The sequence below is a fragment of the Mesorhizobium sp. WSM4830 genome, assembly GCF_055811495.1.
The window spans coordinates 1-55353 of record NZ_JBVVQI010000006.1; the positions used below are offsets into that span (position 1 = coordinate 1).

The following is a 55353-nucleotide window of genomic DNA, read 5'->3' on the forward strand; positions in this document are numbered from 1 at the left end:
TTGGCCAGCGGTCAAAACCGCATCAACAGGCCGGACATATGGATGCAAGCGATCCGATCAGACCTGAGCCACACCTTGCAAGCAGGGGGCCGTCCACATATGGATCCCAGGGTCTGCGCCGCGTCGCTTCGCTCCTTGCTCCGCCCTGGGATGACGAAGTTGGGGATGCTCCAGCCAGTCCCCGAGGTTTGCGCCCTGCCATCAGGCGGTTCCGCCTGCAACAAGCAGGTCCGGCCAGCTAAAATTCCCGGCTCAGGCCAGATCGATGTCGAGGATCGCCATCGAGAAATTATAATCGCCGTCGTCCTCGTCCTTGAAGACGATGCCGAGGAACTCGTCGCCGACATAGACCTCGGCCGAATCTTCCTTGCGCGGCCGCGCCTTCACTTCGAGTTTGGGGTTCTGGAAGGTGCGCTTGAAATAGGCGTCCAGCTTTCTGATTTCGTCCGGCTTCAACAGTCTTCTCCGATCGTCGCTTGCTCAAGTGCGTCGCGTCTGAATAGACCGATGCGACGCGCTTTAAATCTTGCTTCATGCATGTCGCTATCCCAAAACCGCTGGGCGCTTTTGGGCGACATGCATTGGTGAGCGCGCTTCTGGCACGTCGACAATGGCCATGTAAAGGCAAGCCGGCATAGGGGGCAGGAATTCAGCCCCCTGCCCGAGCACTCAGATGTCGAAGCTGACGACGTGGTCCATCGTCTGCGATGGCAACAGCTGGTCCATCTGGCGCGAGGGCTGGTCGCAGCCGGTCTCGCCGACGACGCGGGCCGGCACGCCGGCAACCGTCTTGTTGTGCGGTACCGGCGACAGCACCACCGAGCCGGCCGCGATCTTCGAGCAATGACCGATCTCGATGTTGCCGAGGATCTTGGCGCCGGCGCCGATCAGCACGCCGTAGCGGATCTTGGGATGGCGGTCGCCACCGGCCTTGCCGGTGCCGCCCAGCGTCACGCCGTGCAGGATCGACACGTCGTCCTCGATCACCGCCGTCTGGCCGACGACGAGGCCGGTGGCGTGGTCGAGGAAGATGCCCTTGCCGATGCGGGCTGCCGGATTGATGTCGGTCTGGAACACCGAGGACGACCGGCTCTGCAGATACAGCGCGAAATCCTGGCGGCCCTGGCTCCACAGCCAATGCGCCAGCCGGTGCGTCTGGATGGCATGAAAACCCTTGAAGTAGAGCACCGGCATGATGAAGCGGTCGCAGGCCGGATCGCGGTCGTAATAAGCCTGGATATCGACGCGCACCGTCGTCGCCCAGTCCTTGTCGTCGGCCGCCATCGCCTTGAACGTCTGGCGGATGAGGTCGGAGCCGATGTCCTGGTGGGCGAGGCGCTCGGCCAGCCGGTGGATAACCGCTTCTTCCAGGTTTTCCTGATTGAGGATGGTCGAATAGAGGAACGCCGCCAGCAGCGGATCGCGGTTGACCGCTTCCATCGCTTCGTCGCGGATCGAACGCCAGATCGGATCTACCGGCTGCACCCTGGTGGGACGGGAAATCGTAACGCTGTTCATCTGATGTCTCCGGCCATCCAATGTCTCGGCCATCCAATGTCTCAGTTCGCGGCTTGCCTATTCTCCGGCCGCACCTATAAGCCAGATCATAGCACGGGTGAACTCAATTTTCCTTAGTGCTTCGTCAAATGGATTTGGTTCGCGGAATTTCAAGCAGCCATGGAAAACGCAACCTTGATGGACGAGACCCTGAAGCGCGAGCTTTCCGCGCTCTACAAGGCCGGGGACCGCCATTATCACAACCTCGGCCACATCGAGACGATGCTGGCGCTAGCCAATGATTACAAGGCGTTGCTGCACGATCCTGAAGCAGTCGAAGCGGCGATCTGGTTCCACGACGCGATCTACGACAGCCGCGCCAAGGACAATGAGGCGAGGAGTGCCGCACTTGCCGAGGAGAAGCTCGCCGGCCGTGCCGACGCACAACGCATCGGCCGCATCGCGGCGATGATCACTGCCACTGCCAGCCACGAATTGCCGCCCCTTGGCGACCAGCATTCCGTTCGTGACGCGGCGCTGTTCCTCGACATGGACCTGGCGATCCTGGGTGCTGCGCCTGACGTGTTCGACGCTTACGAACAGGCGGTCCGCCGCGAATATCAGTGGGTCGAGGAGCCGATGTGGCGGGCCGGCCGTGCCGCTGTGCTAAAGGGCTTCCTCGCCCGTCCGCATATCTTCCATAGCGAGGAGTTCCGCCGGCGCTTCGAAACCCAGGCCCGGCATAACATGGCGCGGTCGCTCAGGGCGCTGGGGTACAGCCCGCGCGGATCGTAGCCCGACGCGTTGCTCGCTTGCGTCCGGGATCTTGGCCCGAGATCACGTGAACGCGCCAAAAGTCGATGCCATTGCCCACAGCATGAACACCCCGGCCGCCACCGACGCGCCGTTGACCACGATGCCAGCCAGGCCGAGCACACGATTGTCGTTTGGGCGCCCAAGCGCCATCAGCCCGAAGACCGCGCCGGTAAGATGTGCCAACGGCCCGGCCAGGAAAAATACCGCAGCGAAGAAGCCGGTCGCACTGTTCTGGAGCAGTGGGGAGGCGTCGCTCGGCATTGCTATCAACGCGGTGATCGCAATCGCCCCTGTCGCCAGTGCGGCCAGCGCTAGAACAACGGACCATTCGCCGAACGTGCTTTTCGTAACGACCCCCGGCAAAGCGGCGTCGCTTCTTCCCCATTGTACCATCGTACCCCCTGCCCTCTTTTTAGCGCGTGGCGGGTTTGAACCGATCCACACGTCGTACCTCATTTATTTCTGTATCGTTGCAAAACCGCTAAGAACCCCAGCTTCAGGCCCAATGGCCGCTTTTGGGGAGCCATCCGTCAAAGCGGATACTCGGCATAAAACTCCAGCACGCGCTGCTTGAAGGTCTTGTCGCCGACCGCCAGCATGTGGTCGCGGCCTTCGATGTGAAACGCCCTGGCGTTCGGCATCAACGCGGCGAGTTCATCCGGCGAGCCGCCGATGTCGTCCTTGGTGCCGACGGCGATCAGCGTCGGCTGGGCAATGTGGGCAAGGTCGGCCTCGCTCAGCAATTCGCGCGACGTGGCGATGCAGGCGGCGAGCGCCCGGCGATCGCTGCGGGTCTGATCGGCGAAGGCGCGGAACGAGCGGCCGCGCGGGTCGCTGGTGCCTGCGGGATCCTCGGCCAGGAGGGCGTCGGCTATCGGATCCCAGTCGCCGACACCGTCGACCATGCCGATGCCGAGCCCACCGAAGACCAGCGTCGCCACCTTGTCCGGGTCGGAGAGCGCCAGGAAGGCCGATATGCGCGCGCCCATCGAATAACCCATGACATGAGCGCGTTCGATGCCGAGATGGTTCAAAAGCGCTGCCGCGTCCGACGCCATTTTTGCAGGCGTGTAGTCGGCTTCGTCATAGCTCTTCGACGACGAGCCATGGCCGCGATTGTCAAAGGCGATGGCACGGTAACCGGCATCGTTCAGCGTCTTGAACCAGCCGGGCGACACCCAGTTGACGTAATGGCTCGAGGCGAAGCCGTGGATCATCAGCACCGGATCGCCCTGCCCCGATGCCGGCTGGCGGTCAAGGAAAGCAAGATCGAAACCGTCATGGGAGAAGAACTGCATCGGCCGAAGATCCTGCCCGTTCAGTCGGAATCGACATTCGGCGCATCGCCCTTGTCGGGCGGCGGCATGGCCGGCCCCGGCGCCGTGCCGATGGCCGGATGGCGCAGCAGGTCGCCGTCCTTAAGGCCCTTTTTGGCGGCGGTGCCTGCCTTGAGCTCGAGCACGAAGCGCACCGGCTCGTCCGGCGAGATGATCGCCTCGGACTGCGGCTCGCCTTGCTTGATCGCCCGGATCCGGCCGTCCTGGCCGACGAAGACCAGGTCGAGCGGCATCGGCGTGTTCTTCATCCAGAAGCTCACATCCTGCGGCGCACCGAAGACGAACAGCATGCCGTGATTGTCGGCCATGTGGCGGCGAAACATCAGGCCAGCCTCGCGCTCGGCGGGCGTGTCGGCGATTTCGACGGAAAAAGAACGCTCGCCGGCCTTCGTCACCGCGACCAGCGGCACCGGATCGACGGGAAGGATCATCGCCTTGCCGTCGGCCGAACTCGGTTGCTGAAAATAGAAGAACGCACTTGCGGCGACGATGAGGAAAATCCCGGCGCAGAGCGCGCCCGCCGTCAGCCGGTTCCTGTGAGCCATATGAAATCCTCGGCCGGAACTAATGCGAGACCGGCAAGGTACCCATATCGGGGTGAATTTCGGCAGCCATAAGGCCTTTGTCGCCGCGTCCGAAGCGGACCAGCACCACCTGGCCCGGCCGGAGTTCGGTGATGCCGTAGCGGCGCAGCGTCTCCATGTGGACGAAAATGTCCTCGGTGCCCTCGCCCCGGGTCAGAAAGCCGAACCCCTTGGTCCGGTTGAACCATTTGACCAGCGCCCGTTCGAGGCCGCTTTCCGGCGTCACCGCGACATGGGTGCGCTGCTCCTGCAGCTCTGCCGGATGCACCGCCGTGGAGACATCCATCGAGAGCACGCGGAAAGCCTGCAGCCCGCGCTCGCCCTGCTTGACCAGGCAGACGACACGGGCGCCTTCCAGGGCGGTCTGAAAACCGTCCTTTCGAAGGCATGTCACATGGAGGAGGATGTCGCCCGAAGTACCATCATCGGGAAGGATGAAACCGTAGCCCTTGGCCACGTCGAACCATTTGATGGCGCCAGCGATTTCGACGAGATCGGCCGTATCGGCGCTCTCATCCCGCTTCAACGCATCGTTACCGGCCCCGTCCCGCCCCATGAAAGAGGCCTTTTCCCCCATAAGAACGCCCCCTTTTTTCAAGAAACACTGCAACTGATTCTTGGTATCAGATTAACACCGCGGCTTCCGGTGTGTGCAAGACCTGACGTGCCTTTTTTCACGGTTCCGTACAGGAATAGCGGATTTGCCGTTTGCCGGCGCCGGCAGGCGTGGCCAATTGCCCTTTGGCCGGGCCGCCCCTATGTTGCGCCGCAACGCAACATAAGGAGGAAATCATGCGCTATCTGCACACCATGGTCCGCATCGCCGACATCGATGCTTCGCTCGATTTCTACTGCAACAAGCTTGGCCTCAAGGAAGTGCGCCGCCATGAAAACGAGCAAGGCCGCTACACGCTGATCTTCCTTGCCGCGCCCGAAGACGAGCAGAGCGGCATCTCCGAAAAGGCGCCGCTGGTCGAGCTGACCTACAATTGGGACCCGGAAGACTACAAGGGCGGCCGCAATTTCGGCCATCTTGCCTATGAGGTCGACGACATCTACGCCACCTGCCAGCGGCTGATGGACAATGGCGTCACCATCAACCGGCCGCCGCGCGACGGCAACATGGCGTTCGTCAAATCGCCGGACGGCATCTCGATCGAGCTGTTGCAGAAAGGTCCGGCAAAGCCGAAGGCCGAGCCGTGGGCGTCGATGCCGAACACCGGCAGCTGGTAGCCGATCACGCCGTATTGAGCGGACGCAGGCGGGCCCCGGTTCGGTTTTCGCGTCCGCATTCCCAGGGAGAATTCATCCATGCCGAGCAGCCATGTCGACGTCGCCACCGAACATGCCAGCCGCTATCTGCAGCAGCTGTGCAAGCATTGGGCGCACAAGTTTCCAGTCGAATTCGACCCGAACCACGGCACCATCGATCTGACGCTCGGCCGCACGGTTCTCGATGCCGACCCGGCTGCGCTGCACATTGCGGTGACGACCGCTGAGGCCGGCTCGCTCGAGCGCCTGGAAACGGTCGTCGCCGAGCACATCAAGCGCTTCGCCTTCCGTGAGGAGCTGGCATTCGACTGGAAACGCGCTCCGGCTGCGTAGGCGACCAGTCAACCGCCGGCCTTGGCCATCTCCAGCAGCATCAGCACGGTGCGCCAATTGCGCGCCGTGCCGGGTACCTTCAGGACGCGCGGGATGAGGTTGGCAAACACCGATTTGCCGAGCCCGTCGGGCGCATGCAGGTAGAGCACGTCGCCCTTGACCTCGAAGCGTTCGGGCCCAGTGCATTTTTCCGCCAGCCGGGCGACCTCCTCGGGGGTCGGCCGGCGCTCCAGCGCATAGGCGTGCAGCTTGGTAGGCTCGCCGGCCACTTCGGGATAGGGATTGTCCGCCGCCAGCCGCTCGAGCCAGCCGAGATCGCGCACCATGATGCGCGAATGGAAGCCCCATTTTTTCTCGAATTCCGCTTCCAACCGCCTGGTCAGCATCGCCGCATCGCCATCTGGCGACCGGAACACGGCGTTGCCGCTCTGCACATAGGTGGCGACAGCGGAGAAGCCGAACTGCTCGAAGAACGACCTGAGTTCCGCCATTTTGACGATGCGGTTGCCGCCGACATTGATGCCGGAAAACAGCGCGACGAAGGTCGTCAAATCCATTCAGTCCTTATCAATTATCAGATTCTTAGCTATACCATACAATCTGGAATTCAGTTGGGGGATAATACTTTGGAAAACCAGCCGTTCGAAATCCTGAAGTTGATCGTTGGCGCGTCAGTTCCCGCAGTGCTGGCTTATTTCGGGTGGCGCATAAACAAGCAAATAAAATCTCTTGAGCAGGCGCAATGGCAAAATAGAAAAATTATAGAAAAGAGGCTCGAAATTTATGATCTCATTGCGCCGAAACTAAATTCGCTTTTTTGCTTCTGCATGTGGGTCGGCGATTGGAAGGAAATAACACCGGAAGACACGGTAAACCTGAAAAGATTTACCGACAAAAACATGAATGTCTATAGGCATCTATTTAACGAGAACCTTTTCCTTGCATATGACGAATTTATTCACACCGTGTTCCAGACCTACAATGGGCCAGGGGAGGACGCAAAGATACGTGCGGAGATTTCCGGGGTGGATGGCAACCGCACGACTGACTGCCACTATCCATGGAACAAAGCTTGGAACAAATTATTTGAAGAAGATTCAGTGCCCAGGAAGAAAGAATTGTCAAACAAATATAACGCCCTTATGCACAGTTTCCGAAGCTGCCTTGGGCTTGGAGATGGGAGCACTAAATGATGAACCCGGCGAGCGTCTCGTTGTCGGTGATGTCCTGGTAGTGGACGCTCTCGGCGTCGAAATTCGCCTTGAGCCGGTCGAAATTGCGGCGGTCCTTGGTTTCGATGCCGATCAGCACCGAACCGAAATTGCGCGCCGATTTCTTCAGATATTCGAAGCGGGCGATGTCGTCGTCGGGACCAAGCAATTCGAGGAAATCGCGCAGCGCGCCGGGCCGCTGCGGAAAGCGGATGATGAAGTATTTCTTCAAGCCCTCGAAGCGCAGCGCCCGTTCCTTCACATCCGGCAGCCGCTCGAAATCGAAATTGCCGCCCGACACCACGGCGACGATGGTCTTGCCCCTGATTTCCTTCCTGGAAAAATCCTTGAGCGCATCGATCGCCAGTGCGCCGGCCGGCTCGAGCACGACGCCTTCGACATTGAGCATTTCGATCATGGTTGCGCAGAGCCGGTTTTCCGGGATCAGCCGCACGGCGTCGGCGGCAAACTCCTTGAGGTGGCGCAGCGGCTCGCGGCCGATCTCGGCCACCGCCGCGCCGTCGACGAAATTGTCGACCTTGGCGAGCTTGACCCGCTTTCCGGCGGCAAGGGTCTCGCTCAGGCTCGGGGCGCCGGCCGGCTCGCAAAAGACGAAACGTGTCTCGCGGTGCTGGTCGGCGAAATAATGCGTCACACCCGCAGCCAGACCGCCGCCGCCGACCGGCAGCATGACGATATCGGGCATGCGCGCGCCGGGCATCTGGCCTGACATCTCGTAGGCGACGGTCGCTTGCCCTTCGATGATGTCCTTGTGGTCGAAAGGCGGCACGATGTGGGCGCCGGCAGTTTCGGTGAATTCGAGTGCGGCACGGTAGCAGTCGTCGAAGAAATCGCCGACCAGCCTGATCTCGACGAATTCGCCGCCGAACAGCCGCGTCTTGTCGATCTTCTGCTGCGGCGTCGTCACCGGCATGAAGACGACGCCCTTTTTGCCGAAATGGCGGCAGACGAAGGCAAAGCCCTGCGCGTGATTGCCGGCCGAGGCGCAGACGAACAGCTCGGCAGCGTTGCCGGCGGCGAGCGTCTTGCGGAAGAAGTTGAAGGCGCCGCGGATCTTGTAGGAGCGCACCGGCGTCAGGTCCTCGCGCTTCAGCAGCACCCGCGCGCCGGTCTTCTTCGACAGATAGTCGTTCTCCTGCAGCGGCGTTTCCGGAAAGATCTCGCGGATCGCGGCAGCGGCGGCAGCGACGCGAGAGGAGAAACTGGTCATGGCAAGAGCACCCTACAGGCTAGGCGAATTCAGTCTCGCTATTGCATATCCGGCCTCGCGAAGCCATTGTCCGGCCACCCCGAAAGGGTGTTCCCAAAACCTCGTCGGCCGTTAGGAGCGTCTGTTCATGCCTGTCGCATCGGTGGCCCAGAAAACCGTTTCGCTGCCGGAGTTCGGCGAGCCGACGGTGATGCCGCTGGTTACGCGCGCCACCTATGAGGCCCGCATCGCGGCACTGGTCGCGCGCGGCGGGTTCGATGCATTGGTCGTCTATGGCGACCGCGAACATGCAGCCAATGTCGCCTATCTCTGCGGCTACGACCCGCGCTTCGAGGAGACGCTGCTGGTCATCGTTCCCGGCAAGTCGCCGAAACTGCTGGTTGGCAATGAGGGCTGGGGCTATGCCGAGATCTGCGACGGACCGTATGAGCGCGTGCTCTACCAGACGTTTTCGCTGCCGGCGCAGCCGCGCGACCGCTCGCAATCGCTGGCCGACATCCTCGTCGATTGCGGCCTGAAAGCCGGCCAGCGCATCGGCGCCATCGGCTGGAAGCCGTTCGGCGCCGGCGATGCCGGTTTTGGCGAAACGACGCTCGACCTGCCGTCCTTCATCGCCGACACGTTGCGCAGCCTTGCCGGCGATAGGGGCGTGATCGTCAATGCGGCGAACCTTTTGATGAACCCTGCCAACGGCCTGCGCGCCATCAACGAGGCCGACCAGCTGGCGGCGTTCGAATTCGCCGCGACCTATTCCTCGCAAGGCCTGCGCAATGTGCTGCAAGGCATCGAACCCGGCATGACCGAATTGCAGGCGGCGCGGCTGATGGGCATCAACGGCTTGCCGCAATGCTGCCACCCGATGCTGTCGGCCGGCAAGCGGGCGCCCTATGGCCTGCCAAGCCCGCGCCTCGACGTCATCAAGCGCGGCGACCCGATCACCATGGCCTACGGCATCCAGGGCTCGCTCAACGCCCGCGCCGGGTTTCTGGTCGAGGACGCGGCCGAGCTTCCAAGGGGCATCCAGGACTATGTCGAGAAGCTGGTCGCGCCCTATTTCTGCGCCGTCGTCGACTGGTATGAGACGGTCGGCATCGGCGTTCCCGGCGGCGCGCTGTGGCAAGCGGTGCACGAGCGCATCGGCGATCCGTTCTTCGGCGTGTCGCTCAATCCCGGCCATCTCGTCCATATCGACGAATGGATGCATTCGCCGGTATTTTCCGGCTCCGACATCAGGTTGAAGTCGGGCATGGCCTTGCAGGTCGACATCATCCCGGCCACCGGCACCGATTATTTCACCACCAACATCGAGGACGGCATCGCGCTGGCCGACGAGGCGCTGCGCGAAGAGATCGCCGCGCGCTATCCCGAGGCCTGGCGCCGCATCGAGGCGCGCCGCGCCTTCATGACCGACGTGCTCGGCATAAGGCTGAAGCCGGAAGTGCTGCCCTTTTCCAACATTCCGGCCTTCCTGCCGCCGTTCTGGCTTTCGCGCAACACTGCGATGGCAGTCGCGAGGCGCTGAGCGCATTTCGGCGCCTGCGACTTACTTCTGCCGCACTTCGCCTGTCCGGGAGGTGCGGCGGAGGTGGATGGGCCTTTGGTTAGGCCGGAGTGGAATTGCTTAAGTGCCCTTGAAGACGATTTGCATCATTGTCCTTGCCGCGCTGCTCGCCGGCTGCGGTGGCCGCCAAACCGAGGAACTGCTCGGCAGCGCCATGATGGCGGTGCCGGTGACGGAAATCGCCGGCAACCACTCGATCTTCATCGCCACCACGCGCAAGCGCTCCGACGATCCCAACAAGGTCTTCGACGGCGAGCGGTCGGCGACGCTGAACTATGCCCGCGTCAACGTCACCGTCCCCGGCATCCACAAGACAGGCCAGATCGAGCGGCGCTCGCGCGGCAAGTCGGACGATCCGGCCAAATACTTCATGGCTTCCGAGGTCGTCGGATACGACACCCAGCCGAAATTCTCCAGCGCGCTCAGCGCCGACATCGCAGCGCGCGGCGGCCGCGTCATGGTTTTCGTCCACGGCTATAACACCGGCTTCGACGACGCGGTCTACCGCGTCACGCAGATCACCCATGATTCCGGCTATCCGGGCACGCCGGTGCTGTTTTCCTGGGCGTCGGGCGCCAAGACCACCGATTATGTCTACGACAAGGAAAGCGCCAGCGTTGCCCGCGACCAGCTCGAAGTGACGCTGAGAATGCTGGCGCAGACCGGCGCGCGGCGCATCGACATCGTCGCTCATTCGCTGGGGACCTGGGTTACCATGGAGGCGCTGCGCCAGCTCGCCATCACCGGCGACCGCGATCTCGGCGGCAAGCTCGGCGACGTCGTGCTAGCCTCGCCCGACATCGACGTCGACGTGTTCAAGAGCCAGATGCGCCGCTACGGCAAGCCGGACAAGCCGTTCATCCTGCTGCTCTCCGACGACGACCGGGCGCTCAGGTTATCGGGCCTGATCGCCGGTGCGCGGCCGCGCGTTGGCGACTACAAGAACGCTGCCGACCTCGCCAGCTATGGCGTGTCGGTCGTCGACCTTTCCAGCGTCAAGGGCGCCGACCGCTTCAACCACACCAAATTCGCCGACAATCCGGAATTGGTGCAGTTGATTGGCCAGAAGCTGCGCGAGGATGACGGGTTTGCCAGTGACCGCGAAGTGACAGACCGCATCGCCTCGGTCGGACAATAGCTGCATTGCGCGGCCGTCATTGTTGATCATTGCCGCGCCATCGGGACAGTTTGAACTGGACCGTGCCGGCCTCTGCCTCTATCGAATAGGCCAAGACGTCTCCGGCTCGACGTCGCCTTTGCGGGAGCCCGCGTGATCGTGCCTTCGAAGATCTTTCTCGTCGTTGCGTTCGCGCTCGCGGTTACCGGCTGCGCCGGCCAGAACACGCATGACCTGCTCAACAAGACGACGATCACCGTGCCTGCTTCCGATATCGCGGCGACGCACAAGATCTTCGTCGCCACAACCCGGCAAAGGGCAACGAAGGAGCCCCGGCAGGTGTTCGACGGCGACCGTTCGCCGACCACCAGCTTTGCCAGCGTCGAGGTGACGGTGCCCAAGATCCACCAGCTCGGCGCCATCGAGCGGGTCAAGGGCTCGGCCAACAGCAATCCGGCGAAGGATTTCACGGCGACCGGCGTCACCTTCTACGAAGGCGCCCCGCAATTCGCCAAGGCGGTCGGCGCCGACATCGCCATGCGCGGCGACCGCGCGCTGGTTTTCGTGCACGGCTTCAACAACGGCTTCGACGACGGCATCTACCGGCTGACGCAGATCGCGCACGACACAAAATACCCGGGAACGCCGGTGCTGTTTTCGTGGGCATCGAGCGGCAAGACGACCGGCTACATCTACGACAAGGAAAGCGCCAATGCAGCGCGCGACGATCTCGAAGCGACGCTGCGCATGCTCGCCAGGAGCCGCGCCAAGAGCATCGACATCATTGCCCATTCGATGGGGACCTGGGTGACGATGGAAGCGTTGCGCCAGCTTGCCATCACCGGCGACCGCGACCTCGGCGGCAAGCTCGGCTACGTCATCCTGGCCTCGCCCGACATCGACGTCGACGTGTTCAAGAAGCAGATGATCCGCTACGGCAAGCCCGACAAGCCGTTCGCCGTGCTGCTTTCGGGCGACGACCGGGCGCTCAGACTGTCGACCATGATCTCCGGCGACAAGCCGCGCGTCGGCGACTATGGCGACGCGGCCGACCTCGCCAGCTATGGCGTCTCGGTGGTCGACCTGACCAAGACAAAGGGCGGCGACCGGCTGAACCACGCCAAGTTCGCCGACAACCCGTTTCTGGTGCAGCTGCTCGGCGACCGCCTGCGCGCCCCGGCGGGCCTCGCCTCCGAAGAGACCGCGCCGGCCCAGCTCGACAATCTTGGCCAGGGCCTCGGCAAGGCCGTCGGTTCGGTCGCCGAAATCGTCATCACCACGCCGTTCAAGGTGCTGACGATTGCGACAGGCGGGTGAGCGATCGCTGAGCGGTCACTATTGACGTCAGTTCGGAACAAAGCGCACGGCAGCGATCCTTCGCGCCCCCCTCTGTCCTGCCGGACATCTCCCCCACTTGGGGGGAGATTGGCCGCCACCTCGGCTTTCGCCAATCTCCAACTTTGACGAACAAGGCGCTGTCAACGAAACTGCCAATCTCCCCCCTTAAGGGGGGAGATGTCCGGCAGGACAGAGGGGGGCGCTGTCCCGCCATCGTTCAAACGAACAGATCGACCTTCCGGAAAGTCGTCACGTCGATCAGGCCGACGTCGGAAATCCTGAGCTCGGGGATGACGACCAGCGCCAGCAGCGAGTGCTGCATGTAGGCGTTGTTCAGCGAGCAGCCCATCTGGCGCATGGCGTCGCTGAGTTGGTCCGCCTTTGCGGCGACGATTTCGGCGCGCTCGTCCGACATCAGTCCGGCGATCGGCATTTCGACCAGCGCCAGCTCCTTGCCCCTGGAGAACAGCACGACGCCGCCGCCGACCTCGCCCAGCCGGTTCACGGCCAGGGCCATGTCCTGCTTGTTGGTGCCGACGACGATGATGTGGTGGGCATCGTGCGCCACGCTCGAGGCCATGGCGCAGTCGCCGATATAGCCGAAGCCGGAAACGAAGGCGTTGGTGACGCCGCCGGTGCCCTTGTGACGCTCGACCAGTGAGATCTGGCAGACGTCGTTGCGGCGGTCCATGGCGACCAGCCCGTCCTCGACGGCAAGATCGGCCTCGAGCGCCCGCGTCGGCGCCTGGTTCTCGATGACGCCGATGACGCGGACCCGCACCTCGTTGGCGCCCATGGGTGCGGCGATGTCGAAATCGCCTGCCTTGAGTTTCTTGCCGAGCTTGACGGTGTTCTTCGCCGTCTTCGGATAATTGTAGGCCGGAATGTCGATCTCGAGCTTGCCGCCCTTGGCCAACCTGACGCCGCGGCCATAGACCTCGTCGATCGTCATTTCGGCCAGGTCGGAGACGATCAGCAGATCGGCGAGCCGACCCGGCGCGATCGAGCCGATCTCACGCTCCAGCTTGAAATGCTGGGCGGTGTTGAGCGTCGCCATCTGGATCGCCGTCACCGGCTTCAAGCCCTGGCTGATGGCGTGGCGCACGACCCGGTCCATATGGCCTTCGTGCACTAGCGTGCCGGAATGGCTGTCGTCGGTGCACAGGATGAAGTTGCGCGGGTCGAGGCCGCTCTCGGTCACCGCCTTGACCTGCGAGGCGACGTCATACCAGGCCGAGCCCAGCCGCAGCATCGCCTTCATGCCCTGGCGGACGCGCGCGATGGCGTCCTCGGCGCGCGTGCCTTCATGGTCATCCTCCGGGCCGCCGGCGACGTAGCCGTGGAACGGAAGGCCGAGATCGCGCGAGGCATAATGCCCGCCGACGGTCTTGCCGGCCCTCACCGTCGCCGCGATCTCGCCCGACATTACCGGATCGTTGGCGGCGACGCCGGGAAAATTCATCACCTCGCCAAGCCCGATGATGTTCTCCCAGGTCATCGCCTCGGCAACGTCGGCGACGGTCAGCTCGGCGCCGGCATGCTCGAGCCCCGGAGCGGAGGGCACGCAGGACGGCATCTGAACGAGCACGTTGACCGGCATGGCGACGGCCTCGTCATGCATCAGCCGAACACCCGGCAGGCCGAGCACGTTGGCGATCTCATGCGGATCGATGAACATCGAGGTGGTGCCATGCGGGATCACCGCGCGGCAGAATTCCGTCACCGTCACCATGCCGCTCTCGACATGCATATGCGCGTCGCAAAGCCCCGGCACCAGATAGCGACCACCGGCATCGACCACCTTGGTGCCCTGGCCGATGGCATGGCTGGCATTCGGCCCGCAATAGGCGAAACGGCCGCCGGCGATGGCGATGTCGGTGCCGGCGATGATCTCGCCCGAATGAACGTTGACCCAGCGCCCGTTGCGGATGACGAGATCGGCGGGTTTGCGGCCCATGGCGACATCGACCAGATGCGTCGCCATCTCGGCCCAGGGTTTCGGTTTCGTCGCATTCTTCGGCATCAACAGGCTCCTCTTTGCTCGACTGTGCCAAGCCGCGGGGATTTTGACCAGCGAGGAAGTAAGCGCCGACGGCGAAACTGCCTATCTCCCCCCAAGTGGGACCCAAAGTGGGGGGAGATGTCGCCGAAGGCGACAGAAGGGGTCGGGACGTCCTGACGCGAACCGTTACCGCGAACAAAACAGGCTGGCGCTCGACGCGAGACGACCCCCTCTGGCCTGCCCTCTTTGCCACAACTTGGCATCTCCCCCCTCAAGGAGGGAGATCGATGCCACCACGGCTTTCGCCAATCCCCGACGCCGGGAAGGCAGGACAAAGGCATTTATGCTTTTGTGCCGGCCGCAGCAACTTTGTTCTTGCTTTGTGCCGGCAGCTATGCTACTAATTTGGGTACGGTGCCAATTGGCTCCAACGACCCGCCTCCCGAGGCGGGTTTTCTGTTATGGCGCCATTCACGGCAAAATGGCTCAAGCGGAATACGATTCCGTTGCGGCCAATCAGCTTTCGCCGCGTTGGCGGATCTTACTGAATCGACGGTCGCGGAGTTTGACGCACTCCATCATTCGAGCCTTCAGCCGGTTCAATCCAATTCGATCCCGAACTGTCACTTCTTGCTCGGATCGTCGGCCGGATTGACGTAGGTGATCTTGAATGGCCCCTCGCCATGAACCTGGATGATCGTATCGCTTGTGGTCCAGGCGAAGTGATTCATTCCGGCCGGCGTGACGCCGAAGCCGCCAGCAGTCAGTTCGACACCTTTCGCCTCGTCGAGCTTATCGCCCATTCCAATATGGAAGTTGCCGGAAAGCACCGTTACGTATTCCGTGGTGGGATGATTATGTGCGGCAATTTTGTAGCCGGCGGGTGTCTTCAACCGCAGCACATAGGCGCCGTCCTTTGAGGGATCTCCAGAGATAACAGCCATTTCAGCGCCAGCGGGAATGACAGCAGGAGCAGGACCCCATTTGATGTCTTTGGCGTTCATCGGCATGTCATCGGCAAACAGAGGCGCCGTCCCAACAAGCAGCAATGCCAGGGCAGAGGCAAGCTTGAGCATGACAATCTCCCGGTGTTCGTAGAGGACGGCGTCGAGTACCGGCGCGCCGATCCACTTGCCAATTGGAGTCTATCAGAGCGGAGCGCCTCAACGCATCCTGCGAACGGGGGACGCGCATTCGCGGTAGCCTCGGAAGCGGCCGCTAAAAATGTTTCCAGGTGAAACAATTTTGTTTGCATCTCTGTAGGTGATTAGCCCTCGCCAGCTTCCAGTGCCGGATTTGTCGACCGCAGAAGACGGCTTGACGGCCTTTGGCTGGCGGCTGAAAAGGGCTGGCCTGCGGACGTGGCGGAATTGGTAGACGCAAGGGACTTAAAATCCCTCGATCTCTGATCGTACGGGTTCGATTCCCGTCGTCCGCACCAAATTGGGTATTGATTTGATTTCCTAGCTGGGTGGCTAGCCAAGAAGGCTTGGCTGCCCGACAGCCTTCTATCGCAAGCACGGCCTCTTGCCACCTCAGAGCCGTCCGTTGTCATCGCTTTTACCGATTGCAACGGCATTGAAGCTGCTCGGTTGAGCCTTAGGCTTGTGCCCTCTGAGTTATAGAACGCATTTCTATAACTCAAGCTAAGGCGAAAGGTTGGTGTTGTACGGATTGAATCCGTACTGTATAATTACCGAAGGATATGCCCATGCCCCGCAATGTTAGTGACAATGGCCGAATCGATCTCCGGATTCCGCCCGAAGCAAAAGCCGTGATCGCACGTGCAGCGGCTTTGTCGAATGTCGGTCTAACCGAGTTCGTCACGCGTTCCGCGCTGCGTGACGCCCAAGCCACGATCGAACGCGCCGAACATCTCGCACTGTCAGAACGCGACAGCCTGCGCGTCCTCGACCTGCTCGAAAATCCGCCGGCGCCCACCGAACGTCTTATCCGTGCCGCCAAGGCCGGTCAGACCCTCGCGTGAACTCCTGGCAGGAAGTGCCGATCAGTAAACAGCATGACCGTGCCGCCTTCGACTGTGGCGACGCGGACCTCAATACCTATCTACAGCGCTTCGCGCGTCAAAACCACGAAAGCGGCGGCGCAAAAACCTTCGTCGCCGTGACGGCGGAATATCCATCGCACATCCTCGGATTCTATTCCCTCAGTCCCGCCTCGATAGACTATGCCCGCACACCGACGATCGCCAGGCGTGGCCTGGGCCGCTACGACGTGCCGGTCTATCGCCTCGGTCGCCTCGCAGTGGATCGTGCGATACAAGGCCGTGGCCTCGGCGGCGGCTTGCTGCTCGCCGCCGGGAAACGCTGCATAGCAGTTGCGCAGGAAGTCGGCGGCGTAGCCCTGTTGATCGACGCCAAAGGCGATCAGGCCGCACGCTGGTACGAGGGCTACGGTGCGGTCCGTCTCGATGACGCGCCGCTGTCCCTGGTCCTGCCTTTCGCCGCGATCGCCAAGGCAATAGCTGCGATCTGAACGGCTCGGAATGTGGCCCTGCATGGTGCCAACGTGCTCCTCCCATCAAGTGCGCTTCGCGCTGCCTCTATTGGGAGCGCGTCGATACATGCGCCGAACTATCGCGATGCTTCCTCCCGTCGCTCTGCCGCACCGTGACCGCGATATCCACCGACTTGTCCTAATCCGCACCTAGCCCAGATCCACCACCTCACCCACCGATCGGGTTCAGCTTCAAATGCTGGATCAGGATGATGGTCTTCGCATCGACAATGCTGCCGTCGTAGATGCCGGCCAGCGCCTCGTCGAGCGGCATTTCCAAAACCTCGATGTCCTCGCCTTCGTCGTGGGCGCCGCCGCCGTCGGAAATGCGGTCGGCGGGCGAGTAGCGGGCGACGAAGAACCAGAGCCGCTCGGTCACGCTGCCGGGGCTCATATAGGGTGAAAACAGCCGCTGTACGTCCTTCAGGCGGTAGCCGAGTTCCTCCTCGGCCTCCTTGCGGATGCAGGTTTCGGGATCGTCTTCGTCGAGCAGGCCGGCGCAGGCCTCGATCAGCGGCTCCTTGTGGCCGGTGACGTAGGCCGGATAACGGAACTGCCGCACCAGAAGCACCGTCGACCGCTCCGGATCGAAGGGCAGGATCACCGCGCCGTCGCCGCGATCGTAGGTCTGGCGGGTGTGCGTTTCCCATTTGCCGTCGCGCCGGCGATAGTCGAAGACGGTCTTTTTCAAAACCGCCCATTCGTCGGAAAGGACTTCCTCAGAGCGGATGCGAATGCGATCTTCCATGGTGGACTCCCTGCTGCCGCGGCAAGGCGTAGCCGCGAACGGCGGTTCGTGCAATCCGGCCACCAATTGGTCCAGTGCGCCGGTTCACCCTCTCGTGTCTGGCGCATCTGCAAGTGCCTGCCTAAATAGCGGCAACCCTTTCCGGAGTTTTTTATGACCTCATCGCTTTTCCAGCCGATCACCCTCGACGGCCTCACCTTCCCCAACCGCATCGCGGTCGCGCCGATGTGCCAGTATTCGGCCGACGACGGCTCGGCCAGCGATTGGCACCTCTATCACTGGATGAACCTGGCGATGTCGGGCGCCGGCATGGTCACCGTCGAGATGACCGAGGTCGAACGGCGCGGCCGTATCTCGCATGGCTGTCTCGGCCTCTATTCCGAAGACAATGAGGCGGCGGCGCGACGCACGCTTGATGCAGCCAAACGGGTGGCCGCACCGGGCACGAAATTCGGCACGCAGCTTGCCCATGCCGGCCGCAAGGCCTCGAACCGCAAACCCTGGGAGGGTGGCGGCCCGCTGCACGCCGATCAGGACCCGTGGCCGATCGTGTCGGCATCGGCGATCGCCTACGACACCGGCTGGCAGGTGCCGCGGGCGCTGGAGGACGACGAGATCCTGCAAATCATTGAACGCTTCGCCGAAGCGGCACGGCGGGCCGAGCGGGCCGGCTTCGACTTCATCGAGCTGCATGCCGCGCATGGCTATCTGATCTTCCAGTTCCTGTCGCCGCTCTCCAACCAGCGCACCGACCGCTGGGGCGGCTCGCTGGAAAACCGCATGCGCTTCGCCGTCGAGATCGCCAAGGCGGTGAAGAAGGCGGTGCCCAGGCTGATGCTGGGCGCGCGCCTGTCGATCAAGGAATGGGTCGACGGCGGCTTCGAGGTCGAGGATGCGATCGAAGTGGCAAAAGCGCTGAAGGAAGCCGGCGTCGCCTATCTCTGCTGCTCGAGCGGCGGCAATTCGCCGTTGCAGAAGCTGCCGTCCGGGCCCGGCTACCAGGTGCATCTGGCCGAAGCGGTGCGCAAGGCCGTCGGCATCCCGACGCGGGCCGTCGGCCTGATCGACGATCCGAAACAGGCCGAGGCGATCGTTGCCGACGGGCGCGCCGACATGGTGGCGCTGGCGCGCGCCTTCCTTGCCGATCCGCGCTGGGGCTGGCGCGCCGCGGCCACCTTCGGCGAAAAAATCCACCCGGCGCCGCAGCTTGCCCGCTCGGTGACGACGATGCAGCATTGGATGAAAGGCGGCGAACTGACGGGTTCCGATGAGCCGCCCAAGGCAATCGTTTCCGACGGAAATGGCGCTCGGCCGGCCAATTGATGATGTCGCGCCGCCCCTCACCTGCCTGCCGGCATCCTCTCCCCGTATAGTGACGGGGAGAGGGGCGCTCTCGTCGACGGTTTCGCCAATCTCCAGCGTTGCAGAACGGGAGCCGAGGTTGCGGTCAGTCCTCTTCTCCCCGTCACTATACGGGGAGAAGGTGCCGGCAGGCGGATGAGGGGCAGCGCAAACCTGAAGTGATTGCCCCGACTGCGGCTAGATTGTTGAGCTATATTCGCCTGAGCTAACATAGTACTTGCAACCAAATCGGCCGCTCCGCGTTGGCGGCGATGATGGACAGCAAGCCATTTGAAAAGCCGGTCGTGGTCGAACTCGGCCATGTCGGCAAGTATCGCCACATCCGCAGCGCCCAGGAGGCGGCGGAGTGCCTGATGACGGTCTGGCCACTCAATCGCGGTCCGCGTCATCGTGATGCCCTCGACACTTGCCTAAAAGTGCTGGAAGGTTATCGTTCGACGGCGGATGCGCGCCGGGCACTGATCGAAGCCGCCAGGGAATCGGACGTGCTGGTCGCAGACGACAAGCTGCCAGACGACAGACTGGCCGACGACAGGCTGCATTGAGGCAACGGGCTTTCAACCGGAGGGTTTCATGGCGAAACTGACCTACAAGATCGTTGAGCATGACGGAGGCTGGGCCTACAAGGTCGGCTCGACATTCTCCGAAACATTTCCCACCCATCAGGACGCGTTGCGCGCCGCCGAGATCGCTTCCGCCGAACAGCAGGTCGCCGGCAACACCGACGGCATCCAGTACGAGGACGCCGACGGCAAATGGCACGACGAGCTCGCCGACGGCCGCGACCGGCCGCAGACCGAGGTTTCCGATTAGGGTGTCTCGATATCCCAGTGATGCCGGTGTGCTTTACAGGTCGGTTTGGTAGCGCTACCGTCTCACATCGCGCGTGACCGGGGAGGAGTCTGGGCGCTGTCGCGGGCCAGGCAGGAAAGCGGTTTCCTTCGAAGTCGTTGCAGGAATCAATCGGGAGGAGATCGATGGCGTCTGTCGCAATCGGCGATGTCTACAAATCATTTGGAAACGTCGAGGTCCTGCACGGGGTCAGCGTCGATATAAACGACGGCGAGTTCGTCACGCTGGTCGGTCCTTCGGGTTGCGGAAAGTCGACCCTGCTCAGAATGATCGCCGGCCTGGAAAAGATCTCGCGCGGCCAGATTGCGATCGGCAAACGTGTCGTCAACAACGTTGCGCCAAAGGAGCGCGACGTCGCCATGGTCTTCCAGAACTATGCGCTCTACCCGCATATGACGGTCGCCGAGAACATGGCGTTCTCGCTGATGCTCAAGGGCGTTCCCAAGACGGAGAGCGATGCCGGCGTGCGGCGCGCGGCCGAAATCCTGGGACTGGTGCCGCTGCTCGACCGCTATCCCCGCCAGCTTTCCGGCGGCCAGCGGCAGCGCGTCGCCATGGGCCGGGCGATCGTGCGTGACCCGCAGGTTTTCCTGTTCGACGAGCCGCTGTCCAATCTCGATGCCAAGCTCCGGGTGCAGATGCGCGCCGAGATCAAGGAACTGCACCAGCGCCTGAAGACGACGACGGTCTACGTCACCCACGACCAGATCGAGGCGATGACCATGGCCGACAAGATCGTCGTCATGCATGACGGCATCGTCGAGCAGATCGGGCCGCCGCTCGAACTCTACGACCGGCCGAACAATCTCTTTGTCGCCAGCTTCATCGGCTCGCCCGCCATGAACATGCTGAGGGGCGAGATCGTAAGCGACGGCTCGCCGTCGTTTCGGGGCGCCGGCGGGATTTCGGTCCCGTTGGCCTCGGCCCTTTCGATCGGCAATGGTGAGCCGGTCGTGCTGGGCATACGGCCCGAGCATTTACGGCTGTCCGACCATCTGGGCATTCCGGTCACTGTCGTGGTGGTCGAGCCGACAGGGTCCGAAGTGCAGCTGATCGGCCGCACCGCCGGCGGCGAGGAGATCGTCGCCAATTTCCGGGAACGCCATTCCTTCACGCCGGGCGAAACCATCCGGCTTACGGCCGAGCCTGGCCTCATCCATCTCTTTCACGGCAAAACCGGACAGCGGTTCGAAACACCCATCGAGCAGTAGGACGGCAAGGACAATAAGCAGGAGGAAGCGAGCATGAAATTCACCAGACGCGACGTGATCCGCACCACCGCCGGCGCGGCGGCGGGAGCCTTGGGAAGCCGGCTCATCGGCTCTCCCGCCTTTGCCCAGGAGGGATTGAAGTACAAGCCCGAGGACGGCGCCAAGCTCAGGCTGCTGCGCTGGTCGCCCTTCGTGCAGGGCGACGAGGATCAATGGCTGGCCAACACCAAGCGCTTCACCGAAGCGACCGGCGTCGAGGTCCGCGTCGACAAGGAAAGCTGGGAGGACATCCGCCCCAAGGCGGCGGTCGCCGCCAATGTCGGCTCCGGCCCGGACCTGATGTTCGTCTGGTTCGACGATCCGCACCAATATCCCGACAAGCTGCACGACGTGTCGGAACTGGGCGAATATCTCGGCTCGAAATATGGCGGCTGGCACGATGGACCGCACCAATATGCCACACGGCAAGGCAAATTCCTCGGCCTGCCGCTGGCCACCATCGGCAATGCCATCGTCTATCGCGAAAGCTGGGTGAAGGAGGCCGGCTTCTCCGAATTTCCGAAGGACACGGCAGGCTTGCTCGAACTTTGCAAGGCGTTGCAGGCGAAGGGCCATCCGGCCGGCTTCACACACGGCCACGGCGTCGGCGACGGCAACAACTACGCCCACTGGCTGCTGTGGAGCCACGGCGGCAAAATGGTCGACGAGAGCAGCAAGGTGACGATCAACAGCCCCGAAACGCTGAAGGCGATCGAATACGCGCAGGAGCTCTACAAGACCTTCATTCCCGGTACCGAAAGCTGGCTCGACGTCAACAACAACCGCGCCTTCCTGGCCGGCGAATTGAGCGTCATCGCCAACGGCATTTCGGCCTACAACACCGCCAAGATCAACAAGGACAAGGATCCGAAACTGGCCGAGATGGCCAAGGACATCCGCACCACCAACCTGCCGATCGGTCCGGTCGGGAAATCCGTCGAGCTGTTCCAGGTGACCACGGCCGTGATCTTCGACTACACGCCCTACCCCAACGCGGCCAAGGCCTATCTGCAGTTCATGTTCGAGGAACCGCAAATGGCCAAGTGGATCACGTCCTCGGCGGGCTATTGCTGCCAGACGCTCAAAGCCTTCGACAACAACCCGGTGTGGACGGCCGATCCGAACAATGCCGCCTACGCCAAGGCCTCGGCGACGCTGCGGCCCAACGGCTATGCCGGCCCGCTTGGCTATGCCTCGGCGGCGACCATGGCCGACTATGTGCTGGTCGATATGTTCGCCAAGGCGGTGACCGGCCAGGCGACGCCGCAAGAAGCGATGGAAGAAGCCGAGAAGCGCGCAAACCGCTACTATCGCGTTTGAGCCGGATTCAGCCGGGCGGCCATGCTGCCCGGCTTCGAATCGCGCATGGCCGCCCGGCCGTTCAATGAGACCCTAGAGGAGCCGACCCATGGCCGTGACCTCCGCTGCCGCTCAGCCACGCCGGTCGACGCTGTCGCGCATTTTGACGTTCGTGTCTGAAAGTCATAACGCGCTTGGCTTCGGCTTCATGCTGCCGGCGGCGGCACTGCTGCTGGTCTTCCTGACCTATCCGCTCGGGCTCGGCGTCTGGCTCGGCTTCACCGATGCCCGCATCGGCCGCCCCGGCATCTTCATCGGCATCGAGAACTACGAATATCTGTGGGACGACGCCGTCTTCTGGCTCTCCGTCTTCAACACATTGCTCTACACGATCAGCGCCTCGATCCTGAAGTTTGCGCTCGGCCTGTGGCTGGCGCTTATCCTCAACCAGAACCTGCCGTTCAAATCGTTCTTCCGCGCGATCGTCCTGCTCCCCTGGGTGGTGCCGACCGTGCTGTCGGCGATCGCCTTCTGGTGGATCTACGATTCCCAGTTCTCGATCCTGTCCTGGGCGCTTATGGAAATGGGCCTGATCGACCATCGCATCAACTTCCTCGGCGATCCGGAGAATGCGCGGGCTTCGGTCATCGCCGCCAATGTCTGGCGCGGCATTCCTTTCGTGGCGATAACGCTGCTTGCGGGCCTGCAGACGATTCCGCAGTCGCTCTACGAGGCCGCCACGCTCGACGGCGCCAGCCGCTGGCAATTGTTCCGCTATGTGACGCTGCCGCTGCTGACGCCGATCATAGCCATCACCATGACGTTTTCGGTGCTGTTCACCTTCACCGATTTCCAGCTGATCTATGTGCTGACGCGCGGCGGGCCGGTCAACGCCACCCATTTGATGGCGACGCTGTCGTTCCAGCGCGGCATTTCCGGAGGCCAGCTTGGCGAAGGCGCCGCGATCGCAGTCGCCATGATCCCGTTCCTGCTGGCGGCGATCCTGTTCAGCTACTTTGGCCTGCAGCGCCGCAAATGGCAGCAGGGCGGCGGAGATTGACATGACCGCGATCGATACAAGCAAACGCCCGGAACTCGACGAAGGCGGCATGGGCTACCTGCAGAGCGTGCCGCGCCGCGTGGTGACGGTCTACCTGCCGTTGCTGATCTTCGTCATCGTGCTGTTGTTTCCGTTCTACTGGATGACGATCACGGCGGTTAAGCCCAACCTCGAGATGACCGACTACGCCAATTTCAATCCGTTCTGGGTGGTGCATCCGACGCTCGAGCATATCCGCTACCTGCTCTTCGAGACATCCTATCCGGGCTGGCTGCTCAACACGATCATCATTTCGACCGCCGCCACGTTCCTGTCGCTGCTGGCTGCCGTGTTCGCTGCCTATGCGATCGAACGCTTGCGGTTCTCCGGGGCGCGGCAGGTCGGCCTCGCGGTGTTCCTCGCCTATCTCGTACCGCCCTCGATCCTGTTCATTCCGCTGTCGGTGATGGTGTTCAACCTTGGGCTTTACGACACGCCCTTCGCGCTCATCCTCACCTATCCGACCTTCCTGATCCCGTTCTGCACCTGGCTGCTGATGGGTTACTTCCGCTCGATCCCGTTCGAGCTGGAAGAATGCGCGCTGATCGACGGCGCGAGCCGCTGGCAGATCCTCACCAAGATCGTGCTGCCGCTGTCGGTGCCGGGGCTGATTTCCGCCGGCATCTTCGCATTCACCCTGTCATGGAACGAGTTCATCTATGCCTTGACCTTCATCCAGTCGTCCGAAAACAAGACCGTGCCGGTCGGCGTGCTCACCGAGCTGGTGCGCTCGGACGTCTATGAATGGGGGGCGCTGATGGCGGGAGCGCTGATCGGTTCATTGCCGGTCGTGGTGCTCTATTCGTTCTTTGTCGAGCACTATGTTTCCTCGATGACCGGAGCCGTGAAGGAATAGCCGGCATGGTCAGGAATGCGCGAGGGTTGCGGGAGGTGTCAGCTGGCGGTGTCGGACTTCGGCGCAAATGCGCGGTCGGCAATGCGTTCGATGAAAGCGACGACCCGTTCCGGCTCGACGAATTGTGGCATGTGGCCAAGCCCCTCGACCGGCTCGAAATCGAGCCCGCTGATCTTTTCCATCAGCGGCCAGCCATGGGTGTCGATGCCCAGCACCTGGTCGGAAGCACCAAACAGAATGCCGGCCGGCATGGCGATCTCGCGATAGCGTTGCTCGATGCGGCCAAGGTCGTGCTCAATGGCCACGACGTCGGTCGATGTCGCGTAGAAATGGCTTGGCCTCAGCCCGCACCAGCCGCCGCCCTCGACCATATAGTCGGCCGGCGCCGTCTGCGGTGCAAAGATGAAGGCAAGCGTCGGTTCGGCATATTTGAGAGCCGCCGGGATCGCCACCGTATGAGCCATGATCCGCCGCCGCAGCGACGACTTGACGTATAGCGGGCCGAACTTCTCGCGCGCGTCCGGCTCCAGATGGGTCAGCGGCGCCAGCAAGGCGATACCGGAAATCGCCTCTGGACGCTCGACAGCCAGCGTCAGCCCGATGGCGCCACCCAGCGAATGACCGACGACCAGAGGCTTTTCCAGCCCGAGCGCCTCGATGAAACGCCGTACGATCTCGGCCTGCTCGGGCAGCCGTCCGCTGGCGCCCCTGGCCCGCACCGAATAGCCGGAGCCAGGACGGTCGAGCGCAATCAGCCGATAGTTCGGGCCGAACCGTCCGAACAGCGTGTGGCCGAATTGATGAAGCTGCGCGCCGAGGCCGTGGAGGAAGACGATCGGCCGCCCCTCGCCCGTCTCGACATAATGAATGCGGTTGCCGTCGATCTCGATGAATTTTCCGCTGGCCGGCACCAGCCTTTCGGCCTTCGCCGCAATCCGCCGCGTCGCCAGCAGAGGATAGGCTGCCATGACGAGCGCCAGCAGAAGCAGCGCGCCGGGCAGCCATAGCAGAATCGGTACCGGCATGTCTTGCTCAAGGCTCCAAACCGGCACGCAGCATCACCCGCCGAAGGGTCCACGGCAAGGGAGGTGGCACAGATGGATCCGTCGTTTGGCGGCATTGCCGCCGGCCGTCCGTCGCGCTATCTCAGGCGACCCGTTTGCCGGAGCCAATCATGACCGAAATCGTCACTGCCGCCATGCTCGTCATCGGCGACGAGATTCTGTCCGGCCGCACCAAGGACAAGAACATCGGCCACCTCGCCGACATCATGACGGCGATCGGCATCGACCTGAAAGAAGTGCGCATCGTTGCGGACGAGGAAGACGAGATCGTCGCTGCAGTGAATGCGCTGCGCGCCCGCTACACCTATGTCTTCACCACCGGCGGCATCGGCCCAACACATGACGACATCACCGCCGATTCGGTTGCCAAGGCCTTTGGCGTGCCATGCGAATACGACGCCAGGGCCTACGCCCTGCTGGAGGCAAGCTACGCCGCCCGCGGCATCGAATACACCGAAGCACGCAAGCGCATGGCGCGGATGCCGCGCGGGGCAGACCACATCGACAACCCGGTGTCGGTTGCGCCGGGCTTTCGCATTGGCAACGTCCATGTCATGGCCGGCGTGCCGGCGATTTTCCAGGCGATGCTCGACAATGTCGTGCCGACATTGAGGGCCGGCACCAAAATGCTGTCGGCAACCGTGGAATGCCCGTTCGGTGAAGGCCTGATCGGCGGGCCGCTGGGCGACATCCAGAAGGCGCATCCGGACACGATCATCGGCTCCTACCCGAAATATGGCGACGGCAAGTTCTGGACGGAACTGGTGGTGCGGGCCCGCAGCCAGCAGGCGCTGGACTCGGCACGCGCCGACGTAGAGGCTATGGTGGCGAGCTTGACCAGGGCAAGCAGGGTGGGCTGATCGGCCGGCCTGACGGAACCAGCATCGCGCAGTGACGTTTGTCACGAGTGGGATCGCCGTAAAACTGAGGGATTGCCATGCGCTTCAAGACCATCGTTGCCATATTGCAGAATGAACAGGATGCCGAGCGCGTCCTCGACTGCGCGATCCCGCTGGCCAGCCGATTCCAGAGCCATCTGATCGGTATTCATGCAGAGGCGCTGCCCGTGCCCTACACCTCGGCCACCGGCTTTCCGGACACCGAGTTCCTGCAGGTTTCCGCCGACATGAACCGGGAGCGCGCCGAGAAGTTGCAGGCCGCCTTTTACAAGCGCATCGAGAATTCCGGCCTGTCGTTCGAGTGGCGCAGCCTCGAGAGTTTTTCCGGCGACAGTGCGCTGACCGGCATCTCGACTGTTCGCACCGCGGACCTGATCATCGCCGCGCAGCGCGAATCCGGCAGCGACCCGAGCGCGGACGTCGACACGCTGGTCTACGATGCCGGCCGGCCGGTGCTGGTGGTGCCGCATTCGGGTCCGCTGGTGACCAGCTTCAAGCATGTGCTGCTCGCCTGGAACGGCAGCAAGGAAGCCGCGCGCGCCGCCTTCGATGCCCTGCCCTTCATCATCGAGGCCGAGAAGACGGACATCGTCGTCATCGACCCGCCGGATACGCTCGACGAGGCGCCGGAAACGGCCGGCGCAGAGATCGCCGCCTCGCTGTCCAGGCACGGCGCGACCGTCAGCGTCTCGGTGCTGAGGTCCGGCGGCGCCTCGGTCGACGACATCATCCAGACCAGGGTCGCCGAGTCGGGTGCGGACCTGCTCGTGCTCGGCGCCTACAGCCATTCCTGGCTGCGCCAGCTGCTGTTCGGCGGAGTGACACGGACGGTGCTGCGCACCGCCCCGGTGGCGGCTTTCCTGTCGCGGTAGAGCATGATCCCGAAAAGTGGAATCCGGTTTTCGGAAAGATCATGCTCAAGAAAAAAGAATAGAGCCCCATCCCGATTAGGTCGGGATGGAACAGGCTCTAGGTTCACAGGGATAGCTTTGCCACTCCCCTTGCCAAGGGCAAGCCTTTCCAGTTAATTCCGCGCGCATTCCATAGTGTCTGCGCGCGATGCGCGCTTTGCGGAGTGCGCGAAAGATGTCCCTGCCCGAAAAAGCCTTCCCGGTCTCCTGGGACCAGTTCCACCGCGATGCGCGCGCGCTCGCCTGGCGGCTTGCCGGCGCCAACAAGGGGCAATGGAAGGCGATCGTCTGCATCACGCGCGGCGGCCTGGTTCCGGCCGCCATTATTTCGCGCGAGCTTGGCATCCGCATCATCGAGACAGTCTGCGTTGCCTCATACCACGACTATACCAGCCAAGGGCAGTTGCAGGTGCTGAAGGAGATCACGCCGGCGCTGCTCGCCGATGACGGCGCCGGCGTGCTGATCATCGACGACCTCACCGACACCGGCAAGACGGCGGGCATCGTGCGCGCGATGATGCCCAAGGCGCATTTCGCCACCGTCTATGCCAAGCCGAAAGGCAGGCCGATGGTCGACACTTTCGTTACCGAGGTCAGCCAGGACACCTGGATCTATTTCCCTTGGGACATGGGCTTCACCTACCAAAAGCCGATCGCCGACGACCACGCCGGCTGATTCGCGGCAACGCCGCTCATTGCAGCCGGTCGCCCAAGGCACCATCCGCGACCGACAAAATGCCGGCGTGATGCTCGCGCGGCCGCGTCATTTGGTCGAGACCGGCGCAATTGGCGCAATTTCGTTGGTCCATGAAAGATTTTTTACTTTTATTGCTCATGATTAGCCGTAAGATTCGTAAGACGGCAAACGATTCTGGAAGCTGGGGCAAGCTTCTCCGATGTTGACAAGGCCAACGACGCACAACCATCTGGCCGAAAGGGTCCGGCGACTCTTCGGCACGGTGCCGTCCCGCCTGCAGGTTGCAGCCCTGCCCTGGCGCGATAGCGGCGACGGCGTCGAAATCATGCTGATCACCAGCCGCGATACCGGCCGCTGGGTGCTTCCCAAGGGCTGGCCGGAAGCAAAGGAGCCGCTTTGCGAGGCGGCGGCGCGCGAGGCCGGCGAGGAGGCCGGGCTGCGCGGCACGATCTCGCATCACGAGGCCGGCCGCTATTTCTATGCCAAGGTGCTGGATTCCGGCGAGGAAGTGCCGTGCGAGGTGCTGGTGTTCCCGCTGGAGGTCGACAAGGTCGCCGACCGATGGAAGGAAAAGCGGGCACGCACCCGCAAGTGGGTCAGCGCCGCCGAGGCTATGCGCATGGTGCATGAACCGGACCTTTGCCAGATCATCGCCCATTTCTGCGCCGATCCACGCCGGTTCTCCTGAGCCCGAGCCGCGCATAGCCGCGTCAGGGTGCCGCTCCGCGGAGCCGAACCTCCCTCGCCGCGCTCCGCTTCTATCCCCGTTATCCACATATGTGACACACAAGATGTTGGGGTCATAAAAGCTACGCAAACGAATCCTTGACGCCGCAAAACGAGTCGCCTTTTATAGGCCATGCGCTCCTGTTGAGAGTGCGACCGGAAGAGTTTCGAGGCCGGTCTTTTTCCCGGAATATGTGCGTTTTGAGCCGCATTCCCGCCTGTTCACGAGGCCGGCGAAGGCGTGGAATTTTGAAGCTCTTTTGGGGCGAAAGGGAGGATTGTCGGACTTGAATAAATTGTCTGTTAATACTATATTTAGTGTTTGCAGGTAGGTTCGACGCTAGATAATGTGAAGTTCCCTCGATCGAGGGCGTTGCAAAAAGTTTTCAGTTTTGAGGGACCCACAGGGTCCGTGAGCGCGTTGGACAGCGGGCCTCGCAAGAGGTTCGACCGGCAGGGCGGCGGAGACTGTGACGATGAGAGCCGGCGGTTTTCGAACGCCGGCAGACGGCGGCCATGCGCGTTTCGTCAAGAGGGCAGAAATCCTCTGGGAAAAGCGCTATATGTAGACAAAAGGGACCGGACCAATGCGCATCGAGCGTCGTTTCACCAAGCCAGGGCAATCAGCTTACGCGGAGATCGAATTCCGCAAGGCGCTTTCGGAGATCAAGAATCCGGATGGGTCGGTGGTGTTCCGCTTGGACAACATCGACGTGCCGGCGCAGTTCTCCCAGGTTGCCGCCGATATCCTGGCGCAGAAATATTTCCGCAAGGCGGGCGTCCCGGCACGGCTGAAGAAGGTCGAGGAGACGCAAGTCCCCTCCTTCCTGTGGCGCTCCGTCGCTGACGAGGCTGAACTGGCCAAGCTGCCGGAAGCCGAGCGCTACGGTTCCGAGACCGACGCCCGCCAGGTCTTCGACCGGCTTGCCGGTACCTGGACCTATTGGGGCTGGAAGGGCGGCTACTTCAAGTCGGAGGAAGACGCGCGCGCCTTCCGCGACGAGCTCGCCTATATGCTGGCCACCCAGCGCGTCGCGCCGAATTCGCCGCAATGGTTCAACACCGGCCTGCACTGGGCCTATGGCATCGACGGTCCCAGCCAGGGCCATTTCTATGTCGACCCGTTCACCGGCAAGCTGACCAAGTCGAAGTCTTCCTACGAGCATCCGCAGCCGCATGCCTGCTTCATCCAGGGCGTGCAGGACGATCTCGTCAACGAAGGCGGCATCATGGACCTGTGGGTGCGTGAGGCGCGCCTGTTCAAATACGGCTCCGGCACCGGCTCCAACTTCTCGTTCCTGCGCGGCGAAGGCGAAAAGCTGTCGGGCGGCGGCCGCTCGTCGGGGCTGATGAGCTTCCTCAAGATCGGCGACCGCGCGGCGGGCGCCATCAAGTCGGGCGGCACGACGCGTCGCGCCGCGAAAATGGTCATCGTCGACGCCGATCATCCCGACATCGAGGAATTCATCGACTGGAAGGTCAATGAGGAGCAGAAGGTCGCCTCGCTGGTCACCGGCTCGAAGATCGTCAAGAAGCACCTCGAAGCGATCATGAAGGCCTGCATCAACTGCGAAGGCAATGGCGAGGATTGCTTCGATCCGGCGGTCAACACCGCGCTGAAGCGCGAGATCAAGGCGGCCAAGAAGGATGCGGTGCCGGAGAACTACATCTACCGCGTCATCCAGTTCGCCAAGCAGGGCTACACCTCGATGTCGTTCAAGACCTACGACACCGACTGGGATTCCGACGCCTATCTCACCGTTTCCGGCCAGAACTCCAACAATTCGGTGTCGCTGAAGGACGATTTCCTGCGCGCCGTCGAGCAGGATGGCGACTGGCATCTCACCGCCCGCAAGGACGGCAAGGTGCTGAAGACGCTGAAGGCGCGCGATCTCTGGGAAAAGATCGGCTATGCCGCGTGGGCGTCGGCCGATCCGGGCCTGCATTTCAACACGACAATGAACGACTGGCACACCTGCGCCTCGGCCGGTGCGATCCGGGCGTCCAACCCGTGCTCGGAATACATGTTCCTCGACGACACCGCCTGCAACCTGGCGTCGATCAACCTCCTGCCCTACCGCAATGCGGACGGCACGATCGACATTGCCGCCTACGAGCACACGGTGCGGCTGTGGACCATGGTCCTGGAAATCTCGGTCATGATGGCGCAGTTCCCGTCGAAGGAGATCGCTAAGCTTTCCTACGAGTACCGCACGCTCGGCCTCGGCTACGCCAATATCGGCGGCCTGCTGATGACCTCGGGTATTCCCTATGATTCCGACGAGGGCCGCGCCATCTGCGCCGCCCTCACCGCGATCATGACCGGCACGGCCTATGCCACTTCGGCTGAAATGGCCGCCGAGCTCGGCGCCTTCCCCGACTATGACCGCAATGCGCAGAACATGCTGCGCGTCATGCGCAACCATCGCCGTGCTGCCTATGGCGAAAGGGACGGCTACGAAAAGCTTGCCGTCAACCCGGTGCCGCTGGTCGCCTCGGATCTCAAGCAGCAGGAGCTTGCCGACCATGCCAAGGCGGCCTGGGACCGCGCCATCGAGCTTGGCGAGGAGCATGGCTACCGCAACGCGCAGGCAACGGTGATCGCGCCGACCGGCACGATCGGCCTGGTGATGGATTGCGATACCACCGGCATCGAGCCCGACTTCGCGCTGGTGAAGTTCAAGAAGCTCGCCGGCGGCGGCTATTTCAAGATCATCAACCGCGCCGTACCGGAAGCGCTGCGCACGCTCGGTTATTCCGAGAGCCAGATCGCCGAGATCGAGGCTTATGCCGTCGGCCACGGCAATCTCAACCAGGCGCCGGGCGTCAACCTCGTCTCGCTCAAGGCCAAAGGCTTCACCGACGACAAGATCGCAGCGCTCAACGCCGCATTGAAATCGGCCTTCGACATCAAGTTCGTCTTCAACCAGTGGACGCTGGGTGCCGATTGGGTGAAGGAGACGTTCGGCTTCACCGACGAGCAGCTCAACGATTTCTCGTTCGAGATGCTGCCGGCGCTGGGCTTTTCCAAGAAGGACATCGAGGCCGCCAACATCCATGTCTGCGGTGCGATGACGCTGGAAGGCGCGCCGTTCCTGAAGGCCGAACACCTGCCGGTGTTCGACTGCGCCAGCCCGTGCGGCAAGATCGGCAAGCGTTCGCTGTCGATCAACAGCCACATCATGATGATGGCGGCGGCGCAGCCCTTCATCTCCGGCGCCATTTCCAAGACCATCAACATGCCGAACGACGCGACGGTGGAAGACGCCAAGGGCGCCTACATGCTGTCGTGGAAGCTGGCGCTGAAGGCCAATGCGCTCTATCGCGACGGCTCGAAGCTGTCGCAGCCGCTCAACGCCTCGCTGCTCGCCGATGGCGAAGAGGACGAGGACGAAGCCGTCGAGCAGCTGATCGCGGCACCGGCCGCTCAGCGTGCCGTGCAGGTGACCGAGAAGATCGTCGAGCGCGTCGTCGAGCGTCTCTACCGCGACCGCGAGAAACTGCCGAACCGCCGCAAGGGCTATACCCAGAAGGCGGTCGTCGGCGGCCACAAGGTCTATCTCAGGACCGGCGAGTTCGACGACGGCCGTATCGGCGAGATCTTCATCGACATGCACAAGGAAGGTGCCGCCTTCCGGGCGATGATGAACAACTTCGCCATCGCCATCTCGCTCGGCCTGCAATATGGCGTGCCGCTCGAGGAATTCGTCGAGGCCTTCACCTTCACCAAATTCGAGCCGGCTGGCATGGTGCAGGGCAACGACGCCATCAAGAACGCCACCTCGATCCTCGATTATGTGTTCCGCGAACTGGCCGTCTCCTATCTCGGCCGCCACGACCTCGCCCATGTCGACCAGTCGGACTTCGACAAGACCGCACTCGGGCGCGGCATCAACGAAGGCAAGGCGACGCCCTTCTCCAAGGGTCTCACCCGCGGTGCCTCGCCGGTCAAGCTGGTGTCGGGCATGGGTGCCGAGCCGAAAGGCTTTGCGGGTTCGGGCTCCGGAACTCCGGCCCGTACCGCCCCGACCGCCTTCTCCGGCTCCAACGTGCTGACGCTGAAGCCGGCAAGCGACGAAGCCATCGCCTACAAGCGTGACTACGAGGAGCGCGCCAGGGAACTGGTCGAGGACATCGTCTACGCGGAAGCCTCCGACCCGACGGAGCTGTTCACCGACGAGGCGGCGAAAGAAGCAGCCGAAGCCAAAGCGCTCGCCGCCAACCGGCGCCAGCAATCGCTGATGCAGGGCTACACCGGCAACGAATGCTCGGAATGCCATAACTTCACGATGGTGCGGAACGGGACGTGCGAGAAGTGCGATACTTGTGGGGCTACGAGCGGGTGTTCGTGATGGGCAGGTGGTGGAGAGGAGTTCGGGTTATGAGGCTTCATTCGGTAAACACCACCGACATTATTCTCACTCGGCTGACTTCAGTCAGCCGAGTTGCGGCATTTGATGCAATGCCACTGCTGGATCCTGATATCGGTGTGGCGTTTGACTTTATTCCGGATGAACGTGGATTGATCTGCTGGTTCAATCAGGATGGAAGTTTGGAATCCATTGATGTCGTGATGATCTCTATGCGTCAGCGGTTGGTCGACATTTATAGGGGAACGGGCGGTACAGGCAGGCGGGCGCTTGAAATTTTTGGTTATGAGCCTTGCTCGGACCCAAAGGCTGTGGGCAAAAAAATCCTCGACGATCATGTACGGACCTACGAGAGATTCCCCGCAGCTCGAACCGCGTAATTTTTACTTTATTTGCTGACAAGAAAAAGGGGCCTCAGGGCCCCTTTTTCGTTCAGATTATTTGACGGCGCGTAGCTTGGGTCTTGTCGAAAGGCCTTTTGCAGGCCGTGGCCCCGACTGAATCATCGTTTCAGAGCCTGTTTCATTCCCATCGCGATCAAACCGAAATTCTGTTGTTCGCCCCGATTGTCCTGTGATTGAAATTCGAAAAGGCTCAGCACTACTCGGAACCACGTCAAACTCAACTGTGACACCGGTATCGTAATCGTCAACGCGCAATGGCTTAGTCGGAATTTTTCCATCTCGCGGACTCATTGCATCCACAGCCTTTCTCCCCTCGATATTTAGAGTGCCTTGTGACCAGCATCACAACATATAGCGTCGCCGTGTCACCAATTCGTTAAGCCAGACTCGTATGTCAATTGGAAGTGGCCATTTAATTTATGCACGATTCTCAGGATCGCCATAGCCAATTCCATTGAACGAACATCGCGCCTTTTTCATATCCTACCGCATCACATCATACGTTTAAGAAAACGACACGCCCGCGTTAAGTTCCCAAGTTTTCTGTCAGATTACGCTATCTCGCAGCAGGGAGAAAGAAAGAGTTGCCGCTACGCCGTGTCCGCCTATCCAATCGCGGCTAGGTTTTCTCGCCGCCGTGGAATCACCCGCCAGGAACCCTGAACAGCATCCTCAAACAATCCGGTCTGAGGAGTGACGAAATGCAATACGCGGTGGTGATTGAAGAAGCGGAAACAATTTTTCCGTTACGTGCCGGACCTGCCCGGCTGCATCGCGACCGATACGACAGTGCCTGAGGTGGAAACGGAAAATTCGCGACGCAATACACTTTCATATCGAAGGCTTGTGAACCGATGGACTGGATATGCCCGAAGTATCAGCCTGACCGAATACGGGAGGTATTGCGCCGTCCAAGCGTCCGCTCCAACGCCGCACCGGAAACGGTCCTGTCAAAAAAGCGATTCTTGGATCTCTTCCTCAACCCCATGGTTGAGACGGATCACCCCGTTGATAAGCCACTGCGGATACGCCTTGTGGGTTCCCATAGCCAAAACAAAGCCTTTTTCCGGATACTCAGCGCCGAATCGCTCCGCCATTTTTCGTAGCGTTTCTGCCTCACCATACAGCCGCCGCCACTTGAGGAAAGTAGCCTCGATTTCCCAATCCTGACAGGTCCCTTCACGCGGCCCGTCTGCCGTTTGATATTTGTACTTGAATAGGAATGGAGCTGGCTCATATGGGACTAAATCTTTGCCCAAAAATCCAAACAAGCTATTCGCCTCTTGATCGTGCCACAAACGAAACCGTGCTTTCTCAGCCTCAAAGGTCTGGCGGTCTTTTCTTTCAGCTACAAACTGCGCGTTTTGTGGCCGAATGAGCGCCAAACTTCGACCTTGATCCAGTTCAACATTGAGGCTGGAAACAACGTGGCGAGCAATAAATTGTGGCCGTGACCTTTCTGACAATCTGCCCGTGATCACTAACGATTTATGCTCTAGCCTGCGGCTCTCGCTTCGATGATCACCCTTAGGGAGACGCCAATTATATTGAATTGTGTCCCATCTACCAAACTTCTGCGCGTCCTCAAGAGTCCGGAAGGCTACAGGATAAAGACGAATCCAGTTGCCCTCAAAATCGAGCCCCGCACAACAAACCAGTTCCCCATGACTCTCTCCAACGCGAGGTGCAGCCTTTACCAACACCACCGCAGAGCCGCGTTGAGAAAGGGATGTCAATCACGCAGCCTTTAGAGAAAAGCCTTTCGGAACACCAAGATTTCTAACTGGATTCTTTCGGATTTTCAATATCTGTTCACAAACAATAGAGCGATGGCAATCCTTATGATCCCTTTCAAAGCACATCAGGCATATGTTCTTTGTTTCGGACTGCAGTGCTAGATCACGAATTAATTTTTCAGCAGTCTCATTTGCGATATGGCTCCTGAAAATTCGCTCAAATCGCTGCCGGTCGCCCCTTCGCGCGGCAAGCCTGCCCTCTTTAGGATCGCCGAGAGCCTTTGTATGACGATAATTGATGCCAGAATTTTCAAGATGGTTCTTAAGCGAATTTTTGGAGAAGCCGGGTTTTCGCGACAGAGGCAAATCTCTGACATCGACCAGCAATTCCACTCCTGCTGATCTCAGCACGGATACAAAATCGGCAATCTCAGACCCTTCGTAACCTATAGTCAGTAGCGCCATTGAACATCTCTTTGCCTGCCGCGCAGCTCATAGCCGATCGACCTTGTCCGAAGCCCTACGTATTATCAACCCTTAGATCGTTCGACCTGCATACGCATTTAGCCGCGGCATCCGCCCTCATTCCGCCTCGGCCACCATCTGCCGTCCGCTCACCCAGTCGCGCCAGGCCTTCTCATCGCCACGGAACACATTGAGGTCGATGCGGCCCCTCACCCCGTGCGACAGGCCGGAGCCGGAATATTGCCAGAACAGCCATTTGCGGCCGGGATAGACCTTTGACGGGTGGGCGGCCACGGCGCGCAGCCAGAATGGATAATCCGGGAAGGCGCCGCGCAGGTTGTCGCGGTAGAAGTCGGGCGCGGTGTAGATGATCGGGCGCTGGCCGTAGTGGCGCTCGAGCTTGTCCATGAACACCTGCATTTTCTCCAGCACCTTTTGCCGCGACGGGCGGCGCTTGCAGCTGGATTCGCCGTTCCACTCGACGTCGATCACCGGCGGCAGCGCGCCCTCGACCCGCGGCACATTGCGGATGAACCAGTCGGCCTGCTCGCCGGCGGTGCGGCACCAGTAGAAGAAATGATAGGCGCCGCGCTTCAGGCCGGCGGCGTCGGCATTGCGCCAGTTCCTGGCAAACATCGGGTCGAGATGATCGCCGCCGTCGGTCGCCTTGATGTAGGCGAAGTTGGCGCCCTGGGCGCGCAGCTTTTGCCAGTTCACATTGCCCTGCCAGCGCGAAACGTCGACGCCATGGACGGCGAGGCGCCTTGGCGAGGAGGACTTGCCGAAATTGATCGGCTTGGCGTCGCGAAAACCATAGCGCGTGACCGGCTCGGCAAGCATCGCCGGTGCTGCGCGTGTCAGCCGCTTCGGCGGCGACACCAGCGCGATCACCTCGGCCGGCGGTTCGACGCCCTGGTCGGGTACGTCCATCGCGACCGGCTGTTCGTCCTGCTCCTGGTCGGCGAAGGCTGGCGCGGCGTCGGCAATCGTCGGCGATGCAATCGGCGCTGGCGGCCGCACAACCGAGCTGGTGGTCTCGCTGGACGGCACTTGCAGCGCATCGACGCCGGAGGTCGACGTGCAGCCGGCAAGGCACAGCGCTGCGATCGAAAAGATGACGACGCCTGATATCCGCATCTGGACCTGTACGCAAAACACAACAGACCGAAGGCAGGACAACGCCGCCGGACAAACCAAGCTGGATTCCTAACAAGAAACTACCAACAAAGTTTGAATCGAATTGTTAGGGCTTTGCATCGGGACGCTGGTCCGGACGGAAGTGCGCTATCCCCAAACGCGTTCGGCCACGTCGCTGCCTCGCAATGCCGCTTGACAACTCACGGCATGAGATTAGTCTTCACTAATCTTACAGTGTAAGGCCATACTTGGGAGGAAGTCATGCAGCCCGCCGCCTTGTCAGAATTGCAGCCCGTAGCCCCGCCGGAGCCACACTCGCCCGCCATCGGGATCGATGAGATATCTGGCGATCTCAGCCGCGTTATCGAACGCGCCGAGGTCGATGCCTGGCTCGATCTCTATCGCGCCGCCCCGGCAGACTTTGCCGCAAGGCAAGGCTTAGCCATCGCCGAAGATGGCGATCTCGTCTGGACCACTTGCACGACGATCCCGTTCATCCATTTCAACTGCGTCAAGAATTTCGGCGTCGAGAGCGCGGCCACCGAGAGCCGGCTCGATGCGCTCCTGTCACATTATCGCGACGCCGGCATTCTGAGGCCCTGGTTCTACACCAATCCACATACCGAGCCGGCGACGCTCAGCTGCTGGCTCGAGGCGCGCGGCCTGCAGCGTCAGGGCGGCTGGGAACGCATCTTTCGCGACGCCACGCCATTGCCGGCGGAGCTGCTTTTCCCGACTGAGAATGTCTCGGTCGAGCGGGTGACGCCGGCAACGGCAAGGGAATGGGCTGGGTTTATCGACAGCCAATATCGGCTGCCGACCTCACCGTGGTTGCTGGCACTGGCCGGCCGGCGCGGCTGGCATCATTACATGCTGCGGCGGGACGGCGCTGTGGCGGCGGTTCGCTCGATGTTCATCGGTGCCGACGGCATGGCCTGGAGCGGCATCGACGCGCCGGTTCCCGGCATCATGGCGCCGAGCTTCGACCTCGATGCAATGCTCGGCGAAGTGATGGTGCGCGACGGACTTGCGGCCGGTGCAAAACTGTTCGTGGCCGACATCGAGGCGCCGCATGCCGAACGCGACGGGCCGGCGTATCGCAACTATGCGCGCCTCGGCTTCAAGCTCGCTTATTTCCGCAGCCATTACAGCTATTTGCCGGCAAATTCCGGCTGACTGCTGCAAGACCCTAGCCGCACAGCCACAGCTTGTGGCAGGTCGTGGCCATCAGGTGGGCCGGCGGTACAAAACGATCGTTGACCGCCACATCATCGTCCGCCCGGCGGACCTTTTCCTCGAGCAGCGTGCGAAGTTCTGCCGGCTGCACGCGGTCGCGCTCCATCACCAGCTTGATCATCGGATCACTCAAGAGCTCGTCCAGGGTGTTGATGCTGTCGTTCATTCCGTCGCCTCCTCGACTGCCGCCCGCACGCAATAGATAGGCAGCAATGATGGCCCACCAATGACGCTTTGCCGGCTATCTCGTGTCGCTTTGGATTAAATTTTGTCCAGATTTCACCTCAAGCCGGAGGTGGCGCGCCTTCATATTGCGGCAGGCCGTCGTCGATCTGCACCCAGGGCTGCTTCGAGGCGGTCCAGATATGCATCTCAGGCCTGAACACCGAGGGGTCGTCGAGCGAGCCGGTGGTGATGCCGATGATGCCGGCGGAATCGCGCCGGGAAAACATCGTCGTGCCGCAGCTTGGGCAGAAGCCACGCTTGAGATCGGGCGAGGAATTCACCGTCGCCAGCGGTCCGTCGATCGTCACATCGTCGATGCGGAACAGCACGCGCGCGTTGAAGGCGGCACCCAGCGCCTTCTGGCAGAGCCGGCAATGGCAGACGCGCTCATTGATCGGTGCCGCCTCGGCACGGTAGCGCACCGCACCGCACAAACACCCGCCCTGATATCTTGCCATCGCCCGTGTCCCTTCCCTGCGAGGATAGGCGATACCTATCGATAGGCGCGGCAGCGTCAATTGAAAAGCTTTGATGGCGCCATCTAAAGCTGTGATCCGGTCGATGGGCGAAATGCCGGCCATCTCGCGGGAGACGGCCGGCAGACAATTGACTGGGCGTCAGTTCGTTTCGTTGACGACCTCATCCCAGGTCTTGACCTTGGTCTCGCCATTGAGGAACGGCAGCGCGGCAGCTGTCAGTTCCGGCGCGAAGAACACATCGTAATGGGTGCGGTTCGGCAGGATCGCCAGGCGGTTTTGCGACAGGTTCTCGCGCATCCAGCCGGCGTCCTTCAACCCGCCGCCAAGCATCTGATAGAACTTGATCTCGTGCTCGGGCCGGTACATGTCGCTGTCGCCGAACACCAGCATCACCGGCATTGTCAGCTTCGGCACGTCGGCCGAATAGTCGTAGTCCTTGCGCATATAGGCGCCGAGCTGGTCGAGCAGTTTCGGAAAATCCTCCGGATGCGGCGCGACCGCGACGTAGGATTTGTACATCGGCGTGTCCTTCATCATGTCGGCCATCGCCGCGCCGACCTGTGCCTGCTGGCTACGCATCTCGGCATAGAAGCCGTCCGCGGCGTACCCGGTCGAGACCAGCACCAGGCGGCGCACCGTTTCGGGATGCTGCACGGCCATGCGGAAGGCGACGCCGCCGCCCAGCGAATAACCCATTACGTCGACCTTGTCGTAGCCGAGTGCCTTGACGATCGCCGCCATGTCGTCGCCCATCGCCTCCAGGCTGAGCGGCCGGTCGCCGAGCGCCGTGCGGCCATGGCCCTGCAGGTCGACCCCGATGACGGTGCGGTTTTCGGTAAGTTTTGGCAGGATCGGCGCGAACATGTCGGTCGTGCCGAGACCGCCATGCAGCAGAAGCAGCGGCTCGCCCTTACCATAGACGGCGTAGTAATAGTTCAGGCCGTTGATCGGCAGCAGGCCGGATTTTGCCGGCGTCGGCAGTGTTGCGGTTGCGGTCGTCATGGCGGGCTTGGCCTCCTCTGCGTTGATGGTGCCCGGCGCGGCAAAGAGCGCGGCGGCCGAGGCGAAAATGGCGAAAAATATCGATCTGGACATATCAGTCTCCCTCTCCCGTTTGCATCAAAGTCGCTTAGCGACCTCTTCGAGCTGTTCGGCGCACTGGCCCCAACCCTCGTGAAAACCCATTTTCTCGTGCTGTTCGCGGTCGGCGACCGACCAATGCGCAACCCGGGCGATGTAGCGGGTCTTGCCCGTGCCCTCGTCCTCGAGTGTCACAATCCCGGTCATGAACGGCAGAAAGCTCCCACGCCTTGGTATAGGCATCGGTGAAGACGAGCTTCCTGCCCGGCACGACTTCGAGGAAGACGCCGGGGTTCGCAAACTCGTTGCCGTCGGGACCGGCCATGACGACCAGGCTGGTGCCGCCGGCGCGAACGTCCATCTCCGCGCGCGGCGTCCTCCACGGCTTCGGCGCGAACCATTGCGTCAGGAGATGCGGCTCGGTCCAGCAGCGATAGACCTTCTCGCGCGGCGCATCGATAATGCGGGCAAGGATCAGCTCGCGGTCGGAGTTGGGGGCGATGTCGAGCTTGGTCGTCATGGTGTTTCCTCACAGGTCGGTTTTGGCTTTCGTGTCTAGGACGAACCGACAAGACGCAAGCCGACACGGTCCGCGAAAAAATCCGCGGGACAGGAGATTCGAACGAGCGAAATAAGTGGCTTCAGTGGCGCTTGGCTTGCACCAGATAGGCGTCGATCTCGGTCTCGCCGAGCCACTTGGCCGCTTCCAGCCGATGCAGGCCTTCGACGAGGATATGGCGCTTGCCGTCATGGCGCACCTGGATCGGCATCTTCATGCCGTTTTCCAGAATGTCCTCGGCCAGATGGCGGACCGTTTCGGGATGCAGCGTCTTCTTGCGCGCGGTCGGCACGTAGATGTCGTCGACCCTGACCTTTTGCACTCTCAGCATATCGGCTCCCGTGCGGACAAGGCCGCCCTTGTGAGATAGTCTGTTTGGCCGGCAAGGCCAAGGGAGCGGCCCGGCAATGGCTGGCCCGATCGTTTCCAATTGACGCTTGGCCGGCGGATGGCCGAAATGGCGGCCTTCGACCTTAGCGGTGTCCATGAATCATCTGCGGACCGAGTTTCCCGATTTCGGACTGACGCCGGAGCAGCGACGCCAGGCGGTGCGCAGCCATTACTGGGAATGGCCCGGTATGGATGGCGGGCGCGGCGAAATCTGGTGCTACAGCGACCGTTTTTCCTACCGCCCCGGCGAGATGGTGGCGCTGCATGTCAGTTCGACGGCCGCCAGTTTCGGCATCGCGATCGTCCGCGACGGCGGTGCGGAAACGACGATGTTCGAAAGGACCGGGATCGCGGCGCAATGGCAGGATACGCCGGATCAGTGTTCGGTCGAGGGCTGCGGCTGGCAAGCATCGTTCGAATTTCGCCTCGGCGACGATTGGCCGTCCGGCGCCTATCGCGTCACGCTTGAAGCGGACGGTCGCGACGGCAAGCCGATCCGCTGCCACCACCTTTTCATCGTCGCGCCGCAGCCCGGCAAAAAGCCTGGCCGTGTGCTGCAGGTCGCGGCCACCGGCACTTGGCTCGCCTACAACACATGGGGCGGTTCCAACCATTACGAAGGCATCACCGGGCCGGCCCGCGACCAGTATGCACGAATGGTGTCGACCCAACGGCCGTGGTGCCGCGGCTTCGTCGTGCTGCCCAGGGACGCGCCGCGCGTGCCGCTCGAAGTCGCCATGCCGCCAAAATCCGTGCCGCGCTATCCGCATATGGAATGGGCCTTTGCCACCGGCCATTCCAAGAAATACGCCTCGTCCGGCTGGGCAAGCTACGACAGCCACTTCTTCCGCTTCGCCGAGCGTGCCGGCTACGCCGTCGATCTCGCCAGCCAGCACGATCTGCATTTTTCGCCCGACATTCTCGACGGCTATGACTGCGTCGTCTCCGTCGGCCACGACGAATACTGGACCTGGGAAATGCGCGATGCGGTCGACAGCTATGTCGAGCGCGGCGGTCATGCGGCGCGCTTTGCCGGCAATTTCATGTGGCAGACCAGGCTGGAGGACGAAGGCCGCCGGCAGGTCTGTTACAAATACCGCGCTCGCGCCGAGGACCCGGCCTATCGCGGCGGCGATATAAGGCGCGCCACCAATTCCTGGGAAGCGCCGGAAATCGGCCGGCCGGGTGCAGCGACCTTCGGCCTCAACGCAACACGAGGCGTCTATGCCGGCTGGGGCGGCTGCGCACCGCGCGGCGTGCGCGGCTTTCCGGTCTACCGGCCGGAGCATTGGGCCTTTGCCGGTACCGGCATCTACTATGGCGACCTGCTCGGCGCCGACAGCCATGTCTATGGCTACGAGGTCGATGGGCTCGATTTCGAGATCCGCGGCGGCCTGCCCTACCCCACGCCCGACAGCGGCGCACCGGACGGCCTGCAGGTGCTCGCGGTCGGCATGGCTGCCCAGGTCGAGGAAAGCGCCGACATTCCGTTCGAGGACCAGTTCCTCGGCGACGAGGACGGTCGCTTCACCGCCGAAACGCTGTTCGGCGAGGCAAGCGACGCCAATCTCGACAAGGTCAAGCGCGGCAACGGCATGATCGTCAATTTCCCGCGCGGCAAGGGCGAGGTGTTTCACGCCGGAAGCTGCGAATGGGTCGCCGGCCTGCTAAGGCAGGATGCGATGGTCGAGCGCGTTACCAGAAATGTCCTCGACCGCTATCTCGGAAAGTCATGACATGCTGAAGTCCCCTGCCCCGGAAACTCGCGAAGCCTCGCATCTGTTTTATCTGTCCAGCCTGCGCCGGCCGCTCATCGACCGCGCCGAGGGCATCTACATGTGGACGCAGGACGGCCGGCGCTTCATCGACGGGTCGAGCGGGCCGATGGTCGCCAATATCGGCCATTCCAACCGCAACGTGCTCGACGCGATGAAACGGCAGATGGACCGCGCCACCTTCGCCTACCGCCTGCACTTCGAGAACGAGCCGGCAGAGGAACTCGCGCGGCAACTGGCGGCCAAACTCCCCGAGAGCCTGGACCGCATCTTCTTTGTGTCCGGCGGCTCGGAAGCTACGGAATCCTGCATCAAGCTGGCGCGGCAATGGGCGGTCGCCACCGGCCAGCCCAGCCGCTGGAAGGTGATCACGCGTTTTCCCTCCTATCATGGCGGCACGCTTGGTGCGCTCGCCGTCACCGGCGACGATGCGCTGGCCGAAAATTTTATGCCGATGATGCAGGTCATGCCGACGGTGCCGGCGCCCATCGCCTGGCGCGACCGCGACAATCTTTCCATGGAACAGCGCGGCATCCGCTACGCCGACATGCTGGAGGAAAAGATCCTCGCCGAGGGACCGCAGAGCGTGCTCGCCTTCATCATGGAGCCGGTCGGCGGCGCTGCCACGGCAGCACTGGTGGCGCCGGACAGCTATTATCCGCGCATCCGCGAGATCTGCGATCGCTACGGCATCCTGCTCATCCATGACGAAGTGATGAGCGGTGCCGGCCGCACTGGAAAATTCCTCGGCGGCGACCACTGGAACTGCAAGCCCGACATCGTCGCGCTGTCGAAAGGGCTGGGCTCGGGCTACGCGCCGCTGGGCGCACTTGCTGCACCGATGCGGCTGGTGCAGCCTTTGCTCGCATCGGGCGGCTTTCAGCACGGCCATACCTATGCTGGCAACCCGCTCGCCTGCGCCGCCGGGCTCGCCGTGCTCGGCGAAATGGACCGCCTCGGCCTGATCGCCAACGCGGCTGTCATGGGCGAGCTTTTGATGGGCGAACTGAAGGGGTTGGCGAAGCGGTTTCCGTTCATCGCCGACATCCGCGGCAAGGGCCTGCTCACCGGTGCCGAAATGGTCGCGGATCCCGACACTCTGAGGCCGATCGAGCCGGGAAAGAAGGCCACCCAGCGGCTGCTCGACCTTGCCTATGAGCGCGGCCTGATCATCTACGGACGCAAGGTCAAGGGCGGCGTCGACGGCGACAATTTCATGGTCGCGCCGCCGATGATCGTCACCGCAGCGCAGATCGGCGAGATCATATCCATCATCGGCGACTCGCTCGAGGTGCTGGCCGGCGAGCTCGACCTGCCGGTCGAAGGTTGAGGCGACCATGGCACCGCGAAAAGTCATTATTACCTGCGCCGTCACCGGGTCGGTGCACACACCATCGATGTCGCCGCATCTGCCGGTGACGCCGGACGAGATTGCTGCAGACGCGATCGCCGCCGCCGAAGCCGGCGCCTCGATCCTGCATCTTCACGCCCGCGACCCTAAGGATGGGCGGCCGACCGCCGATCCCGAGGTGTTCATGCAGTTCCTGCCGCGCATCAAGCAGGCGACCGACGCGGTGATCAACATCACCACCGGCGGCTCGTCGCTGATGACGCTCGACCAGCGATTGGCCGCGCCGCTCAGGGCCGAGCCGGAAATGTGCTCGCTCAATATGGGTTCGATGAATTTCGCGCTGTTCCCCGTGCTCGACCGGCCGCGGGAATGGCAGCACGAATGGGAGCCGAAGCTGCTCGAGGCAACCCGCGACACGATCTTCAAGAACACCTTTGCCGACATGGAGACGGTGCTGGAGAAGCTTGGGCGTGGTTGCGGCACGCGCTTCGAATTCGAGTGCTACGATGTCGGCCATCTCTATTCCTTGGCGCATTTTCGCGATCGTGGGCTGGTGTCGGGACCGCTGTTCATCCAGTTTGTTTTGGGCATCCTCGGCGGCATCGGCGCCGACCCCGAAAACCTGATCCACATGAAGCGCATCGCAGATAAACTGTTCGGCGACGCCTATCAGTTTTCGGTGCTGGCCGCCGGACGCCACCAGATGCCGATGATCTCGATCGCGGCGGCGATGGGCGGCAACGTCCGCGTCGGGCTGGAGGACAGCCTCTACGACGGGCGCCAGCTCGCCAAGTCCAATGCCGACCAGGTGCGCCGCATCCGAGGCGTGCTCGACGGATTGTCGCTGGACGTCGCAACGCCGGCCGAGGCGCGGCAGATGCTGGCGCTCAAGGGCGGCGACCGCGTGGCGTTCTGATGGTTGTGGCCGTGACCAATACAGCCACCAACGACATTGTCATCCGGCCCGGCACCGTCGAGGACGTCGAAACCATCCACGCCGCGCTCCTACGGCTCAGCGTGCATATCGGCGCACATCAGGAGATCACCTCGACAGCTCAGGATCTCCGCACCTATGGCTTTGGCGAAAAGCCTGCCTTCTCGACCTTGATCGCCGAAGTCGGTGGCGAATTTGCCGGGCTGTGCCTCTATTTTCCGATCTTCTCGACATGGATGGGACGGCCCGGCGTCTATGTGCAGGACCTCTATGTCGAGGACCGTTTTCGCGGCCGCAGGATCGGCGAGCGCCTGCTGCGCCGGGTGGCGGCGCAGTGCCGGAAGGCAGGTGGCGTCTATCTCAGGCTGTCCGTCGACACCGACAACGAGACCGCCAAGGCTTTTTACGAACGGTTGGGCATTGCCTGGTCGAGCTACGAGCAGGTGCAGAAGATCGTCGGCGACGCCTTTTTCGCCTTTGCCGATGCACCGGAGGAGCCAACATGAAAGCCTTCTATGCCGAAGAACAGAAGCGCCACGACCCGAAGGCGTTCCTCTCAAGCGGCGCGCCGCAGCCCAATCCGGAAAAGCCGGAACGGGTCGAGCGATTGCTAGCCGGCGCAAAGGCTGCCGGCTGCACGATCGAACGGCCGCGGGATCACGGGCTCGGCCCGATTGCGTCGGTGCATACGCCCGAGTATCTCGATTTCCTCCAGCATATCTTCGCGCGCTGGCAGCGCATCGAGGGTGCCTCGGCCGAGGTCATCCCCAACATCCATCCGATCGCGCGGAACGGCTCCTATCCGGCCTCGGCAGTCGGCCAAGCCGGCTACCATATGGCTGACACCGCCTGCCCGATCTCCGGCGAGACGTGGCAGAGCGCGCTGTGGAGCGCCTGGAGCGCGGTTGAAGCGGCCGAGGCGGTGATGTCGGGCGTGCCTTCAGCCTATGCGCTGTGCCGTCCGCCCGGCCATCATGCCTTTGCCGACGTCGCCGGCGGCTTCTGCTTCATCAACAATTCGGCGGTCGCAGCACAGGTTCTGCGCAAGCAAGCGGCGCGGGTGGCGATCCTCGATGTCGACCTGCACCACGGCAACGGCACGCAAGGCATCTTCTATGCCCGGCCGGACGTGCTCACCGTGTCGCTGCATGCCGACCCGGTGCGCTTCTATCCGTTTTTCTGGGGCTATGCCGACGAGCGCGGCGAAGGCGCCGGCCTCGGCTACAATCTCAACCTGCCGCTGCCGCGCAAATCCGGCGATACGGCTTTCCTCGAAGCACTGGCGGCAGCGTTCCAGCGCATCGATGCCTTCTCGCCCGATGCGCTTGTGGTGGCGCTGGGACTAGATGCCTTCGAAGGCGATCCGTTCGGCGGACTGTCGGTGAGCACGCCTGGTTTTTCGCGCATTGGCGAGGCGATCGCCGGGCTCGGCCTGCCAACGGTCATAGTCCAGGAAGGCGGCTATCTCTGCGACGAACTCAGCGACAATCTCACCGCCTTTCTCACCGGCTTTGGCGGCGCCCACAAGCGATGATCCGCCCGCGAGGCCCGCTCAGGATCGTTCCTGCCTCAGCATGGCGACAACGCGGTGCACGCTCTCCAGCGTCTCGTCGATCTCGGCTGAAGTGTTGTAATGAGCGATGCCGATGCGCACCACGCCCTGCTCGGCCGGAATGCCGAGCTGGTGCACTATCTCCCAGGCGTAGTTGTGGCCGGACCACAGGAAGATGTTTTCGGCATTCATCTGCCGCACGATCGTCTCCGGCACGATGCCTTCGACGGTGAACGACACCGTCGGCACACGCTCACCGATCCGCTTCGGATCGGTGATGCCGTGGATGGTCAGGCCGGCAATATCCGACAGACCGTCGATCAACTGTTGCGCCAGCGGGTTCTCGTAAGCGATTGACACTTCGAAGGCCTTGGCGATTTTCCGCCGGCGCGACCCTAGCGCGCCGGCCGTCGCGCCCAACTCGGCAAAATAATCGACAGCCGCCGACAGGCCGGCCATCAGTTCGATTTGCGGCGTGCCGAGCTCGAAGCGCTCCGGCAAGGCATTGGACGAGCAACGGCATTTATACGGCTTCAGCGCATCGATGACGTCCAGTCTGCCCCACAAGATTCCCATATGCGGGCCGAAGAACTTGTAAGCCGAGCAGATCAGGAAATCGCAGCCGAGGTTTTGGACGTCGATCAGGCCATGCGGCGCGAACTGGACGGCATCGACGTAGACCAACGCACCAGCCTGCCTGGCGATGCCGGTCAACGCCTTCACCCGGTTGATCGACCCGGTGAGATTGCTGGCATAGTTGAGCGCGACGAGCCGCGTCCTCTCGGAAAGCAGCGCGGCAAGTGCTGCCTCCTCGACCTGCCAGCTCTGCTGGTCGAAAGGCAGCCAGCGTACGACCAGGCCAAGGTCTTCAGCCAGTTGCAGCCAGGGCGAGATGTTGCCCTCATGGTCCATGCGGGTGAGGATGATCTCGTCGCCGGGTTTCATCGTACGGCCAAGCGTTCGCGACATCTGGTAGGTCAACGTCGTCATATTGGCGCCGATGATGATTTCCCGCGGACTTGCCGCGCCAAGGAAATCCGCCATCGCCAGATGGGCCTCGTCCACGATGTCCTGTGCCGCAATGGTGGTCTCGAAGAAGCCGCCGAGGTTGGCATTGGTGGTCAGCAGGCAGCGTGACACCGCGTCCGCCACCGCCTGCGGCACCTGCGTGCCGGCAGGATTGTCGAGATAGATGCGCCGGCGGCCCTTGTCGGTCAGCGACAAAGCCGGAAATTTCGCGCGCAGCGCGTCGATCCGGAAGTCCATGGCTGTTCCCCTCTCCTTGTGACGATCGGACAACCACGTCCCGACGCATCAAGGGCACGGATTGCCGACGCGCTGGTGGATCGCATCGACGGCTTTCTGCATCTCGTCGGTCCAGACCACGTTGGCGGAAGAGAGCGCCATTTCGAGTTGCGAAATGGTGGTGGCGCCGATGATGTTCGAGGTGACCAAGGGCCGGTTCGAGACATAGGCATTGGCAAACAGCGCCGGCTCCATGCCGAAGGTGCGCGCCAACCGGTTGTATTCGAGCTGCACCTCGGCAGCATTCGGCGTCTCGTAGCGCTGGCCGCGGTTGAACAATTGCGAGCGCGAGCCCTGCGGCCGCGCGCCATGATCATATTTGCCGGTCAAATAGCCTTGCGCCAGCGGCGAATAGGCAAGCAGCGACACCTGCTCGCGCTCGCAGACTTCGGCAAGGTTCACCTCGAAGGTGCGGTTGACGAAATTATAGGCGTTCTGCAGCGAGGCGACGCGCGGGCCGAGGCCCTTGTCGGCTTCGGCAATGAAACGCATGACGCCCCAGGAATTCTCGTTCGACAGGCCGAAATGGCGGATCTTGCCGGCCTTCACCAGTTCATCGAATACGGCAAGCGTCTCGGCGATCGGCGTCTCACCCTCCGGCACGCCGGCGGTATCGGAGCGTCGCGACACAGCGCCGATGCGGTTCGGATTGGCGCCCCACGGCACGTCGCGTTCCGGCCAATGTATCTGATAGAGGTCGATGTAATCGGTGTTGAGCCTGGCGAGTGACTTATCGATAGCGTCGAAGATATCGGCGCGCACCAGCTTGGACGGGCGGTCGCCGCGAAACCAGGTGTTGGCGGTGCGACCAACTACCTTCGAGGCGATGATCACCTGGTCGCGATTGCGCTTCTCCTTCATCCAATTGCCGATGATTGTCTCGGTACGGCCTTGTGTCTCCGCCTTGGGCGGGATCGGATAGAGTTCGGCGGTGTCGATGAAATTGACGCCGCGAGCAAACGCCAGATCCATCTGGGCGTGACCGTCCGCCTCGGTGTTCTGCTGGCCCCAGGTCATCGATCCGAGGCAGATTTGCGACACGAAAAGATCGGTCTGGCCGAGACGGCGTTTGTGCATGGAATTGCTCCGGCGGGAAATTTTGCGCGGCTGCGCGAGGAGGAAGCAATAGCATACAGGAAAGCGCCGCCCGCTTCCAAGCCCACGGACGGCAGGCCAGGCGACTTTCCCAGGATGCCAGCGGACGGGGTTTATCCCTGCGGCCAATAAAAGCCGGACTGCATGTGAATGCAGTCCGGAAGTTCGCCAGGAATGGCGAGGAACAACCGGCCAAGTGCCGGCACTGAGGCCTACGGTCGAAGCACCGCAGAAGTTTCGCCGGAACAGCCGAATTAAGTCAAAAAAGATCAGGGCAGCATGGCTGCCATGCGAATGCTGCACTGCACAATTGTCATGATCTGCCTATACTGATGGCCGTGGAGGTTCAATAAAGGGGCTTGAATCATGGGATTCTTCACTGAAATGTTCGCCCGCCCGCGTCCGGGGGAACAGCTGCGCTATCGTGCGGCACTGGCGCTGCTCCATTCGATGAGCAATGCCGATCGCGCCGACATCGGCGTCAAGCCGGCCGATTTCCCGCGCATCGCCCGGGAAATGTCCCTACGCTAACAGCGCGCCGTGAGATTTCCCGCCGCAGCGGGATATCTCACGAGCGGATCTCAACGCAATCCGAGGAAGATCGACTTGCCCAATGGCACGCCGTTGTGGCGCAGGATGTCGTAGGCGGTGGTCAGGTGGAAGTAGAAATTGGGCATGGCGGCATGCAGCAGATACTGCATTCCCGGCATCGAAACCTCGCGTCCCGCAAGCCTCAGTTCGATCATCCTGTCATCTGAACCATCGAGTTCGGCCGCCGAAAATGTCGCGAGATAAGCCAGTGTCTTGGTGAGGCGGGCCTGCAGATCAGCGAAGCTCGCCTCATTGTCCTCGTATTTTGGCACCTCACGCCCGGCAAGCCGCGACGGCGCGCCCTTGGCGTGATCGGTGGCAATCTGTACCTGCCTGGTCAGCGCAAACATATCCGGCGCCAGCCTCGCCGTCAGATACACCTGCGGATCGATCTTGCGATCAGCCGCATTTTGCTCGGCAATGTTCAGCACATTGGCCAGTGCCTTCAGCCTCGCCGAAAATACCGGCACGGATGCTTCATACATTGATATGGTCACAAGAAATCTCCACGCGGCCCGACTGCCGACGGCGAGAGGTAGCGCTTTCGCAGGCGATTGTTCAAGCGTCACCACGTCGCCGCAATCGATATGATAGAATTTTTCATCGAGTGGAGGTTCCCGATGAGACGCGCCCTTTTTGCAGCGACCGCTTTTATCTCGCTTGCCGTTGCCGGCCAATCGGCGCTCGCCGCAGACGCGCCTTATATCGACGACAGGTCGAATGCCGACGCGGTCATCCGGTCGCTTTATAGTGCCATCAGCCGACACGAATTCGCGCGCGCCTGGGACTATTTCGGCGACACCAAGCCGGCCAAGGATTTCAATTCCTTCGTCAAAGGCTATGACGGCACGGACGCCGTCGAAGTCAAAACCGGTGGCGTATCCGAAGACGGGGCTGCCGGCAGCATCTACTACAGCGTTCCGGTCGCCATCCTGGCGACGGCCAAGGACGGCAGCGAAAATGTCTTTGCCGGCTGCTATACGCTGCGCCAGATCAACGCCTCGATCCAGGAACCGCCATTTCGCTCGATCTTCATCGACAAGGGTGCGCTGAAACCCTCAAAGGCCGATTTCGAGGATGCCGTGCCGGCAAGCTGCGGCGATGGACCGCCGCCGCCGAAGAAGGATGCAGCGCTTGAGCAGGCCAACAAGGCGTTTGCCGCAACTTATGGCGACCAGTGCGACAAGGATCTTTTGGTGCAGGAGCCGGAGATTTTCTCGATCCACTATAAGGGCAAGGATGCGGCTGCCAGCGATCCCGAAAGCGAAACGCGGCTTTTCCATTTCGCCTGCTCGGCGGCGGCCTACAACGAAAACTCGATCTATTACATGAGCGACGACGTGCTTGGCGTGAGACAATTGCAGTTCGCCGAACCTGAAATGGACATCCGCTACGAGAACAATGACAGCGACGGCAAATTGCTGGGCATGACCATAGTTGGCTTCCAGACCTCCGGCTGGGCAACCAATTCCGATTACGACGAAGAGACCAAGACGATCACCACCTTCAACAAATGGCATGGCATCGGCGATGCCTCTTCATCGGGGACCTATCTGTTTCGCAACGGCGATTTTTCCCTGGTCCAGTACGATGTCGACGCGTCTTATGACGGCGAGGAAAATCCGCAGACGGTCGTCGACTACAATACCGCGCCTTAAGGAGCCTTCGACAACATCCAGTTGAGCGTGCCGCGCCAGTCGGTCATGCGGATCGGCGTGCCGTGCGTGCCGGTCTCGAAGCGGACGAAGCGAGTCGGATAGGTTTTCGACTTGGCCAGAATCGATCGGAAGAAGGCTTCCTGTTTCTCGATTGGAAACACCGGGTCCTTGCTGCCTTGGCCGAAGAAGACTGGGACACGACGCTTGAATGCGGGGCTTGAGAAGAAACTCTCATCCCATAGCGAGCCGAGCAGCAGCAGCCCGTCGATGCGCCCGCCGGTGTCATTGCGGGCGGCCAGCTTCCAGCATAACGAGCCGCCCATCGAGCCGCAGGCGACGAAGATTTTTGCGCTCGGCGATTGTTCGGCATAGTGGTCGATCAGCGCGGCGATCTGGGTGGCACCGGTGTCGCCGAAATCGGAAAAATCCGGCGACAGATAGAGGCCGCCATTGCCGGCCATCAGGTTCTTGATGCGGTTGAAATTGCCGCCGAAGGTGAAGTCGTCGATGCCTTGCTTACGGCTGCCGCCCTGCCCGTGCAGATAAAGCACGATGATGCTGGCGCCCCCGGTCTTGCCGACGGCAATGTGGCGGATATCGCCGGCGTCGGTCTTCAGCAAGAGATCCTGCTGCACCTTGCGCACGCCGGTTTCGGTGTATTGCGCGTGCACACGACGCTCAGGCACTTCGTCACGGGCGTTGATATCGCGCATCTCACGATAATCGATAACCGTATAGGCGCCGTTGCTCTCGGACGAGAGTGTGACCGGATAGGCGAACAGATCGTCCTTGAAAGGTTTGAGTTCGAGAGCGTTGGCGTGGGCGGCACAAGAGAGCGACAAAAGAATCGCCATCAGCAGGGCCGGGAGGCCAGAGGGAGGCAAGCGGAACCGGAAGCAGAAACGAAAGGCCATCCCTCAGCCATGCGTTTTTCGGCTTCGGTTTGTCAATCCTGCAGCACGCCGCCGGCGCTTTCCAGCGCCTCGCGCGTGTCGACATCGACGGCTGCCCCTTCGCCGATCTCGACATCGATGACGTCGAGCCCTTCGGCCTCGACCAGATGGCGGGCCCCGGTATCGCCTTCGAGGTGAGCGATCGCGGCAAACAGCGGACGCGGCAGCAGCACGGGATTGCCGCGCCGCCCATCGTGCGAGGCCCGCACCACCGATCGGCCTTCGGACCTGCGGAACGCCTCGATCAGCCTGTCGAAGTCGGCCGAGGCGACGCCGGGCATATCGCCGAGGACAATCATGGCGCCGGCGGCGTCGCCGGAAATCTTGGCGATGCCGGCCTTCAGCGACGAAGACAGACCCTCGGCGAAATCCGGATTGTCGGCGAAGGTCACATCGAGGCCAGACAGTGCATCGCGCACGCGCTCGCGCTGGTGGCCAGTGACGACTATGGTGGCCGCGGCTTTCGAACCGACCGCGCGTTCGGCAGTGCGACGGACCAGCGGCTTGCCGTCGAAGAGCGCCAAGAGCTTGTTCGGCCCGCCCATGCGGCTGGAGCGGCCGGCGGCCAGAAGCACGATCTCGACCTTTGGTTCGGCTTTGGCCGGCAATGGCTCGCGCGGCTGCGGCCGCGTCGGAATTTCCATCAATAGCCCGCCGACGCCCATGCCGGCAATATCCCTGGCGGTCACGTCGAGGCCGGCAATCAGCCGGTCGAGCACCCAGTCGAAGCCGTTCTCCTTGGGACTGCGGGCGCAGCCCGGCGCACCGATGATGCGCTTGCCGCCTAGAGTGCCGAGCACCAACAGATTGCCGGGATCGACCGGCATGCCGGCGCGGATGACAGTGCCGCCCGCCTTTTCGATCGCAGCGGGAACGACGTCGCCGAAATCGGCCATCGCCGAGGCGCCGAAGATAACCACCATATCGTTGTCGCGTATCAGCGAGGCCGCAGCCTCGGCGACGGGGGTAATTTCATGCGGCGTTCGACGCTCCGCCGTCAGCCTGCCGCCCGAACGCGCCAGGCGTGCTTCGGTGACGCGCAGCGTCTTGTCGAGCATGCTGGGTTTGATGCCGGACAGCACCGTCTGGATGACGCCGACGCGCACCGGCTGATAGGCGTTGACAGCAAATATCTCACCGCCGGCGCAGATCCTTGCCACGGCATCGACCAAAGCGGAGGCGACCGCAAATGGGATGATCTTCACCGTTGCTACCATCTGACCTTTTTCGACCGGCGCATGCTGCGCGAGCGTGGCGATGGTGATCGTCGGATCGACGGCATTGATAGCGTCGATCATCACCGCGTCGACGGTGAACATGCCAGCAGCCTGCGCCTGGAGGTTGACCCTGCCGGTCGCGGCGGGCTTCGCCTCGATGTTGCGATGGATCATGGATGCGGCGATCTTCTCGGCGGCGACGTCCTCGCTGAGATCATCGGGCGCCAACACCGCCGCGACGACCTCGGAAATGCCAGCGGCCTTCAACAGGGACACATCCCCGGCGCTTAGCCTGTGCGCCTTGCGGAAGCGGTGCCCTCCGGCCGTGGTGGCGTGCGCAAGCACTGCCCCTTCGGCCGTATCGATCGCAACGGAACCAAATTTCACGCGACCGCGCCTTTGGATTCGAGGCCGCGGAAGCGAAAGGCGTGGATCGCTTGCGCCAACACCGCGACGGCGATCTCGGCCGGGCTGGCAGCCCCAATGTCGAGGCCGATCGGGGCATGAATGCGGGCGATCTGGTCGGCTGTCGCCCCCGAAGCCAGCAGGCGTTCCACACGTTTGGCGTGGGTCTTGCGGCTGCCGAGCGCACCGACATAAAAGCAGCCGGCGTCGAGCGCCGCCTTCAGCGCGAAATCGTCGATCTTCGGATCGTGGGTGAGAGCAGCCAGCGCCGTATAGCTATCGAGCGGCTGACGCTTCAGCACATCCTCCGGCCATTCGGCATGCAGCGCGACATCGGGAAAACGATCGGGCGTGGCAAAGGCCGTGCGCGGATCGATGATCTCGACAGGATAGCCGGCGATCCTGGCCATCGGTGCCAGCGCCTGGCTGATGTGGACGGCGCCGATCACCACCAGGCGCGGCTGCGGCAGATGTACGTTGAGGAAGAACGTCCGCCCCTCAGCTTCGACCGAACCGGAATTGCCCGTGCGAAATGCCTTGGCGACGGCCGCCCCGAGTTCGCCGGCTACCCGGTCGCCCTCGCGCACGACACGGTCGCGGCCGTCGCCGAGATCGATGACCAGGATTGCCGCGCGGCGGGCGCGGCGTTCGGCGTTGAGTGTCTTCAGGGCATAGGGATCCATTCGAGATCAACCCACTCTTTCGACATAGACCTTGATGCGGCCGCCGCATGACAGGCCGACCTGCCAGGCGGTCTCGTCTGCGACGCCGAATTCGAGCATTTTGGCCTTGCCGCTATCGATAACATCGACCGCCTCGGTGACCACGGCGCCTTCGACGCAGCCGCCCGAGACGGAGCCGTGGAAATTGCCTTCGGCGTCGATGACCAGGTGGCTGCCGACCGGGCGCGGCGCCGAGCCCCAGGTCTCGACCACGGTGGCAATGGCGACATCCTTGCCGTCCTTCATCCAGCCCTCCGCGATGATCAGCGGGTCGCGCGCCTCATCGAGATAGATACTGCGTTCCATGATTTTCTCCCTGGGAGACATGTGGTTATGCGACGCGCTTCACGCCAGCCTCGATCCACCGGCGGGGGTCGACCGAACGCATAAAAACAGCACGGTCGCCAGCGACCGGTCCGCCACATAATCCGCACGGGTCAACAGATCGAGCGTCTCGTCGATCGTTCGCGGCGCCGGACGCGGTTTTCAACTCGGTCATTCTGTCTCCGCGGGCGCGGCCATCAAAGCCTCTACAGAGCGTGGTAGCCGCGGTTGTGATAGATCAGCGGCCGCAAATTATCGCCGATACGCAAACCTGTCACCTTGCCAAAAAGCACGCGGTGGGTGGCCAGATCCTTGGTGTCGACCAGCTCGCAGTCGAAGACGGCAAGGGCGCCCTTCAGCGTCGGCGAACCGGTCGAGATCACATCCCATTCCGCCAACGCGAAACGCTCCTCGACCGGCAGGCCGGTAATGCCGGAAAAGCCGATCGACAGCGGCTCCTGATCCGAAGCCAGCGTGTTCAGGGCAAATTTGCCGTTTTCCACGAACGGCTCGTTCTTGGGATTTTCACGATTGAGGCAGACCAGGATGGTCGGCGGCGTGTCCGACACCGAGCAGGCCGCGATCACCGTCGCGCCGCGCCTGCCGGCGGGGCCATCGGTGGTGACTACATGTACATGGCCGGCAAAATGGGCCATCGCGTCGCGGTAGGCCTGCGGCCCGATGTCATTCTTCTTCAGCACCGATGATTTTCCACTAGTCAGAACCAACCGTTATATATGGGGGGATATTGCATGCCACAAGCGAAGTGCTTGACGTATATCCAGAATTCGCGTGTTGCACCAAAGCTGGC

At 62.2% G+C, this 55353-nt stretch carries 57 protein-coding genes, 1 tRNA gene and 2 pseudogenes; 31 read left to right on the forward strand and 29 right to left on the reverse strand.

Annotated elements, in window-relative coordinates; translation table 11 throughout:
• Positions 1 to 252: 252 nt before the first annotated feature.
• Both AC0L2Y_RS09935 and cysE read right to left on the reverse strand, forming a co-directional pair.
• Positions 253 to 456, reverse strand: a complete 204-nt coding sequence (locus tag AC0L2Y_RS09935) for a DUF3126 family protein (protein WP_023674799.1) — start codon at positions 454 to 456, stop codon at positions 253 to 255.
• 213 nt (positions 457 to 669) lie between these two features.
• Positions 670 to 1518, reverse strand: a complete 849-nt coding sequence (cysE, locus tag AC0L2Y_RS09940; RefSeq protein ID WP_473555745.1) for a serine O-acetyltransferase — start codon at positions 1516 to 1518, stop codon at positions 670 to 672.
• Between the two features lie 159 nt (positions 1519 to 1677).
• Here cysE and AC0L2Y_RS09945 point away from each other — a divergent pair, with 159 nt between their 5' ends.
• Positions 1678 to 2292 carry an HD domain-containing protein gene (locus tag AC0L2Y_RS09945; RefSeq protein WP_473555746.1) on the forward strand — a complete coding sequence of 205 codons (615 nt, stop codon included), beginning with the start codon at positions 1678 to 1680 and terminating at the stop codon, positions 2290 to 2292.
• A gap of 42 nt (positions 2293 to 2334) precedes the next feature.
• On the opposite strand, the gene AC0L2Y_RS09950 is transcribed toward AC0L2Y_RS09945, so the two are convergent.
• From AC0L2Y_RS09950 to AC0L2Y_RS09965, 4 genes are all read right to left on the reverse strand, one after another.
• Entirely contained in the window at positions 2335 to 2706 is a 372-nt protein-coding gene (locus AC0L2Y_RS09950; RefSeq protein WP_473555747.1) for a hypothetical protein, read from the reverse strand.
• 137 nt (positions 2707 to 2843) lie between these two features.
• On the reverse strand, positions 2844 to 3611 hold the full coding sequence (locus AC0L2Y_RS09955; RefSeq protein ID WP_473555750.1) for an alpha/beta fold hydrolase: 768 nt from the start codon (positions 3609 to 3611) through the stop codon (positions 2844 to 2846).
• Between the two features lie 20 nt (positions 3612 to 3631).
• Entirely contained in the window at positions 3632 to 4195 is a 564-nt protein-coding gene (locus AC0L2Y_RS09960; RefSeq protein WP_352668281.1) for a DUF192 domain-containing protein, read from the reverse strand.
• Positions 4196 to 4214: 19 nt separating this feature from the next.
• On the reverse strand, positions 4215 to 4811 hold the full coding sequence (locus AC0L2Y_RS09965; protein ID WP_473555752.1) for a cold-shock protein: 597 nt from the start codon (positions 4809 to 4811) through the stop codon (positions 4215 to 4217).
• Between the two features lie 215 nt (positions 4812 to 5026).
• Between AC0L2Y_RS09965 and gloA the strand changes: the two genes are divergently transcribed.
• Positions 5027 to 5467 (forward strand): lactoylglutathione lyase, encoded by a 441-nt coding sequence (gene gloA, locus AC0L2Y_RS09970; protein WP_376704588.1) that lies wholly within the window; start codon positions 5027 to 5029, stop codon positions 5465 to 5467.
• 78 nt (positions 5468 to 5545) lie between these two features.
• Positions 5546 to 5839 carry a DUF2218 domain-containing protein gene (locus AC0L2Y_RS09975; RefSeq protein WP_473555753.1) on the forward strand — a complete coding sequence of 98 codons (294 nt, stop codon included), beginning with the start codon at positions 5546 to 5548 and terminating at the stop codon, positions 5837 to 5839.
• An 8-nt stretch (positions 5840 to 5847) separates the two neighbouring features.
• Here the strand turns inward: AC0L2Y_RS09975 and AC0L2Y_RS09980 are convergent, their stop codons facing one another.
• Positions 5848 to 6396, reverse strand: coding sequence for a DUF1697 domain-containing protein (locus AC0L2Y_RS09980; RefSeq protein WP_473555756.1), 549 nt, complete (start codon positions 6394 to 6396; stop codon positions 5848 to 5850).
• 69 nt (positions 6397 to 6465) lie between these two features.
• Between AC0L2Y_RS09980 and AC0L2Y_RS09985 the strand changes: the two genes are divergently transcribed.
• Positions 6466 to 7032 (forward strand): hypothetical protein, encoded by a 567-nt coding sequence (locus AC0L2Y_RS09985; RefSeq protein ID WP_473555758.1) that lies wholly within the window; start codon positions 6466 to 6468, stop codon positions 7030 to 7032.
• On the opposite strand, the gene ilvA is transcribed toward AC0L2Y_RS09985, so the two are convergent.
• On the reverse strand, positions 7025 to 8281 hold the full coding sequence (gene ilvA / locus AC0L2Y_RS09990) for a threonine ammonia-lyase IlvA (RefSeq protein ID WP_473555760.1): 1257 nt from the start codon (positions 8279 to 8281) through the stop codon (positions 7025 to 7027). The genes AC0L2Y_RS09985 and ilvA overlap by 8 nt on opposite strands.
• Before the next feature lie 127 nt (positions 8282 to 8408).
• On the opposite strand from ilvA, the gene AC0L2Y_RS09995 reads away from it, so the two are divergent.
• The 3 genes from AC0L2Y_RS09995 (at position 8409) to AC0L2Y_RS10005 (ending at position 12276) form a co-directional block, all read left to right on the forward strand.
• The gene (locus AC0L2Y_RS09995; RefSeq protein WP_473555763.1) at positions 8409 to 9803 is read left to right on the forward strand and encodes an aminopeptidase P family N-terminal domain-containing protein; all 1395 of its coding nucleotides are present in this window, start codon (positions 8409 to 8411) and stop codon (positions 9801 to 9803) included.
• A gap of 103 nt (positions 9804 to 9906) precedes the next feature.
• Positions 9907 to 10980 (forward strand): alpha/beta hydrolase, encoded by a 1074-nt coding sequence (locus AC0L2Y_RS10000; protein WP_292657769.1) that lies wholly within the window; start codon positions 9907 to 9909, stop codon positions 10978 to 10980.
• Positions 10981 to 11112: 132 nt separating this feature from the next.
• On the forward strand, positions 11113 to 12276 hold the full coding sequence (locus tag AC0L2Y_RS10005; RefSeq protein ID WP_473555764.1) for an alpha/beta hydrolase: 1164 nt from the start codon (positions 11113 to 11115) through the stop codon (positions 12274 to 12276).
• 238 nt (positions 12277 to 12514) lie between these two features.
• Here the strand turns inward: AC0L2Y_RS10005 and ade are convergent, their stop codons facing one another.
• Together ade and AC0L2Y_RS10015 are read right to left on the reverse strand one after the other, a co-directional pair.
• Positions 12515 to 14320: an adenine deaminase gene (ade, locus tag AC0L2Y_RS10010; RefSeq protein WP_473555766.1), complete on the reverse strand. Its 1806-nt coding sequence runs from the start codon at positions 14318 to 14320 to the stop codon at positions 12515 to 12517.
• Between the two features lie 602 nt (positions 14321 to 14922).
• Positions 14923 to 15375, reverse strand: coding sequence for a cupin domain-containing protein (locus AC0L2Y_RS10015; protein WP_473555768.1), 453 nt, complete (start codon positions 15373 to 15375; stop codon positions 14923 to 14925).
• A gap of 279 nt (positions 15376 to 15654) precedes the next feature.
• On the opposite strand from AC0L2Y_RS10015, the gene AC0L2Y_RS10020 reads away from it, so the two are divergent.
• From AC0L2Y_RS10020 to AC0L2Y_RS10030, 3 genes are all read left to right on the forward strand, one after another.
• Positions 15655 to 15740, forward strand: a tRNA-Leu gene (locus AC0L2Y_RS10020).
• A 270-nt stretch (positions 15741 to 16010) separates the two neighbouring features.
• Entirely contained in the window at positions 16011 to 16286 is a 276-nt protein-coding gene (locus tag AC0L2Y_RS10025) for a type II toxin-antitoxin system TacA family antitoxin (protein WP_473504082.1), read from the forward strand.
• Positions 16283 to 16795 (forward strand): GNAT family N-acetyltransferase, encoded by a 513-nt coding sequence (locus AC0L2Y_RS10030; RefSeq protein ID WP_473555770.1) that lies wholly within the window; start codon positions 16283 to 16285, stop codon positions 16793 to 16795. The genes AC0L2Y_RS10025 and AC0L2Y_RS10030 overlap by 4 nt, the downstream gene beginning before the upstream one ends.
• Positions 16796 to 16985: 190 nt before the next feature.
• Here AC0L2Y_RS10030 and AC0L2Y_RS10035 read toward each other — a convergent pair whose 3' ends face one another.
• On the reverse strand, positions 16986 to 17564 hold the full coding sequence (locus AC0L2Y_RS10035) for an NUDIX domain-containing protein (protein WP_473555772.1): 579 nt from the start codon (positions 17562 to 17564) through the stop codon (positions 16986 to 16988).
• Between the two features lie 153 nt (positions 17565 to 17717).
• Between AC0L2Y_RS10035 and AC0L2Y_RS10040 the strand changes: the two genes are divergently transcribed.
• The 7 genes from AC0L2Y_RS10040 (at position 17718) to AC0L2Y_RS10070 (ending at position 24282) form a co-directional block, all read left to right on the forward strand.
• Positions 17718 to 18887 carry an NADH:flavin oxidoreductase/NADH oxidase gene (locus AC0L2Y_RS10040; RefSeq protein ID WP_473555775.1) on the forward strand — a complete coding sequence of 390 codons (1170 nt, stop codon included), beginning with the start codon at positions 17718 to 17720 and terminating at the stop codon, positions 18885 to 18887.
• 290 nt (positions 18888 to 19177) lie between these two features.
• Positions 19178 to 19471, forward strand: coding sequence for a DUF982 domain-containing protein (locus AC0L2Y_RS10045; RefSeq protein ID WP_473555776.1), 294 nt, complete (start codon positions 19178 to 19180; stop codon positions 19469 to 19471).
• A gap of 28 nt (positions 19472 to 19499) precedes the next feature.
• Positions 19500 to 19739, forward strand: coding sequence for a DUF2188 domain-containing protein (locus tag AC0L2Y_RS10050; protein WP_023674770.1), 240 nt, complete (start codon positions 19500 to 19502; stop codon positions 19737 to 19739).
• Positions 19740 to 19903: 164 nt separating this feature from the next.
• Positions 19904 to 20989, forward strand: coding sequence for an ABC transporter ATP-binding protein (locus tag AC0L2Y_RS10055; protein WP_352493393.1), 1086 nt, complete (start codon positions 19904 to 19906; stop codon positions 20987 to 20989).
• 33 nt (positions 20990 to 21022) lie between these two features.
• The gene (locus tag AC0L2Y_RS10060; protein WP_473555779.1) at positions 21023 to 22348 is read left to right on the forward strand and encodes an ABC transporter substrate-binding protein; all 1326 of its coding nucleotides are present in this window, start codon (positions 21023 to 21025) and stop codon (positions 22346 to 22348) included.
• Positions 22349 to 22535: 187 nt separating this feature from the next.
• Entirely contained in the window at positions 22536 to 23387 is an 852-nt protein-coding gene (locus AC0L2Y_RS10065) for a carbohydrate ABC transporter permease (RefSeq protein WP_376705884.1), read from the forward strand.
• A 1-nt stretch (position 23388) separates the two neighbouring features.
• Entirely contained in the window at positions 23389 to 24282 is an 894-nt protein-coding gene (locus AC0L2Y_RS10070) for a carbohydrate ABC transporter permease (RefSeq protein WP_473555782.1), read from the forward strand.
• A gap of 38 nt (positions 24283 to 24320) precedes the next feature.
• On the opposite strand, the gene AC0L2Y_RS10075 is transcribed toward AC0L2Y_RS10070, so the two are convergent.
• Positions 24321 to 25307 (reverse strand): alpha/beta fold hydrolase, encoded by a 987-nt coding sequence (locus tag AC0L2Y_RS10075; RefSeq protein ID WP_473555783.1) that lies wholly within the window; start codon positions 25305 to 25307, stop codon positions 24321 to 24323.
• A gap of 149 nt (positions 25308 to 25456) precedes the next feature.
• Here AC0L2Y_RS10075 and AC0L2Y_RS10080 point away from each other — a divergent pair, with 149 nt between their 5' ends.
• From AC0L2Y_RS10080 to AC0L2Y_RS10105, 6 genes are all read left to right on the forward strand, one after another.
• Complete coding sequence (locus AC0L2Y_RS10080) at positions 25457 to 26206, forward strand: competence/damage-inducible protein A (RefSeq protein WP_473555785.1); 750 nt, start codon at positions 25457 to 25459, stop codon at positions 26204 to 26206.
• Positions 26207 to 26283: 77 nt separating this feature from the next.
• The gene (locus tag AC0L2Y_RS10085) at positions 26284 to 27117 is read left to right on the forward strand and encodes a universal stress protein (RefSeq protein WP_352493398.1); all 834 of its coding nucleotides are present in this window, start codon (positions 26284 to 26286) and stop codon (positions 27115 to 27117) included.
• Between the two features lie 214 nt (positions 27118 to 27331).
• The gene (gene gpt / locus AC0L2Y_RS10090; protein WP_352493399.1) at positions 27332 to 27832 is read left to right on the forward strand and encodes a xanthine phosphoribosyltransferase; all 501 of its coding nucleotides are present in this window, start codon (positions 27332 to 27334) and stop codon (positions 27830 to 27832) included.
• Between the two features lie 220 nt (positions 27833 to 28052).
• Positions 28053 to 28541 carry an NUDIX hydrolase gene (locus tag AC0L2Y_RS10095; RefSeq protein ID WP_473555788.1) on the forward strand — a complete coding sequence of 163 codons (489 nt, stop codon included), beginning with the start codon at positions 28053 to 28055 and terminating at the stop codon, positions 28539 to 28541.
• A 625-nt stretch (positions 28542 to 29166) separates the two neighbouring features.
• Entirely contained in the window at positions 29167 to 32931 is a 3765-nt protein-coding gene (locus AC0L2Y_RS10100; RefSeq protein ID WP_473555789.1) for a vitamin B12-dependent ribonucleotide reductase, read from the forward strand.
• Positions 32932 to 32960: 29 nt separating this feature from the next.
• Positions 32961 to 33329, forward strand: a complete 369-nt coding sequence (locus AC0L2Y_RS10105) for a hypothetical protein (RefSeq protein ID WP_473555790.1) — start codon at positions 32961 to 32963, stop codon at positions 33327 to 33329.
• 974 nt (positions 33330 to 34303) lie between these two features.
• On the opposite strand, the gene AC0L2Y_RS10110 is transcribed toward AC0L2Y_RS10105, so the two are convergent.
• The 3 genes from AC0L2Y_RS10110 to AC0L2Y_RS10120 all read right to left on the reverse strand — a co-directional run bounded on the left by AC0L2Y_RS10110 (position 34304) and on the right by AC0L2Y_RS10120 (position 36691).
• The gene (locus AC0L2Y_RS10110; protein WP_473555793.1) at positions 34304 to 35089 is read right to left on the reverse strand and encodes a hypothetical protein; all 786 of its coding nucleotides are present in this window, start codon (positions 35087 to 35089) and stop codon (positions 34304 to 34306) included.
• Complete coding sequence (locus AC0L2Y_RS10115) at positions 35090 to 35554, reverse strand: DUF488 domain-containing protein (protein ID WP_473555795.1); 465 nt, start codon at positions 35552 to 35554, stop codon at positions 35090 to 35092.
• Positions 35555 to 35671: 117 nt separating this feature from the next.
• The gene (locus AC0L2Y_RS10120) at positions 35672 to 36691 is read right to left on the reverse strand and encodes a glycoside hydrolase family 25 protein (protein WP_473555796.1); all 1020 of its coding nucleotides are present in this window, start codon (positions 36689 to 36691) and stop codon (positions 35672 to 35674) included.
• 261 nt (positions 36692 to 36952) lie between these two features.
• On the opposite strand from AC0L2Y_RS10120, the gene AC0L2Y_RS10125 reads away from it, so the two are divergent.
• A complete protein-coding gene (locus tag AC0L2Y_RS10125) occupies positions 36953 to 37867 on the forward strand; it encodes a hypothetical protein (protein WP_473555799.1) in 915 nt (304 codons plus the stop codon).
• 13 nt (positions 37868 to 37880) lie between these two features.
• On the opposite strand, the gene AC0L2Y_RS10130 is transcribed toward AC0L2Y_RS10125, so the two are convergent.
• The 5 genes and pseudogenes from AC0L2Y_RS10130 to AC0L2Y_RS10150 form a co-directional block, all read right to left on the reverse strand.
• Complete coding sequence (locus AC0L2Y_RS10130) at positions 37881 to 38093, reverse strand: hypothetical protein (protein ID WP_023717422.1); 213 nt, start codon at positions 38091 to 38093, stop codon at positions 37881 to 37883.
• Between the two features lie 118 nt (positions 38094 to 38211).
• Positions 38212 to 38610 carry a GFA family protein gene (locus AC0L2Y_RS10135; RefSeq protein ID WP_473555800.1) on the reverse strand — a complete coding sequence of 133 codons (399 nt, stop codon included), beginning with the start codon at positions 38608 to 38610 and terminating at the stop codon, positions 38212 to 38214.
• Between the two features lie 159 nt (positions 38611 to 38769).
• Complete coding sequence (locus tag AC0L2Y_RS10140) at positions 38770 to 39726, reverse strand: alpha/beta fold hydrolase (protein WP_473555802.1); 957 nt, start codon at positions 39724 to 39726, stop codon at positions 38770 to 38772.
• Positions 39727 to 39750: 24 nt separating this feature from the next.
• Positions 39751 to 40231 (reverse strand): annotated as a pseudogene (locus tag AC0L2Y_RS10145) (SRPBCC family protein).
• A 121-nt stretch (positions 40232 to 40352) separates the two neighbouring features.
• Complete coding sequence (locus AC0L2Y_RS10150) at positions 40353 to 40601, reverse strand: ParB N-terminal domain-containing protein (RefSeq protein ID WP_352492428.1); 249 nt, start codon at positions 40599 to 40601, stop codon at positions 40353 to 40355.
• A gap of 154 nt (positions 40602 to 40755) precedes the next feature.
• Here AC0L2Y_RS10150 and AC0L2Y_RS10155 point away from each other — a divergent pair, with 154 nt between their 5' ends.
• Genes AC0L2Y_RS10155 through AC0L2Y_RS10175 form a run of 5 tightly spaced genes read left to right on the forward strand, consistent with a single transcriptional unit; the run spans position 40756 to position 46254 of the window.
• A complete protein-coding gene (locus tag AC0L2Y_RS10155) occupies positions 40756 to 42396 on the forward strand; it encodes a N,N-dimethylformamidase beta subunit family domain-containing protein (RefSeq protein WP_473555803.1) in 1641 nt (546 codons plus the stop codon).
• A gap of 1 nt (position 42397) precedes the next feature.
• Complete coding sequence (locus tag AC0L2Y_RS10160; protein WP_473555806.1) at positions 42398 to 43765, forward strand: aminotransferase family protein; 1368 nt, start codon at positions 42398 to 42400, stop codon at positions 43763 to 43765.
• 7 nt (positions 43766 to 43772) lie between these two features.
• The gene (gene kce, locus AC0L2Y_RS10165) at positions 43773 to 44702 is read left to right on the forward strand and encodes a 3,5-dioxohexanoate:acetyl-CoA acetone transferase (RefSeq protein WP_473555807.1); all 930 of its coding nucleotides are present in this window, start codon (positions 43773 to 43775) and stop codon (positions 44700 to 44702) included.
• An 11-nt stretch (positions 44703 to 44713) separates the two neighbouring features.
• Positions 44714 to 45226, forward strand: coding sequence for a GNAT family N-acetyltransferase (locus AC0L2Y_RS10170; RefSeq protein ID WP_473555810.1), 513 nt, complete (start codon positions 44714 to 44716; stop codon positions 45224 to 45226).
• Positions 45223 to 46254: a histone deacetylase family protein gene (locus tag AC0L2Y_RS10175; protein ID WP_473555812.1), complete on the forward strand. Its 1032-nt coding sequence runs from the start codon at positions 45223 to 45225 to the stop codon at positions 46252 to 46254. Before AC0L2Y_RS10170 ends, AC0L2Y_RS10175 begins: the two co-directional genes overlap by 4 nt.
• Before the next feature lie 18 nt (positions 46255 to 46272).
• Here the strand turns inward: AC0L2Y_RS10175 and AC0L2Y_RS10180 are convergent, their stop codons facing one another.
• Positions 46273 to 47538: a cysteine desulfurase-like protein gene (locus tag AC0L2Y_RS10180; protein ID WP_473555813.1), complete on the reverse strand. Its 1266-nt coding sequence runs from the start codon at positions 47536 to 47538 to the stop codon at positions 46273 to 46275.
• Between the two features lie 48 nt (positions 47539 to 47586).
• Positions 47587 to 48654, reverse strand: a complete 1068-nt coding sequence (locus tag AC0L2Y_RS10185; RefSeq protein ID WP_473555816.1) for an aldo/keto reductase — start codon at positions 48652 to 48654, stop codon at positions 47587 to 47589.
• Between the two features lie 384 nt (positions 48655 to 49038).
• Here AC0L2Y_RS10185 and AC0L2Y_RS10190 point away from each other — a divergent pair, with 384 nt between their 5' ends.
• Entirely contained in the window at positions 49039 to 49203 is a 165-nt protein-coding gene (locus AC0L2Y_RS10190; RefSeq protein ID WP_352492436.1) for a hypothetical protein, read from the forward strand.
• 50 nt (positions 49204 to 49253) lie between these two features.
• On the opposite strand, the gene AC0L2Y_RS10195 is transcribed toward AC0L2Y_RS10190, so the two are convergent.
• The gene (locus AC0L2Y_RS10195; protein WP_352492487.1) at positions 49254 to 49760 is read right to left on the reverse strand and encodes a DUF1993 domain-containing protein; all 507 of its coding nucleotides are present in this window, start codon (positions 49758 to 49760) and stop codon (positions 49254 to 49256) included.
• 123 nt (positions 49761 to 49883) lie between these two features.
• Between AC0L2Y_RS10195 and AC0L2Y_RS10200 the strand changes: the two genes are divergently transcribed.
• Positions 49884 to 50921 carry a DUF1176 domain-containing protein gene (locus AC0L2Y_RS10200; RefSeq protein ID WP_473555818.1) on the forward strand — a complete coding sequence of 346 codons (1038 nt, stop codon included), beginning with the start codon at positions 49884 to 49886 and terminating at the stop codon, positions 50919 to 50921.
• On the opposite strand, the gene AC0L2Y_RS10205 is transcribed toward AC0L2Y_RS10200, so the two are convergent.
• The 6 genes and pseudogenes from AC0L2Y_RS10205 to AC0L2Y_RS10230 form a co-directional block, all read right to left on the reverse strand.
• Entirely contained in the window at positions 50918 to 51775 is an 858-nt protein-coding gene (locus AC0L2Y_RS10205; RefSeq protein WP_473555821.1) for an alpha/beta hydrolase, read from the reverse strand. The genes AC0L2Y_RS10200 and AC0L2Y_RS10205 overlap by 4 nt on opposite strands.
• A 92-nt stretch (positions 51776 to 51867) precedes the next feature.
• Positions 51868 to 53478: an NTP transferase domain-containing protein gene (locus AC0L2Y_RS10210; RefSeq protein WP_473555822.1), complete on the reverse strand. Its 1611-nt coding sequence runs from the start codon at positions 53476 to 53478 to the stop codon at positions 51868 to 51870.
• A complete protein-coding gene (locus AC0L2Y_RS10215) occupies positions 53475 to 54179 on the reverse strand; it encodes an XdhC family protein (protein ID WP_473555825.1) in 705 nt (234 codons plus the stop codon). Before AC0L2Y_RS10215 ends, AC0L2Y_RS10210 begins: the two co-directional genes overlap by 4 nt.
• A 6-nt stretch (positions 54180 to 54185) precedes the next feature.
• A complete protein-coding gene (locus AC0L2Y_RS10220) occupies positions 54186 to 54524 on the reverse strand; it encodes an XdhC family protein (RefSeq protein WP_473555826.1) in 339 nt (112 codons plus the stop codon).
• Between the two features lie 72 nt (positions 54525 to 54596).
• Positions 54597 to 54717 (reverse strand): annotated as a pseudogene (locus AC0L2Y_RS10225) (AAA family ATPase); the annotation flags it as partial.
• A 31-nt stretch (positions 54718 to 54748) separates the two neighbouring features.
• The gene (locus AC0L2Y_RS10230; protein WP_473555828.1) at positions 54749 to 55243 is read right to left on the reverse strand and encodes a flavin reductase; all 495 of its coding nucleotides are present in this window, start codon (positions 55241 to 55243) and stop codon (positions 54749 to 54751) included.
• Between the last annotated feature and the right edge of the window lie 110 nt (positions 55244 to 55353).

Bases quoted from the DNA above. Each gene is read 5' to 3' on its own strand.
- AC0L2Y_RS10155 (WP_473555803.1), top strand. From the start codon at position 40,756: ATGAATCATCTGCGGACCGAGTTTCCCGATTTCGGACTGACGCCGGAG.
- AC0L2Y_RS09980 (WP_473555756.1), bottom strand. From the start codon at position 6,396: ATGGATTTGACGACCTTCGTCGCGCTGTTTTCCGGCATCAATGTCGGC.
- AC0L2Y_RS10065 (WP_376705884.1), top strand. From the start codon at position 22,536: ATGCTGCCGGCGGCGGCACTGCTGCTGGTCTTCCTGACCTATCCGCTC.
- AC0L2Y_RS10175 (WP_473555812.1), top strand. From the start codon at position 45,223: ATGAAAGCCTTCTATGCCGAAGAACAGAAGCGCCACGACCCGAAGGCG.
- AC0L2Y_RS10205 (WP_473555821.1), bottom strand. From the start codon at position 51,775: ATGGCGATTCTTTTGTCGCTCTCTTGTGCCGCCCACGCCAACGCTCTC.
- AC0L2Y_RS10120 (WP_473555796.1), bottom strand. From the start codon at position 36,691: ATGCGGATATCAGGCGTCGTCATCTTTTCGATCGCAGCGCTGTGCCTT.
- AC0L2Y_RS10095 (WP_473555788.1), top strand. From the start codon at position 28,053: ATGTTGACAAGGCCAACGACGCACAACCATCTGGCCGAAAGGGTCCGG.
- AC0L2Y_RS09995 (WP_473555763.1), top strand. From the start codon at position 8,409: ATGCCTGTCGCATCGGTGGCCCAGAAAACCGTTTCGCTGCCGGAGTTC.
- AC0L2Y_RS10080 (WP_473555785.1), top strand. From the start codon at position 25,457: ATGACCGAAATCGTCACTGCCGCCATGCTCGTCATCGGCGACGAGATT.
- AC0L2Y_RS10045 (WP_473555776.1), top strand. From the start codon at position 19,178: ATGATGGACAGCAAGCCATTTGAAAAGCCGGTCGTGGTCGAACTCGGC.
- AC0L2Y_RS09965 (WP_473555752.1), bottom strand. From the start codon at position 4,811: ATGGGGGAAAAGGCCTCTTTCATGGGGCGGGACGGGGCCGGTAACGAT.
- AC0L2Y_RS10135 (WP_473555800.1), bottom strand. From the start codon at position 38,610: ATGGCAAGATATCAGGGCGGGTGTTTGTGCGGTGCGGTGCGCTACCGT.
- AC0L2Y_RS09950 (WP_473555747.1), bottom strand. From the start codon at position 2,706: ATGGTACAATGGGGAAGAAGCGACGCCGCTTTGCCGGGGGTCGTTACG.
- AC0L2Y_RS09975 (WP_473555753.1), top strand. From the start codon at position 5,546: ATGCCGAGCAGCCATGTCGACGTCGCCACCGAACATGCCAGCCGCTAT.
- cysE (WP_473555745.1), bottom strand. From the start codon at position 1,518: ATGAACAGCGTTACGATTTCCCGTCCCACCAGGGTGCAGCCGGTAGAT.
- AC0L2Y_RS10200 (WP_473555818.1), top strand. From the start codon at position 49,884: ATGAGACGCGCCCTTTTTGCAGCGACCGCTTTTATCTCGCTTGCCGTT.
- AC0L2Y_RS10070 (WP_473555782.1), top strand. From the start codon at position 23,389: ATGACCGCGATCGATACAAGCAAACGCCCGGAACTCGACGAAGGCGGC.
- AC0L2Y_RS10025 (WP_473504082.1), top strand. From the start codon at position 16,011: ATGCCCCGCAATGTTAGTGACAATGGCCGAATCGATCTCCGGATTCCG.
- gloA (WP_376704588.1), top strand. From the start codon at position 5,027: ATGCGCTATCTGCACACCATGGTCCGCATCGCCGACATCGATGCTTCG.
- AC0L2Y_RS10035 (WP_473555772.1), bottom strand. From the start codon at position 17,564: ATGGAAGATCGCATTCGCATCCGCTCTGAGGAAGTCCTTTCCGACGAA.
- AC0L2Y_RS10215 (WP_473555825.1), bottom strand. From the start codon at position 54,179: ATGGATCCCTATGCCCTGAAGACACTCAACGCCGAACGCCGCGCCCGC.
- AC0L2Y_RS10220 (WP_473555826.1), bottom strand. From the start codon at position 54,524: ATGGAACGCAGTATCTATCTCGATGAGGCGCGCGACCCGCTGATCATC.
- ilvA (WP_473555760.1), bottom strand. From the start codon at position 8,281: ATGACCAGTTTCTCCTCTCGCGTCGCTGCCGCCGCTGCCGCGATCCGC.
- AC0L2Y_RS10185 (WP_473555816.1), bottom strand. From the start codon at position 48,654: ATGCACAAACGCCGTCTCGGCCAGACCGATCTTTTCGTGTCGCAAATC.
- AC0L2Y_RS09955 (WP_473555750.1), bottom strand. From the start codon at position 3,611: ATGCAGTTCTTCTCCCATGACGGTTTCGATCTTGCTTTCCTTGACCGC.
- AC0L2Y_RS10040 (WP_473555775.1), top strand. From the start codon at position 17,718: ATGACCTCATCGCTTTTCCAGCCGATCACCCTCGACGGCCTCACCTTC.
- AC0L2Y_RS10015 (WP_473555768.1), bottom strand. From the start codon at position 15,375: ATGCTCAAGCTTGCCTCTGCCCTGGCATTGCTGCTTGTTGGGACGGCG.
- ade (WP_473555766.1), bottom strand. From the start codon at position 14,320: ATGCCGAAGAATGCGACGAAACCGAAACCCTGGGCCGAGATGGCGACG.
- AC0L2Y_RS10160 (WP_473555806.1), top strand. From the start codon at position 42,398: ATGCTGAAGTCCCCTGCCCCGGAAACTCGCGAAGCCTCGCATCTGTTT.
- kce (WP_473555807.1), top strand. From the start codon at position 43,773: ATGGCACCGCGAAAAGTCATTATTACCTGCGCCGTCACCGGGTCGGTG.
- AC0L2Y_RS10050 (WP_023674770.1), top strand. From the start codon at position 19,500: ATGGCGAAACTGACCTACAAGATCGTTGAGCATGACGGAGGCTGGGCC.
- AC0L2Y_RS09945 (WP_473555746.1), top strand. From the start codon at position 1,678: ATGGAAAACGCAACCTTGATGGACGAGACCCTGAAGCGCGAGCTTTCC.
- AC0L2Y_RS10100 (WP_473555789.1), top strand. From the start codon at position 29,167: ATGCGCATCGAGCGTCGTTTCACCAAGCCAGGGCAATCAGCTTACGCG.
- AC0L2Y_RS10150 (WP_352492428.1), bottom strand. From the start codon at position 40,601: ATGCTGAGAGTGCAAAAGGTCAGGGTCGACGACATCTACGTGCCGACC.
- AC0L2Y_RS09960 (WP_352668281.1), bottom strand. From the start codon at position 4,195: ATGGCTCACAGGAACCGGCTGACGGCGGGCGCGCTCTGCGCCGGGATT.
- gpt (WP_352493399.1), top strand. From the start codon at position 27,332: ATGTCCCTGCCCGAAAAAGCCTTCCCGGTCTCCTGGGACCAGTTCCAC.
- AC0L2Y_RS10060 (WP_473555779.1), top strand. From the start codon at position 21,023: ATGAAATTCACCAGACGCGACGTGATCCGCACCACCGCCGGCGCGGCG.
- AC0L2Y_RS10190 (WP_352492436.1), top strand. From the start codon at position 49,039: ATGGGATTCTTCACTGAAATGTTCGCCCGCCCGCGTCCGGGGGAACAG.
- AC0L2Y_RS10115 (WP_473555795.1), bottom strand. From the start codon at position 35,554: ATGGCGCTACTGACTATAGGTTACGAAGGGTCTGAGATTGCCGATTTT.
- AC0L2Y_RS10130 (WP_023717422.1), bottom strand. From the start codon at position 38,093: ATGAACGACAGCATCAACACCCTGGACGAGCTCTTGAGTGATCCGATG.
- AC0L2Y_RS10180 (WP_473555813.1), bottom strand. From the start codon at position 47,538: ATGGACTTCCGGATCGACGCGCTGCGCGCGAAATTTCCGGCTTTGTCG.
- AC0L2Y_RS10105 (WP_473555790.1), top strand. From the start codon at position 32,961: ATGAGGCTTCATTCGGTAAACACCACCGACATTATTCTCACTCGGCTG.
- AC0L2Y_RS10075 (WP_473555783.1), bottom strand. From the start codon at position 25,307: ATGCCGGTACCGATTCTGCTATGGCTGCCCGGCGCGCTGCTTCTGCTG.
- AC0L2Y_RS10085 (WP_352493398.1), top strand. From the start codon at position 26,284: ATGCGCTTCAAGACCATCGTTGCCATATTGCAGAATGAACAGGATGCC.
- AC0L2Y_RS10125 (WP_473555799.1), top strand. From the start codon at position 36,953: ATGCAGCCCGCCGCCTTGTCAGAATTGCAGCCCGTAGCCCCGCCGGAG.
- AC0L2Y_RS10055 (WP_352493393.1), top strand. From the start codon at position 19,904: ATGGCGTCTGTCGCAATCGGCGATGTCTACAAATCATTTGGAAACGTC.
- AC0L2Y_RS10140 (WP_473555802.1), bottom strand. From the start codon at position 39,726: ATGTCCAGATCGATATTTTTCGCCATTTTCGCCTCGGCCGCCGCGCTC.